Here is a 57,671-nt window from a genome sequence, read left to right as displayed (position 1 = left end):
GCTCTATGCCGATGCGGATGGAGAAATCTTCCTCGGCATTCCCTTTTCAGAGTCAGAAGTACAGAATTCTCTGACGATTCGGCGGCGGATTCAACTGCCCGACAACTTTGCGGAGAAGGCCGAACTGCCAATGGTTCGGCAACATCTCACCCCTGCGGGTGAAGTCACCGATGTGTTCATTCCCCTGAACCATGAAGGTCAATATCTAGGGGTGCTCGCCGTTGGCATTAATCCCAACCCAACCCTGATGATCTCATCCCACCTGACCCGTGATGTCACCACTGCGGTGTTTGTGTCCATCTGGGTGATGATGATTTTGGGAGCTGTCTTTAATGCCCTGACGATCACCAAACCGATTAAGGAACTGCTGGTTGGGGTAAAAAATATTGCAGCTGGCAACTTTAAACAACGAATTGATCTCCCCCTCGGTGGGGAACTGGGAGAGCTGATCTGTAGCTTCAATGATATGGCAGAGCGCCTGAAGCGTTATGAAGAGCAGAATATTGAAGAATTAACCTCCGAGAAGGCAAAGCTAGAAACCTTAATGGCAACGATCGCGGATGGAGCGATGTTGATTGACATCCACCAGCAGATTATCCTGGTCAATCCTATCGCTCGTCGCATCTTTGGTTGGGAGACCCAGGAGATTTTGGGGCAGAATCTGCTTCAACACCTCTCACCCACGGTGCAGAAGGAACTGCAGCAACCCCTCTGTGACATGATTACTGGCAAGTTGGAGGGAGCTGAATTTCGTCTCACCCTGGAGGAACCGCTCAATCGTACCGTGCGCCTGTTGTTGATGACGGTGCTGGATCAGCATCGAGAAAGCACTAAAGGAATTGCGATCACCGTCCAAGACATTACCCGCGAAGCCGAACTCAATGAAGCCAAGAGTCAGTTTATCAGCAACGTCTCCCATGAACTGCGGACACCGCTGTTTAACATCAAGTCTTTTATTGAGACCCTCCACGAGTACGGAGACGACCTCAGTGAGTCAGAACGCCTGGAATTTCTAGAGACGGCGAACCGGGAAACCGATCGGCTCACCCGCCTCGTCAATGATGTACTGGATTTATCTCGCCTCGAATCCTGCAAACGCTACAATTTTGAGGCGGTTGATGTCAGTGCAACCGTGGAGCAGACCTTGCGCTCGAATCAACTCAATGCCAAAGACAAAGGCATTGAGCTATGTCAGGAGCTGGAACCCCATCTACCGCCGATATTGGGAAATTACGACTTGCTATTACAGGTATTTGCCAATTTAGTGGGGAATGCCCTGAAATTTACCCAGTCTGGCGGGCGGGTCGTGATTCGTGCCTCTCTGCTGCCCCTGTCCTCCCCCGTCGATCCTGGCAGACTACGGATTGAAATTGCGGATACTGGCATTGGGATTGATCCGGAGGATCAGGAGGCAATCTTTGATCGCTTTTTCCGAGTCGAGAACCGCGTTCACACCCTGGAAGGAACGGGGCTGGGACTTTCGATTGTGCGCAATATTATGGAGAAGCACCACAGTCAGGTTCACCTCGTGAGCGAAGTGAGTGTGGGGACGACCTTCTGGTTTGACCTCCCTGTGTTTCGAGAAACTGCAACGCCCTTGGAACCGTTGATCCCAGAGGTATTAACATTGCCCCCCAGCTCTATATTGATGAGTACCCTTTAAAATTTTTCGGCTTCTGAGAACTTGAAGTGACAAGGGCTGATCCATTTCTGTGCCAGGGAAAATGGTGATCCATCGGTGTCAGGAGTGGTTACCGTCTTCCCATCAGGGTAACTAAAATACTCACAGCCAAAAGACTCACCATCGCGATCCAAAGCCCATGCCGCTGCTGCCAAAGCCTTAGTTGCCGGCTGAAATCGCTGCGGGGGGGTGTTGCCTGGATTGCTTGCAGTGGAAAGTATTGACGATAGAGGGTGCAGTCCCTGGCATGGGGCCGTTGGGGAAAGCTGCAACTGTTGTCTCGATGATAGGTGCAGGAGACACAGAGGGAAGATTGACCCTTGGCATGATGGAGAGGAATGCCGGGATGGCCAAAGGCTTTGAGGGGAGCCTGACAGGTTGGACAGGCGATCGCCTGGGCATAGACTGAGGGCTTGATAAATTGCTGACAACGGGGACAGCTGGGCATGGAACCGCGATCGCAGTTGAGATGTTCCTTTATCCTAAACTGGAAATTCCCCGAGACTTTCAGAAACATAAACCTGAGCAATTACTCCATTTTTTATAAACAAAAATTAAAAAACATCTCAGTCTTTTTATCAAATTGTGTCATCTGGGGGCCAAAACCCTCATCTGGCAAGCATTTTCTGCTAAAACGATGAATGCAACGTTTTGCGACCTGATTGATTTTCAGGTTCTTGCAGCCAAGGGCTGTAAATGAAGGCTGAAGGCGCAATAAAGGAGCTTTATCCCATGTTCACTCACGTCAAGTCCACCATTCGCCACATTGCCCCCGATGGTCTGGGGGAACGGTCTTTGATCAAGGTGGTCTATGTCGTGTTAGAGCCGCAGTATCAAAGCGCCCTCTCAGCGGCGGTGCGGTCGATTAACCAGCATAATCCTAATATTGCTGTTGAGGTCAGTGGCTACCTGATCGAAGAACTCCGCGATCCCCAAAACTATGCTGATTTTCAGCGGGATGTGGCAGTTGCCAATATTTTCATCGCCTCTCTGATTTTCCTAGAAGATTTGGCCGACAAGATCGTATCTGCAGTCGAACCCTACCGCGATCGCCTGGATGTAGCGGTGGTCTTTCCCTCCATGCCCCAGGTGATGCGCCTGAATAAAATTGGGGAGTTTCTCCATGGCTCAGTTAGGGCAATCGAAAAGCGCGATCGCCCAATTCATGAAAAAGCGCAAGGAGCAGTCGGGGTCGTCCTTCCAAGACGGAATGCTGAAGTTGTTGCAAACCTTGCCCAAGGTGCTTAAGTACCTGCCCATGGACAAGGCTCAGGATGCTCGTAACTTTATGCTCAGCTTCCAGTATTGGCTGGGTGGCTCTCAGGAAAACTTGGAGAACTTCCTGTTGATGCTGGCAGACAAGTATGTGCTGAAAAAAGAAGCCAGCGATCGCCTCCAATATCAAGAACCCGTTACCTATCCGGATATGGGGATCTGGCACCCCTTGGCTCCCATGATGTTTGAAGATGTGCGGGAGTATCTAAACTGGTTTAATTCCCGCCGCGATATTGCCGCCGATCTCAAAGATCCCTTAGCGCCCTGCATTGGTTTAGTCTTGCAGCGTACCCACCTGATTACCGGGGATGATGCCCACTACGTGGCGATGGTGCAGGAACTGGAGTCCATGGGAGCCAGAGTCATCCCGGTGTTTGCGGGAGGTTTGGACTTCTCCAAGCCCGTCGATGCCTATTTCTATGAGCCCAGCTCCCGAGAATCGAAATCCCTGGTGGATACGGTGATTTCCCTCACCGGGTTTGCCCTCGTGGGTGGCCCTGCTCGTCAAGATCATCCCAAGGCGATCGAGGCGCTTCAGCGGTTGAACCGCCCCTACATGGTGGCGCTGCCCCTGGTCTTCCAAACCACAGAGGAATGGCAAGATAGCGATTTGGGTTTGCATCCGATTCAAGTGGCCTTGCAAATTGCGCTGCCAGAATTAGACGGAGCCATTGAGCCGATTATTCTCTCAGGACGGGATGGCACCACGGGTAAGTCCATCGCCCTCCAAGATCGGATTGAAGCCGTCGCCCAACGGGCACTGAAATGGGCAAACCTGCGACGTAAGCCCAAGATGGAGAAAAAACGTTGCCATCACCGTCTTTAGCTTTCCCCCGGATAAAGGCAATGTTGGCACCGCCGCCTACCTGGATGTGTTTGGCTCCATCTATAAAGTTATGGAAGCTCTGCAGCACAATGGCTATGATGTCCACGGCTTACCAGCAACCCCAGAGGCCCTGATGCTGGAAGTCCTCCACAATGCCCAAGCGCAGTACAGTAGTCCTGAACTGAATGTGGCCTACCGGATGTCAGTGCCAGAGTACGAAGCCCTGACCCCCTATTCTGACCGCCTAGAACCCTCCTGGGGGCCACCCCCAGGCCATCTCAATAGTGACGGCCAAAACCTGTTGGTTTACGGCAAGCACTTCGGGAATGTATTTATCGGCGTCCAACCCACCTTTGGCTACGAAGGTGACCCGATGCGGTTGCTCTTCTCGCGCTCGGCTAGCCCCCACCACGGTTTTGCGGCCTACTACACCTATCTGGAGCAAATCTGGCAAGCCGATGCAGTGCTGCATTTTGGCACCCACGGCTCCCTGGAGTTCATGCCTGGGAAGCAGATGGGCATGTCTGGGGAGTGCTACCCCGATAACTTGATTGGCACCATTCCCAACCTCTACTACTACGCAGCCAATAACCCCAGCGAGGCCACCATTGCTAAGCGGCGCTCCTATGCCGAGACTATTTCCTACCTGACTCCCCCCGCCGAAAATGCCGGCCTCTACAAGGGGTTGAAGGAATTGAGTGAGCTGATAGCCTCCTACCAGACCCTCAAAGACAGTGGCCGAGGAATTTCCATTGTCAACACCATCATGGACAAATGCCGGATGGTGAATCTGGATCAGGATATCCACCTGCCGGATCGGGACGGCAAGGAGATGACCTCGGAGGAGCGGGATACCGTCGTCGGTCAGGTCTACGGACGCCTGATGGAGATTGAGTCGCGGTTGCTCCCCTGTGGATTACATGTGATTGGCAAGCCGCCCAGTGCCGAAGAGGCGATCGCCACCTTGGTCAATATTGCCAGTATTGATCGTCCTGAAAACGAGACCCTGGGACTGCCTCGGATCATTGCTAATAGCCTGGGTCGGGATCTGGATGACATTTACCGCAATAACGATCGGGGGGTGTTGGCCGATGTTCAACTCTTGCAAGACATCACCCTGGCAACTCGCGCCGCTGTCTCTGCCCTGGTTCAGGAACAAACCAATGCCGAGGGCCGGATTGAACGGGTGGCGGTGCTCAATTTCTTTAATATGGGGCGTAAAGAGCCGTGGCTGGAATCTCTGCACCAGCATGGCTATCCCAAGGTGGATGCCGCTGCCATCAAGCCCTTATTTGAATATCTGGAGTTCTGTCTGAAGCAAATCGTTGCCGACAATGAATTGGGGGCGTTGCTCAAATCCTTAGAAGGAGAGTACATTCTCCCTGGCCCTGGGGGCGACCCGATTCGCAATCCCGATGTCCTGCCTACGGGGAAGAATATTCACGCCCTCGATCCCCAATCGATTCCCACCGTTGCGGCGGTGCAATCCGCCCAAATTGTCGTCGATCGACTGCTGGCGCGGCAACGGGCTGAGAACAACGGCCAGTGGCCGGAAACCATTGCCTGTGTCCTCTGGGGAACTGACAATATCAAGACCTATGGGGAGTCCCTGGCTCAGGTGATGTTGCTGGTGGGGGTGCGTCCGGTGGCTGACTCCCTGGGTCGGGTCAATAAGTTGGAACTCATTGGCCTCGAAGAGCTGGGCAGGCCCAGAATTGATGTGGTGATCAATTGCTCGGGGGTGTTTCGCGATCTGTTCCTCAACCAAATGGGTCTTCTGGATCGAGCGGTGAAAATGGCCGCCGAAGCCGATGAACCCCTAGAGATGAATTTTGTCCGTCAGCATGCCCTCAAACAGGCTGAAGATCTGGGGATTAATCTCCGCCAAGCTGCAACCCGAGTCTTCTCCAATGCCTCGGGATCTTATTCCTCCAATATCAACCTAGCGGTGGAGAACAGCACCTGGGAGAGTGAGGCGGAACTGCAAGATATGTTCCTCTCTCGCAAGTCCTTTGCCTTTACCTCCGATAGTCCTGGGACGATGGAGCAATCCCGCCAGATCTTTGAGACGGCTCTGAAAACCGTGGATGCCACGTTCCAGAATCTTGACTCTTCCGAGATTTCCCTCACCGATGTCTCCCACTACTTTGACTCCGACCCCACCAAAGTGGTAGCGACCCTGCGGGAGGATGGTAAAACCCCATCGGCCTTCATTGCTGATACCACCACCGCCAATGCCCAGGTGCGCAGCCTTTCGGAAACCGTGCGTTTAGATGCCCGTACCAAACTGCTGAACCCCAAGTGGTATGAGGGGATGCTCTCCCATGGCTATGAAGGGGTGCGAGAGCTATCCAAGCGGCTGGTGAATACCATGGGCTGGTCCGCCACAGCTGGGGCGGTTGATAACTGGATCTATGAAGATACCAACGCCACTTTTATTCAGGATGCAGCGATGCGAACACGCTTGATGAACCTGAACCCCCACTCATTCCGCAAAGTGGTTGCCACCTTGCTGGAAGTTAATGGCCGTGGCTATTGGGAAACCAGTGAAGCCAACCTCAACCTGCTGCGGGAACTTTACCAGGAAGTCGAAGATCGGATTGAAGGGGTGGAGTAGGTACTTGCTGCTATCGATCCTGGAGTGATTTCTGATCAAGGAGGGCGACTCACGCCCTCCTTTTTGTTGTTTCTGGAGCCGTGATCGCGGCCCCTATGGCCATGGCAGCAATCCCAACGGGTGCAGTATGGTAGGAGCAGAGCACCTGTATCCGGATTAAACACAAATGGCGATATTTGGATTTGGGAAAAAAATGACCCTGCCCAGCCCGACGGAAGCCTTGCCGGGACGTTCTGAGGTAATGCCCGTTCCAGCCACGCACGTTGTCAACCACCATCCCCTGAAGCCGCCCTACCCAGTCGGTCTGGAGTTGGCCATGTTTGGGATGGGGTGTTTTTGGGGAGCGGAACGCAAATTCTGGCAACTGGAAGGGGTGTTTACCACCGCAGTGGGCTATGCCGCAGGCATCACCCCCAACCCCACCTACCAGGAAGTCTGTAGTGGCATGACGGGACACAATGAGGTGGTACGGGTTGTCTACGACCCGAGCATTATCAGCTATGAAGGTCTTTTAAAAGTCTTCTGGGAAAGCCATAACCCCACCCAGGGTATGCGCCAGGGCAATGATGCTGGGACACAGTATCGGTCTGGGATTTATGTTTACTCATCGGCACAGCAACAGGCGGCGATCGCCTCTCGGGATGCTTACCAGGAAGCCCTGAAGTCGTCGGGTTACGGGGCGATTACCACGGAAATTCTCGATGCTCCTGAGTTTTACTACGCCGAGGACTACCATCAGCAATATTTAGCCAAAAACCCCCATGGCTACTGTGGGTTGGGTGGCACCAATGTCAGCTGTCCCATTGGGGTGAAGACAACTTAGTCCTGCTGATGGGCGAAGCGGTAAGCCCCCACCAGTCCGAAGAGGATGGCAAAGCTCAAGAGGACGGGAATTGCATACCAGGGAAATTCTGCCAGGGACGCGTAGGCAGCGGCTCGCAGACCCAGGCTGGTGTAGGTGAGGGGTAACAAATAAACCAGGGCTTTGAGGCCAGGGGGTAAGGTACCAGGGTCAAAAAAACGTTGCTCCCAGGAAGGACATGGGAATGATCACAAAGTTGTTGTATAGCCCCACACTTTCTAGGGATTGCACGGTCAATCCTACAATTACCCCCAAGCCGGAAAAAACGGCACAGTTCAACACCACCAAGAGCAAAAACAGGGGGTTGAAGAAGCTCCAAATCTTGCCCGTAAAGAGAATCGCCACCAGAATCACCGAGGTTGCGGTCATCAAGCCTCGCAGCACCCCTGCCATCATCTTGCCGATGTAAAGGGACAGGGGATGGACGGGCAGTAACAACATCTCCTCGAAGGTTTTGGTAAACAGGCGATCGCCACAGATGGAAAACGTCGTCCCACCAAAGCTGATCACCATGGAAGACAGGGCCACCATTCCTGGCAGAATAAACTCCAGGTAAGAATCGCCTTGGAGGGGCTTGGTGACGGCATCCAGAGAACTGCCCAATCCCAGCCCAAAGGCCAGAATATAAATCAAGGGGGATACCAGCCCAGACGCAGCGACTTGGACGATGCGAACTCGCAAATCCAGCCAGTCGCCCCAGCAGATGCTTAAACTGTCCATCAGGATCATTTCAGGTAAGGATTTTAGGCGCTGTTCCCGCGTCATCACACACTCCTGACAAATATTTGGGTCACTCTGCTCCAGAGAGACACGATCGCCCTCAACTGGATGGGGCATCGCATCTCCATTCACCCTAACCCGTATCGCTACTTCCTGCCCCAAGAGCACACCATGCAAGCTGGGGAAGTGTGGCGATCGCAAGGGGCATCTGGTTATGATGACGTTTGGGTCTGGCCGCAGTCTTGGCGATCGCAGCCCCGAAGGCTCAATGCCTAAGTCCTTGCTAACCCTGACGCTGTCGTTGATTTTCAGGGGACACTGCTGGATAAACCTTGCCGACAACAGTGCAGTCTTTATACTGGGAAGGGAGTAATGGCCGTTGGCCGATCTTTGACCCTTGCCCCTGTTTGGCTTTATTGCTGTTTTGGTATCTTCTGAATCACCATGGCCCGCCGATCTCGACCCGCTACCTCTCCCCCCCCGTGCCTACCGAGCTGCTCCCGCCGCCGCCACCTTCAACTACACCTCTCTAGCAATTCTGGGAGGCATCTTTATCCTGGGTGTCGGCGTGGGTATTGGCTTTAGTTCTGTTGCCACCTCTGGGCCAGAAAACGTAGCCACCCGCGACTTTATTGATCGCAGTGCTCCCAACCCAGAAGTATGTGTGGAGTTTGGAGCCAGTGCCATGGTGATGGATACTCGGGTGTTTGTCACCTTAAACCCTTTTAACGTCTATGTTTCCCAGCCCAAGATGCAGCCAGGTTGTGTGTTGCGGAGCACGAACTGGGGAATTTTGGAACAACGCAAATTGCTGACATCCGACCAGGTACGAGACTGCCGCAACCGCATGAATACCTTTGGGTTTACCGGCACCTTAGAGAGTTCTCCCCAAATTAGCTGCATTTACCAGAATGAAGCGGCTCAAAACCTCTTCTTGACCCAACCGGGTGTCGGTTCCGGTCGGCCTGAGACCAATAAGTTCTAAGCCATGGGTGCTGATCAGGTCTGGAGTTGATTTATCCTGAGGACTCCAGCAGGTGTTTAACCGTCTGGAGAATAAACTCCAAGGCAATCATCAGCAGGGGAAACATGACTCCCACCAACCCTAACCCTCCTCCTGCCTGACCCAACCAGACCATCAGGGTTTTCTGAGTTCCCTGGAGGCGGCTACTGGTATCTGAGATAAAGTAGGAACTAGCTCCAATCAGAACCGCACCACCAATCCCTAAGGGTACACTCGTGAACAACCAAGGGGATAGGCGATCGCCGGGAGAGATCAGATTGAAATAGGGAGCCACCCAGAAACAGAGCCCTTCCAGAAAAACTCCACAATCCCAAGGCAGAAAGAAAGTCCTTTTACTGCCAACCCCATCTCATTCAAGGTTGGTAAACGGAAAGATTTTTGAACTCTTTGAGTTCGCTGATTCACTCGACGCCGTTTCATAAGTTGGGAACAGCAATAAGGGATGGAGACTGGAGATCACCCACAGTGTTTCCAGGTGGGCAGATCCTTAAAATTGGCAGTTAATCTGCGCTGGAAGCGACATTTTGAGCTTAGGGTGATCTTGACCCAATCTTAAGACCTTACAATCGCGAGCAACTGTTATGACTCCCCACGACTTGTTGATGCTTGTCCTCCTGCTCAGCCCCGGTCTGTTGCTATCGGCGCTGATTATGGCGACTTTTGCTGCGGGGGGCTGATGCTGCCGCTAGAACGGTGCCAGCATCTTCAGGACGGTGATTCCCAGGGAGAATACTTGGGTAACAATGCCCCCAAATCCTCCGGCAGCTAAGCGATCTTTCTTCTCAGGGGTTTCGAGGCGGCTGACAAAATCCTGGGCGGCGCGGTAGCCCTCCTGATCTCCCTGGGCTAAAAATAGGTCAGCTGCTTTCTTCGAGTCCATCAAGGCTGCTTTGTTATCTCCCATCTGGAAAAATGCCACCCCCGTCCCAGGTAGGCGGGTGCGAGTTTGGGATCAAGCCGCAGAGCCTGACCATAGTTTTCAATGGCACGGCCATAATTGCGGGAGTCGCTGGCAGCAAGCGCCCAACTAAAAAAATCTTCGGCATTCCCTGCCTGGGATGGGAGACCAACCACACCCTGGAGATTGGCGTTGCTGAGAATTGTGCCTTGGACTTGAGCATTGCTCATGAAGGAACTGCGCAGGTCTGCCCCGGTGAGATTGGCTCCACTGAGGTTTGCCCCTCCCAGGTTGGCTCCGACCAGATTGGCCCCAACCAGATTGGCATTCCGCAGGTCAGCACCACTTAAGTTCGCGCGGCTGAGGTTGGCGTTGCTGAGGTCTGCCCCCATCAGATTTGCCTTGGCAAGACTGGCAAACACCAAGCCCACATTGCTGAGGTCACAACTGGGACAATTTTTGGTGGCTAGTAATTGTCGGGTATCTTCCAAGTTTTCTGCGATCGCTGGGGTGTTAGCCCAGACTGGAGCCAGCAGTACGCAGGTTGCAAGGACGCGAAGACGGTTCATGGCAAGTGGTTCCTAGGCAGCTAAGTCATAGGTTAGCTGCATTTCTGAAAAATGCCTACCAACTGTGACAAAAACGTCAACTAGTAGCTCCCGGCCGCAGGTTGCAGTGCCGTTGATCTCAGGTAGTTCCTAGGCCAAGGGTAACCAAAACCGAAAGGTACTGCCCTGATGCAGTTGGCTTTCTGCCACAATCCTTCCCCCTTGAAGTTCCACCAACCGTTGAGAAATCGCCAACCCAATGCCGGTGCCGGTGGTGTAGCCACTGGTGCCATCGCGATCGCGCGATCGCGATGCCCGCCAGAACCGCTCGAATACATGGGGTAAGTCTTCTGGACTAATTCCCTCCCCCGTATCAATCACCGCAATCCAAAGTTGCTGATCCGTACTCCAAGCCCGCAGGGTAATCGATCCCCGTCGGGTATGTTGCAGCGCATTCCCAACTAGGTTGACTAAAACTTGCTGCAATCGCTCTGGATCCGCCAGTGCCGGAGGGAGATTGGCCGCACACTCCAAATAGAAAATCGGTTCCGGTTCCAGGAGTTGCTCCGAAAATTGCTGGATCAGTGCCGCCAACAAGGGAGGAATGGCAACGGCCTGGGTATAAATGGGTAAATAACCCGCCTCAGCCTTCGAGAGTTCCTGCAGATCATTCACGAGGCGGCGCAGCCGAGCCGTTTCCCTGGCTAACCGTTGATAGATATCTGTGGAAGGTTCAATGGTGCCATCGGCCAATCCTTCCAAATAGCCTTCCACCACGGTCAGCGGTGTCCGTAACTCATGGGTGAGGTCTCCCACCAGTTGCCGCCGCCGCTGCTCTACATCGCCAAGGGCAGCAGCCATGCGGTTAAAACTCACGGCCAACCGATCCAACTCTGGAATCTCATTGGCCGCCATCCGTTCCTGGAGATTCCCCGCCGCAAATTTCTGGGTAATGGTTTCCATTTGCAGCAACGGCTGGACAATGCGTCGAGACACCAGGTAACTCAATCCTCCCGCTGCCGATCCGCCGACGACCACAGACCAGAAGGCCCCTTGACTCCAGGCTGATTCAAAACCAGACACCAGTTGATAGCGCACCAACCCGAGGTTAAACCCCCGACCCTCCAGCTGGGCTAAGTGGAGGACAAACAGCCGGGGAGAGTAGAGTCTGCCGACGGTCACCAGAGTGCTCAGCCCTACCAGCATGACAATCACATGGGAGAGAAAAAACCGAGCCTGAAGTCCTAATTTGATCACCGATCGCTGGGGAGAGAGCCACTGTGTTCAGCATGGCATATCCTAGAGTTCCAGCAAGCCGGGGGCGGGGTGATTTCAATCCGACCCTGCTGCAAGTCCACTACGGGGGCGATCGCCTGGACAAAGGGAATTAACACAGTTTTCTCGGGGCTGGGAGACTGTGATACCCGTACTTCCAGCAGATCATTCCCCAGGGAGATGACATTGATCACCCTCCCCACCAAGGTTTGGGTGAACTGGTTGAACACCTCCAGCCCAATCAGGTCTAGGACATGAAATTCACCGGGTTCCAGCACTGGGCGATCGCTGGCCGGGACTAAGAGCTGACAATCCCGGAGCTGCTCCGCCTGGGTGCGATCGCAGATACCTGCAAACTGGACAATATAAATGCCCTTGTGGGGAACATAGCGCCCCTGCACCAACTGCATCAGTTGGGGTTCGGTTTCCCCAGGACGCAACAACCATCGAGGGCCAGGGGTTTGAAACCGATCGGGAAAATCGGAATCTGGGTAAACTCTGACTTCGCCCTTAATTCCTTGAGCTGCCACAATTCTGCCAATTTCTAGCCAGCCCAACGGATCAGACATACAGCAATCGCTCTCAATGGCAGTGGCGGGAACTCCTTTATTATCAAACATCTGCGAAAACGGTTGCCGAAAATCAACGGGCATCCTGGGGGCTGAGGTCAGGGTGAGTGTATCTGAATATAAAGTTGTGGCGAAAAACGTAACACATGCTTGAGAAAAGCTGAAACCTTGGGGAAAATGCTGATTCCATCCGTAAGATGCTGAGTTGAGGCTTTGTGCCTTCTCAACGGATGTCTGAAGCAACGGTCTCAGCAGCCCTGGCGGACTTCAGTGAACGCTAACTAGCTGATGCCTGTGCAAGAACAACGCAAATTGTAGCGGCGTTTTTGAGCCTTCATGTATCCGCTCCAGAGATCCCCTGGGTTGTGGTGATCCAACAGTTCCTCCGTGTGACTGACCTGTGCTGCGAACATTGCCGATCAAAGCAACAGGGCTGGAGTCTCTGTGACTCACCTCGGTGGGTATTTCTGGTGGGTCAACTTGTATTTGAGAGTGATCGAAATCCTATGAGTCATAGTTACTCCTTGAATCACGTTTTAAAGCTACGGGAAAAGTTGCCGTTGTCGCTGAAGCGACTAGCCGATCTGGCTTATAACTACTGGTGGAGTTGGACCAGCGATCGCATCTATCTGTTTCAGAGCATTGACCCCACGGAGTGGCAGCGTTGCGGACATAATCCCGTGGCCAGTTTTAGAATCGGCCTCTTCCGATCGCCTCACCCAATTGGCCGAAGACCCTTTCTATCTCAAGCGACTGGAACTCCTCACAGCCCAGTTTGATGCCTACATGGCAACCTCAGATACCTGGGCACGGCGGGTCGCTCCCCACATTACCCCCGAGCATCCAGTGGCTTACTTCTGTGCCGAATTCGGCCTCCATGAGTCCTTACCGATCTATTCCGGTGGTTTGGGTATTTTAGCGGGGGATCATTTGAAGTCAGCCTCTGACCTGGGGTTGCCCATGGTGGGGGTGGGACTGCTGTATCGCCAAGGCTACTTCCGGCAACGGCTCAATCGGGGGGGCTGGCAGGAAGATTACTATGTGGACAATCAGTTTGAACAAATGCCCCTGGAACTGATGTGTAACTCCCTGGGACAGCCGCTGATCATTGAGATTGAGATTCGGCAGCGAATCGTTAAAGCTCAGGTCTGGCGGGTGCAGGTTGGGCGGACTCGGTTGTATCTTCTCGATACCGATCGCGAAGATAATGACCCCATCGATCGCTGGCTGACGGGACACCTGTACGGAGGCAATCAAGACACTCGCATTGCCCAGGAGGTGGTTCTAGGGATTGGAGGCGTTCGTGCCCTGGCTGCCCTGGAGATTGAGCCAGCGGTCTACCACATGAACGAGGGACATGCGGCCTTCTGTACCCTGGAGTTAGCCCGCATTGAGATGGAACGAACCGGGAAGTCTTTCTACGACATCGAAGCCACCGTCCGCGATCGCTGCATCTTTACTACCCACACCCCCGTGCCAGCCGGTCACGATGCGTTTTCTCCCGATTTAATGGACTCCTACTTTGCCTATTACTGGCCCCAACTGAAGCTCTCCCGGGAACAATTCCTTGCCCTGGGGGCACGACGGTTAGGAGACCCCTGGGAGCCCTTTGGGATGACAGTCCTGGCGCTCCGGTTGTGCCGTGCTGCCAATGGCGTTAGCGAGTTGCACGGCCAGGTATCCCGTAAAATGTGGAATATCCTCTACCCAGAGCGCACCGTTGACCAAGTGCCGATTGGTCATATTACCAATGGCGTCCATGCCCGTACCTGGATTGCGCCCCTGATCAGCGATTTGTTTAATCAGTACCTGGGTGAGGATTGGATTACCCGGCTAGCAGATCCCCAAACCTGGACAAAGGTTGATGAGATTCCCAATGCTGACCTGTGGTATCGTCACCAAATTCTCAAAGAACGGTTGATCGCCTTTACCCGTGCCCGAGTCAAGCAGGTACGCCAATATCGCGGCGAAGACCACGATCTCATTCATGCAGTGGATCATCTCCTTGATCCAGCAGTGTTAACCATCGGCTTTGCCCGTCGCTTTAGTCCCTACAAACGGGGAGATCTGCTGCTGCGGGATGCGGATCGAGCATTGAAAATCTTCGGCAACAGTACTCGCCCCGTCCAGATTATCTTTGCCGGGAAAGCCCACCCAGCGGATGAAGAAGGCAAACGGATTATTCAGCGTCTGACAGAGTGGTGTCGCCATCCCGCCCTCCAAAACCGGGTCGCCTTCTTAGAGGACTACGACATTTACACGGCTCAGAAGCTGGTGCATGGTGTGGATGTGTGGCTTAACAACCCCCGCCGCCCCCTGGAAGCCTCCGGTACCAGCGGCCAAAAGGTTTGCTTTAACGGCGGAATTAACTGTAGCGTCTTGGATGGTTGGTGGTGCGAAGGCTATGAAGCCGATGCCCATGGCAAAGGTCTGAATGGCTGGGCCATTGGGGAAGATGCCCATACCAGTGATCAGGATGTTCAGGATCGAATTGATTCCGAATCCCTGTATCGGCTCCTGGAAACTGAAATTGTTCCCCTCTATTACACCCAGGATGAACAGGGAGTTCCCCACGGCTGGGTGCAAATGATGAAAGCATCTATCCAGACCAATAGTCCTCGCTTTAACACCGATCGCATGATTGCGGACTATGTTACCCAACTGTACGCACCGGGGAGTGCTACCCCCTCGGAGCCGATTCGCGCCAGCGTCCCGGTTTAGAGCAGGCCGACCGCGTGGAGTGGTCCATGCCCGGTGATTAATTCCAGTAACAGGGCCAGAAAGCCAAGCATGGCAAGGCGACCATTCCACACTTCAGCGGTTGTGGTCATTCCCCAGGTCCAGCGCTCTTGAGGATAGAGTTTGAAGGTCTTCTGGGGAGGATGTACCACATCTGAAAATCGCTTTTGAGGACTGTTGAGCGCCTCGATCACGAGGCTGGTCAGATCCTCAATAAAGATCGGGTGGGTATCGAGGGCCGGTACTCGTTGAAAATGGTGAATACCGGCAGCTTCCGCAATCTCTCGGTATTCCATATCAATTTCCTGGAGGGTCTCAATGTGTTCAGAGACAAAGCTGATCGGCACAACGACAATATCCTCCACCCCTGCTGCCCCTAGATCTTGAATGGCATCCTCGGTATAAGGTTGTAGCCATTCCACGGGGCCAACGCGACTCTGGTATGCCAGGGTATGGTCATTGGGGCGTTGCAGGGTTTGCATGATTAAACGCACACAATCTTCAATCTCCTGCTGGTAGGGATCTCCAAACTCCTCAACATAGCTCACTGGTACCCCATGGGCACTAAAGAAAATGTGAGCCTGCTGAGGATGGGGGCATTGATCGAGTTGGCGGGCAATCAAATCCGCCATGGCCCTTAAATATCCCGATCGCTGATACCAGGAGGGCACCACTGTATATTCAATTTGATGCAGGCTGGTATCTGCTTGCCAAATTTTCTCTAGGAGGCGAAAGCTGGAGCCACTGGTGCTAATTGAGAACTGAGGATAGAGGGGCAGAATCACCAGTTTTTCCACCTGATCCCGCTGAATGTGGGCGATCGCTTCTTCCGTAAAGGGATGCCAGTAGCGCATCCCAATGTAAACCCGTGCATCCTGGCCGCGCTGCTGTAAGGTTTGCTCTAAAGCTTGTGCCTGCTTCTCGGTAATCCGTCGCAGAGGTGAACCGCCCCCAATTTGGCGATAGTTTTCTTGGGACTTCCGGGCTCGCAGGGTTGAGATCAACCAAGCCAAAGGACGCTGGAGCCAGGGAAATGGTAGGCGAATGATTTCAGGGTCCGAGAACAGGTTAAATAGAAAGGGACGGACATCCCCTAGCTGTTCTGGCCCGCCCAAATTTAGTAGCAGAACCCCGACTCGTCCCATAGCAGTCCTAACTTCTTCAGGTTGTTTTCACTTTTGTTACTGATTTTAATAATAAATGGTTGGGAATGGGGGAGTCTGCTTGAGAAATCTAGGGTTTACAGCTTAAATGGCAACGATTTTGAGAAACTGGAGCTATCGGTATCCCTGGCTATACAATGCCATCTCCCGCTTGGCGGCCTTAAGTGTGGGGGGAGAAGCCCGGTTTCGCCAGCTGCCCTTGCAAGGATTAACGATCACCCCTGAGATGCAGATCCTCGATCTCTGTTGTGGCAGTGGACAGACCACCCAATTATTGGCACAGTATTCCCCGCAGGTCACAGGTCTGGATGCTGCTGCCGTTGCCCTCACCCGAGCCGCCCGTCGGGTGCCCCAGGCTACCTATGTCCAGGCTTGGGCAGAGTCGATGCCCTTCCCCGATCAACGGTTTGATCTTGTACACATCAGTGCGGCGCTCCACGAAATGGAGGTAACCCAGCTACAAGCAATTCTCCGGGAGGTCTATCGGGTGTTGAAACCAGGGGGCTGGTTTGTTCTCAGTGACTTCCACGCTCCCACAAATCCCCTCTTTTGGCCGGGAGTGGCGCTGTTTTTCTGGTTGTTTGAAACGGGAACTGCATGGCAGCTGATTCAACTAGATTTAACCATGCGGATCGGGGACATTGGCTTCCAGGTGCAAGGGCGATCGCTCCATGCTGGGGGCAGTCTCCAAGTGATTCAAGCCCAAAAGCCAGAGAGACGCTAGAACCGTTCGACATTAGGCTCCCACAATCGAGGGATGGAGATAACCGTTTTCCCACACCGCAGGATTCCACGCTTTCCCATCCAGAGCCATCTGTTCAATTGAACTAGCCAGACGCAGGGCTTTCAAAGCTTGCTCACCCCCGACAGAGGGTTGCTGCCCCCCCGCGCACACAGCCGACGAAATGCTCTAACTCGGCATGGAGGGGTTCAATATTACTGGTGGAGACCTTTTCAATCAGACCATCCTGACGGTATAAGACCTGGCCATAGTCCGTCATACAGTTGGCAGTGGTTTGGCGGTGAATCAAAATTTCGTTGTTGAGGAAATTGGCTTCCGTTAAAGAATGCTTACAATGAGCTGCAATGCGTCGGATCTTACGATGGGTCACCTTACTAGCGGTCAGCGTCGCGACGATGCCGTTGGCAAAGCCCAGGGTCGCGGTGACATAGTCGAGATAGCCAGAGTCAGAGGCCCGACTGCCACTGGCCGTGAGTTTGACCACGGGGGCTGCCGCCAACTCTAAGAGCAGATCAATGTCGTGGATCATCAGATCCAAAACTACGGACACATCATTGGCGCGATTTGCATAGGGGCTCATGCGATGAGCCTCTAAGGCGAGGAGTTCTTCGGCGTTTAATACCTTACTCAATTCCTGGAAGGCGGGGTTGAAGCGCTCAATGTGCCCCACCTGTAAAATCCGCTGGTATTCCGCCGCCGTATTCACCAGAGACTCCGCTTCAGCGATGCTGGCAGCAATGGGTTTCTCAATCAGCACATGAATCCCTGCCTGGAGGCAGGTAATCCCGACAGCATGGTGTTGGCGAGTGGGGACGGCGATACACACGGCATCGACATGCTCTAGAAGCACACGATAGTCTTCAAAAAATCGGACTCGGTACTTGCAAGCGGTGTCGAGACCACGCTCCACATTCACATCGGATACCCCCACCAGTTCTACATCCTTTAACAGACTGAGGATGCGGGTGTGATGCTGGCCCATATTCCCGACTCCAATCACCCCAACACGAATGGGTTGGAGTTGACTGCGCTGTACACTTAACTGACCGACCAGTGAGTTATCTGACACGTTTGATATCTCCTCAACTGCCACACCGAAGTCGAACTGGACGGTAGCAATCAATTCAGTCGATCTCACCCAAAACCTGGGGTTGCGCGATCGCTACCTAGACAAGCTGCGTAAACCATCCAGATGTTACCATAGCCAGTCTCTTTGTGAAGAATTTCTAAGCTCGTGCCCTGGCATCCAGCTTTTGTCCTAGCTGGGGTCATGTGGTGACGGCAAGGATAGGAGGGACGGGGGAACCTACTGTGTTGTTGGGTCAGGACTGGGAGCAGCACTGGCTGGAGAATCAAAATCAAATTCTGGCAGCGGGGCAGCGTCTGCAAAGGCATTGAGTTCTTCGTAGAAGAGATCAACCGCTGGTTCCGTTGGTGGATGCCCCTCACTGGGACGGATGGGGTGGTCAATGGGTGGAGTGGTCGGGGTGCTGACAGGAGGATAGGGTTCCGAGAACAGATCCGCTAGTAACTCCTCAATGCTGAGGTTAGCATCCGGGTTAGATTCCTCCGTCGATGGGGCAGTGGGTTCAAGGGCAAACGTATCATCCTCGGCGGTGGGTGGCGGCGTCGATAGCTCTACCATCGGTGGGCCTTGCGGCTCTTCAGCCGTTGCATAAAGATTCCCAAACAAATCTGCGAGGGACTCTTCAATACTCACCGCAGTTGCCTCTAAAACCCTTGGTGCCAGTTCAGCTACTTCTTCAGCTACTTCCGAGTCAGTCAGACTATCCCCCATAACGGCACTATGACGACTGTCATGGAATGGAGAGGCGGCAGCTGGGATTTGTTCAGCGCTTTCAGTGGCGGCCAATCCATCCTCAGGGGCATCAACGAGGGGAAAATCTGTTGTAGAGTCTTGTGGTGCTAAGACGGGGGGATCTGACAACGCTGGGATCGATTCTGGAGTCGCTGCAACCTCTGCAACTCCTGCCGCCAAGCCGGGTAACGCTTCCTCAGTAACGGGGGTTGGCTCAGGGCTGGGGGTGGATAACTCCATGGCCTCGGGATAATCGATCAGCAAATCGACGGCAAAGGGATCGTCTAAATCTGCGAGTTCTTCGATATATCCAGGCTCTGCATACTCAAGGTCTGAGACTGGAGCGATCGCGTCTGAGGAGGGACGGTCATCGACTGCAGGAGACGGGGTAAAGTCCTGCTCCGGGGGTGTTACGGCATCCGCTTCCCAGGGATCTTCAGGGATCTCGGGGATTAACGGTTCTGAGGCAGCGGCGGCTGGTTCTCCAGCGCTGACGAGGGTTCGGCTAGGGTGAGAGAAACTTTGGGATCTCAAGGACGAGATTTGTAGATCCTCAAGTAACCCCTCGACTTGTCCGGAACCTGCTACTCCAAAGGCTAAGTCTCCTAAGGCTTCCACGGCCTGGGACATCAGAGGCGACGTTGTGTCCCCATAGAGGGGGGGGTACGTTGTCAGAGGGGTGAGGATAGCAGTCTCGACCCCCATCTCTGAGAGCTCCTGGTCGGCATCCAGATCCGGCAGGTGATCGGCACTGATCAATAGCTCGGTGTCCATCGATAGTGCTGTTGTCTCTTCCAAGACGGGGAGAACTGGCTCTAGATTTAAATCTAGGTCATCCTCCAACCCATCGGGGGGATGGGTTTCAACCGCGATCGCCGCTGATAAATCCGAGAACTCCTCTGTCATGGTCGGCAGAGAGACCTCTGTGCTCTCGGTTATCATCTCCGATGTGATCTCGGTGACACTGGTGATGTCCACCATGATGGTGGGCAGTAAAACCTCTGAGTCATCCGCAAAGGAGGTATCAACCGTCGGCAGCTGGATCTCTTCATCGACCGTCTCCGGTGCCATTGCCCGCTGGGGATTCATCTCTTCCAAGGTGGCTGAATCTTGGATTTCAATCATCGACTGACCGAACTGTTCCAGATTCTCAGTGAGGGACGGCAAGGTAGCCATCGGTTCCATCTCCCCCAGGGGCTCGGAGGGTGGTGAATCCTCCAGCAAACTCTCAATGAAGGCAGCGTCAAGGGAGTCTGACGTTAGTGCCATTTCCGGTTCCAGTACTTCCCAATCTGTGAGAGAGGTGAATAATTCCGAGGGGGCTGCCGGAGAAAATGGGCTTATCTCTGGGGGAATCTCCTCAGATTTTGGCGTTACCGGGTCAGGAAGTAGCGGTTCTGAAATCTCTGGCTCTAGGGTGGTTACCTCTCCCTCTCTGAGTTTTGCTTCCCAGTTTATGACCTCGGACACGTCTTCACGGTTAGGGAGTGCCGCCGCCTCAATCACAGGGTTTAAAGGGATGGCTGGGTTGGGTAACTCAGGATTTGTGGTTGTGATCTGGGATTCAATGTGGCGCATTTCCAACCACGTCTCAAACAAGGTCTGGAGACTCTTGAGATTACTTTGAATAATCTCGCGCCCTTCTTTTACCTGATTAATGTGGAACTCTCGCAGTTCCGCATAGGGACCGGCATTAAGAAACTCACTGCCAACCTCATGCTCCACCTGACCATCAATCAGATTCATCCGCGTCCGCATTCGCAGACCTGCTTGAGGGTGCTCAATCTCTTGACCCGTGGCATCTGTGGTGGCAACCCAAGTGGTAATCTCTAAGCCAATGGCTTCACTCAAGGCCATGGCAAATGCTTTGCTAATGTTGCCAGCCTTGAGTTCTTTCTTAAATTCATCACTGATTGCCATAACAGCTTCCTGGTAGAGGTGACGTTAAGTGGCGCTAAAGTCTAAACGTCATTTGAGCCAAGTGACATTTTCCCCTCCCTCATTGAGGGATAGGGCTTCTCAAGATCACTCTTGATCAATTTCCTGCTTCATCTGTCCTCCCTGGAATGTCGGGTTCGACTGATCTCACGCCGAAGTCTATTCTCCGTTATGGATACGTCCACAGGCAATTTAGAGTCTCCTGATGCCCCACGGAGACTGCGTACAAGGAACAAAAGTTCTGCACAACCCAACCAACTTGGTTTTACGCACCGATGGCTTCCTGCAAAAACTGCAATTCTTCTCGATGCAACGCCCTACCAATTGTCAAGGTTCAAGACCATTCTAGAACTTTGGAGGTTCCGGCAAATGCCTACTTTTTACTCGCAATCTATGGGAGGTTAGACCGTTTGTATTGTAGTCTGAAAGCACTGATATGACAATGTTTCAAGGCTTACCATTCATCGGGCAAGAGAGGGAAGCGACCCCCCCCGTCCCAATCTATGGGCAGATGGGGAATTCCGGGAGTTCATCAAAATAGATGCTGCCGTCAAGTCAACTGCTAGCATTGCGGGTTTATACGGATGTATCGATCATAAATGTATCAAAATCTATCCAGGAGTAGGGTCTAGATGTCGGGTTCTCGTTTTTTGCAGATGCCAGCCAGCGCCTCGAACAAGCACTGAAGTACGTCGCCATTTCTGAGGATGCGGTAGAGCATCTCAAGTTTCCCAAGGCCAGTCTAAGTGTTGCCATCCCGGTGCGGATGGATGATGGTACCCTGAAAATTTTCCAAGGCTATCGGGTGCGTTACGACGATACCCGTGGGCCGACAAAGGGAGGGGTGCGCTATCACCCCAACGTTACCCTTGACGAGGTTCAATCCATGGCGTTTTGGATGACGTTTAAGTGTGCCGCCCTAGGATTGCCCTATGGAGGAGCCAAAGGCGGTATTGCCCTGAATCCCAAGGAACTCTCGAAGTTTGAACTTGAGCGCCTCAGTCGTGGCTATGTGGATGCGATCGCTGATTTTATTGGTCCCGACGTAGATATTCTGGCTCCGGATGTCTATACCAACGCCATGATCATGGGCTGGATGATGAATCAGTACAGCATTATTCGGCGACAGCTCAGCCCCGGAGTGGTCACGGGCAAACCCCTGTCCATGGGGGGCAGTTTAGGTCGAGAAACGGCAACGGCCATGGGGGCGTTCTTTGTCATTGCCACCGTGATGCCCAAGCTGGAGCGGCTCCCTCAAGACACCACCGTGGCAGTTCAGGGGTTTGGCAACGCCGGAGGTGTTCTGGCGGAACTGCTGTTTCAGGCAGGGTATAAGGTAGTGGCGGTGAGTGATTCCCAGGGAGCCATTTATTCGCACTCAGGTCTCGATATCCCCAGGATTCGTCGCAGCAAGAAGCTGGTTGAGGGGGTGCAGGCCGTTTACTGCCAGGGCAGTGTTTGCAGCATCCCCGACCATGAGGTGCTCTCGAATGCGGAGTTGCTGACCCTAGGGGTGGATCTGCTGATCCCGGCAGCGCTGGAAAATCAAATTACCAGCGAAAATGCCGCCGCCATTCAGGCGCAGTACATTTTTGAAGTCGCTAACGGCCCGATTACCTCGGCGGCAGATGAGATTTTGGTGGCACGGGGGATTACCGTCGTGCCAGACATTCTGGTGAATGCGGGGGGGGTGACAGTCAGCTATTTTGAATGGGTACAAAATCGCAGCGGCTTGTACTGGACTGAAGCCGAAGTGCACCAGCGGTTGCAGCAAAAAATGGTAAACGAAACCCAACAAATCTGGGCGATCGCCCACGAGCAGGGAATTTCCCTGCGCACAGCAGCGTATGTCCATGCCCTGAGCCGTTTAGGCAATGCCATTAACGATAAAGGTACTCGCGATTATTACCTAAATTCCTAAACATGTAAGTAAACCGCTGCCCGCAGTCAGTGAATCGCAAGCCGCACGGATAGAACGTCATTCTATATTCCCTCCCCCTTGCCAAGGGGAGGGGAAGGGTGGGGTGCTTTCAGGGTGGAGTGAGATCGTCTTGCCAAGACGATCCCTGGGGATTCAGCCTCGGATCACCGCCGCCGGAAATTGTCGCTTCAACGCCGGAATCAAGGGGCAGGGGGGCTTCTCCTCTAGATTCTGGGGGGTATTCCAGCTATTCGGGGCTTTCTGGGCGGCTGACATCCACAGCAAGCGCTTGGCGCGGGTCATGGCGACATAGAGTAGCCGATATTCTTCTCCGAGCTTCAACTGTCCAGCTCGTTCCCAGGCTGGTTGAATACCCGGTAGGTCCATGCCTGAGCCGTGGGTTCGGGAACCAGCTCCTTCGGGAGACTGCTGATGCAAATAGGCACGGATTTGGGCACGGGCCACCTCCGCCAGGGTAAAGTCCCCCAGAAATCTCGCCTGGGGCGGCACCCACAACCGCCCTGGAATCGTCTGCTCGTGCAGGAAGGGCAGGAATACATAGTCCCAATCTAACCCCTTGGCTTTGTGCATCGTCATAATGGTCAGTTGCCTAGGCCGCATATATTGACTCTCGGTGGCTTCGGTTTCGACGGGTTCAAAGCGTTCAGAGCTAACGATTTCTACCAGGGCTTCCAGGGCGGGCTGGAGGGAACTATTCCCCGCCAACTGTTGCACAATTCGTTCCGCCAGCTTATCGGTGGTCGCCAGTTCGGCCGGGTCGTACTGCAAGGTGAGTCCGAGGAATAACAGTAGTTGATAGGTTGGTAGTTCCTGCCGCGCCCGCAACAAGCCGCGACAGAAGCGTTGAGCCTGCCGGATGGGTGCTGACAGAGCTGGATCCAATGGCGCTGGAAAGAGAAACTGCTCGGGCAAACTGGCTAAGGCATTGAGATCTTGGGTAGGAATCAACCGCCGATCCACCAGAATTTGCAGGGCAGCGCGCAGATAGTCCGGGGAGTGGGGGCGGTCAATCCATTGCAGCAGCGCCAACATCTCCACGGGAACGTGGGAGTGGCGATCGCGCTGCCCGACATCGTAGACCGTAATCCCGTATTGACTCAGATCGACGGTAATCCCATGGGCGGTGGGCTGGAGCAACAGATCACTGATAAACTGCCCCTGTTTATTTTCCCGCACCAACACCGCCGCCTGCCCGTGGGGATCGGCGGTGAACAGTGCCACCACCCGCTGGGCAATCAGCTCCACGGTTTGGTAGACATCGGCGGGGGTGTAAATTTCTAACCCCTGACCCGTGGGGGTGGGGTTGGCATCGGATTGGGGATCGTCGTCGGCAACGGGGCGAATTGTTTGATGGCGAAACGGTAATTCTCCGGGGTTCTGCGCCCCCGCAATCTGGCTAAAGGCTCGATTGACCCACTCCAGGGCAAAGTTGGCGGCTTCAATCACAACCTGGGTGCTGCGTCCGGCCTGATCAATGGTGATTAACCGCTGCTGGGTGGCACAGGTGTGACAAAAGCGGCGAAAAAAGATCGGATCTGCGGGGGTAAAGGTGGAATTGATCGCCTGGTTGGGATCCCCCACTCGCACCAGATTCACCCTGCCATCGGTGGCATCGGTGGCGAGAATTTCTAGTAGCTCACTTTGCAGGGGGGTTGGAGTCCTGGGCTTCATCTTCAAAGACAGCAAATACCTGGGATTGCCACACCTGACGGGCATGGACATCCTCGAGGACCCGCATGGCTCCCAGGATCATATCGTCGTAGTCGATCAAGTCCCGTGACCGCAGTACGGTTTGATAGTGTTCATACAGGCCCGCCGCGATCGCCAGCACCCCCGGATCGGTGTCGCCATCGGTGATCAATGTTTGAGCCATCTCCCGAAGTTGGCTGGGCAACACCCCTGAACTTTTGGCTTCGTGGATCACCGTATTGGCAAGGGCTGGCAACACCTCGGCGCGGAGCACGGATTGGCGGCGCAGCCGTTCCGTTTCTTCGCCGTCAAAGGAACCACTTTCCAGCAGGGTGCGATAGAGTCGCGGGTTGTCGGCAATCCACTTTTCCACGCAGGTGCGAATCAGGCGATGACTTTGGTTGGGAGACACCAGGGTGGCAGTCTCCAGGCTGAGGCCAGAGAGTTCTGGATGCCGGGTGGCAATATTTAACGCCAGTCCATGGAGGGTATAGACCACGAAGCCAGTTTGGGGTAAGCGCAGTTCCCGCAGGCGTTGGCGAATTTTGATCTTGAGGTTGGCGGCGGCGGAGCGGGTAAAGGTGACTACAATGAGTTGGCGACGGGCATGCAGTTGGTGACGGGCGATCGCCACCGCCGCTGCCCCGGCCATTCCCGTAGATTTGCCCGCTCCTGGCACTGCTGACACAGCCAGTTGTCCGCCCTGCCAATCAGCCATCTGTTGTTGTCCGGGACGGAGTTGCTGCCGCAGCTGATGGAGAGTGAGAGCGGGCAGATCCCGTCCCGTTTGGGAAGGGTGCTGCTCTCGGAGGTCTTGTGCCGCCGCGATGGCATCCGCTTCGAAATTCATTGGCATGACCATGCACCTATCCTTGATCCAACAACTCCGGCGGCATCCCTTGGCAGGGATGATGGGCGGCAGTGCCCTCATTTTATTTGTGTGTAGCAGTCTGCGCCACGCCCTATTTAATTCCAATGCCTGGGATTTGGGCATTTTTGACCAAGTTATTTATCTCATTAGTCAGGGGCAACCACCCTTTTCCTCGCTACTGGGATTTCATATCCTCGGGGATCATGCCACTGGGATCTTTTATCCCCTGGCGCTCTTGTATCGCCTCACCCCCGATGTCCATTGGCTCTTTGCCGTCCAGGCGATCGCCCTGAGCCTGGGGGCACTCCCCACCTGGCGGTTGTCGTTGCAAGCAGGATTGAAACCCTCGCAGGCGTTGCTGATGGCAGGGGTGTATCTGCTGTATCCCCTGATTTTTAATGTCAATTTAGCGGATTTCCATCCGGATGTGATGGCCGTTCCGGCTCTCCTCTGGGCGGTGTTGATGGCTCGCACCGGACGCCCCGTTTGGTTTGGGATCAATTTAATCCTAACTTTGAGCTGTAAAGCAGTGCTGGCCTTGACCGTGGCAGCCCTTGGGGTGTGGCTCTTGGTGGTGGAAAAGAAACGGGGCTATGGGGCGATCGCCCTCGGAGCTGGTGTCGCCTGGTTCCTGATTGCCATTCAATGGGTGCTTCCCACCTTTGGCAGTGGCGTCGGAGCCGTTGCCCGCCAAGCAGGACGCTATGCCTACCTAGGGGGAACGCCCCTGGAAATTCTTACCCATCTGGTGATCCGGCCGGATCTGATCCTGGGCAAGATCGCCTCTGTAGATACCGTGGAGTACCTACTGTTGCTGTCCCTCCCGGTGCTTTGGGGGCTTTCCTTCCGGCATTTCAGTGCCCTGATTCCCGCCATTCCCGCCCTAGCACTGAATCTGCTCTCCATGGAGGCTGGCATGCGCAACTTAGTGCATCAATACACCCTGCCAATTCTGCCCTTCTTGCTCTTGGTCGTGATCGCCACGGTGGCTGACCAGCGCCACTGGCTGAAATCCCAACGGGCGATCGCCCTGTGGTCGATCGTCGCCTTTTTAGCCCTGGCGAAGTATGGCTTCTTTTGGAGCAAGTACACCGATAGCCTCGATACCTGGGAGGCAACCCAAGGAGCGATCGCCCAGATCCACACCGAGGGGGGCGTGTTGACCACTAACAATATCACCCCCCACGTTACCCACCGACCGATGGTGCAATTTACGGACAAAAAACGCCCGATCCAATGGGCTGACTTTGATTACGTGCTGCTGAATGTCCGCCATCCCGGCTGGCGCAGTAGCCCAGAATTTGCCACCCATCTCGTGGAGACCTTGCAACAGATGCCTGCCTTCCAGCAAACCTTCAACCGCGATCAAGTGTATCTGTTTGAGCGCCGCCAGTTTACCGCCCCCCTGCTCCCCCGTGTCACAGACCCTTAGCACGCCGAAACGTTTGCACCACCCTGACCACATCTTGTTTTTGCCCATCCACCAAGGCATTCATCCGCCGCATCTCAGCTTCGGAAATTTTGCCCCCTAAGGCCTGGAGTACTGGTAGTAGTTGCGGATGCTGCTTCAGAGTCTCTTGCCGCACTACCGTCGCCGCTTCGTAGGGGGGGAAGTAATGTTGATCATCTTGTAACACCACCAGGTCGAGGCTGGCGATCTGACCATCGGTGGTGTTACCCGCCACCAAGTCTACCTGTTTGGCAACCAGCGCCCGATAGATTAAACCCAGATCCATGGTTTTTCGGGGGGGTGAGGAATTTCAAGCCATAGGTTTTGGCCAGTCCCGGAAACCCATCAGCTCGATCCATAAACTCATAGCCAAACCCGGCTTGCCACCCAGGGGTGTAACGAGCTGCCTGGGAAATGGTTTGCAGGTGCAGACGGCGGGCATCTTCCCCTCGAATCACCATGGCAAAGCTGTTATTAAATCCCAGGGGCTTCGTCCACACCAGTTGCCAGCGCTCCCCATAGTCCTGCTGAACCCGCTGATAGACCTGGGTCGCATTGGTGAGGGGGGGCTGCTTGAGAATTGCCGTCCAGGCTGTTCCCGTATACTCGGGATAAATATCCAGTTTGCCCGCTAATAGGCCCTGATGACAGACAAAGGTGCCCCCGAGGTTGAGGCGACGCTCTACCTTGAGGTCGGTTTTCGCCTCAATCTGCTGGGCAATCAGCTCCCCTAAAATCAACTGCTCGGTGAAATTCTTGGAGCCAACCACCACCTGATTAGCCSGGGGGGGCACTGCAAGCACTCAGCAGCAGTGCCGAAAGCAGCAACCCTAATCGACCCATGAGCAAACCTGGCGATTGTTCATCTCCATCCCTTTGATCCGTTGGAACCTATCCCCGTTGTACCTGAAAGCGCCGTTCCACCCAGCCCAGCATGGCATCGACCCATAATGCTAGCAAGGCGGCTGGCACCGCCCCCGCCAAAATCAACTGATTATCCACCACGGCGACCCCTCGAAAAATAAACACCCCCAGACCGCCTGCTCCAATCGCCGCAGCAATGGTCGCCACCCCAATACCGATGACCACTGCTAACCGGACTCCGGCTAAAATCACGCTCATGGCCAAGGGGATCTCTACCTGCACCAGTAATTGCCAGTCCGTCATCCCCATCCCTCGACCAGCTTCTCGAATTGCCGGATCAACCCCCAGGATGCCAATGTAGGTATTGCGGACAATGGGGAGGAGCGCATACAACACTAAAGCCGAGATCGCCGTGCGATCGCCAATGCCGCCCACCACGGGCAGGGGAATTAACAGGCCAAACAATGCCAAACTGGGAATCGTCTGCACCCCATTCACCCCCCCCCCGAAGACCCAAGGTTGCCAATGGGGCTGACGGGTGAGGAAAATCCCCAGGGGAATGCCCGCCAAAATTGCGATACCCGTTGATACCCCCGACCAGAAACAGATGTTCTCCCGTGTGTTGGAGCAGTTCCGCACCATGGCGGCCCCAAAAATCACCCATGGATCATCCTCTCTAATCTGACCCGCCTCTGCTCTAAAATTTGTAACCCTTGCAAGAAAGCCTGAACTTCTGGATCGGTCGACTGTCCTAATTCTGCCCGGGGTTGCTGCAACCAGCAACCGTCCGCCCTGCATCACCCCAATCTGGGAAGCCAACAATAGGGCTTCTTGAATGTCGTGGGTGACCATCACCACGGTTTTCTCTAGCCGCTGTTGGAGCTGGCGGAATTCCTGCTGGACTTCCAGGCGGGTGATCGGATCTAAGGCTCCAAAGGGTTCATCCATTAATAAGATCGGTGGATCCGCTGCTAGGGCGCGGGCAACCCCCACCCGTTGCCGCTGCCCCCCCGATAATTCGTGGGGATAGCGATGGGCGAACTGACTCGGGTTCAGCCCCACCAGTTCTAGGAGTTCCCAAACCCGCTGCCGCATCAGTGCCGCCCCCCAACCCTCCAACTGGGGCACCAACCCCACATTCCGAGCCACCGAGAAATGGGGGAACAACCCTCCTTCTTGAATCACATAACCAATCTGTCGCCGCAGGCGAATTCCATCCCACTGCACCGTGGGCATGCCCCCGACCCATACGGTTCCCTGACTGGGAATCAGCAAGCGATTAATCAGTTTCAGGGTGGTGGTTTTACCACAGCCACTGCGTCCCAGTAACACCAGGGTTTCCCCCCGTGTTACTTCCATGGTGAGATCAGAAACCAGGGAGCAGCCTTGGATCTTGCAGGAAACCGCTTGGAACTGAATGGCGAGATCAGATGTCTGAGGCATGGCCAAGGCGACGAGGGGAATGACCCATGATGACACCAATGGACTGGGAGTGAAAGCAACCAAACATGTCATAATCTTTAACAGAGATTTTAAGATTTGCCGCCCTATTATTCCTTTCCGTCATGAGTGCTGCTGATCTGACGACGTTAGACCGCTATGAATGCAGAGCCTGCGGCTATGTCTATGAACCTGCCAAGGGGGACTCCAAGCATCAAGTGCCGATGGGAACTCCTTTTACGGAATTGCCGAGTAGCTGGCGTTGTCCCGTGTGTGGGGCTAAGGCCGCAGCTTTTAGCAATGTTGGCCCCCTAGGTAATCCCTCTGGCTTTAAGGAAAATCTCGGCTATGGCTTGGGTGTTAATGTCCTGACACCGGGGCAGAAAAATCTCCTGATTTTTGGTGGATTGGCACTGGCATTTTTGTTTTTTCTCAGCCTCTACGGCTTGCAGTAAGCCGGCATCTCCCCCGCTGCTCCAAGGGATATTCCCCTCAGACAAGATGAGTAAAAGGTAACGCAGATTTAAGACCCATGGATAGAACTCAAAGATGCTAGCCCTGATGAATACTTGGAAACGAATCGGTGTTGTACTGGCCGTTGTGCTGTTCTGTTGTGGTTGTGCCAAGTACTTACCCTCTTTAGAAGCCACCCCGTGGCAGTCAGTAGCACTACCCACAGAAGAGACGCTGCTGGATGTGGCCTTTACAGAAAATGTGCAACATGGTTGGTTGGTTGGAAGCAATGCCACCCTATTAGAGACCGTCGATGGCGGGCAAACCTGGCAATCTAAAACCTTGGATCTGGATGATTCCCACTATCGGCTGACCTCTGTGAGTTTTTCCGGTCAGGAGGGCTGGGTGGTGGGGCAACCGTTGATCATGCTCCATACAACCGATGGCGGCGGTTCTTGGTCAAGGGTTCCCCTGAGTCCTAAACTACCGGGCGCACCGAATACCATTGTGGCGTTAGGGCCACAGGTGGCGGAGATGACAACGGATGTCGGTGCCATCTACCGGACAAGCGATGGGGGCCGCAATTGGAAGGCCATGGTTCAGTCTGCCGTCGGGGTTCTGCGCAATATTTCCCGCTCAGCGGATGGCAGTTATGTCGCCGTCTCAGCACGAGGCAACTTCTATTCCCTTTGGAATCCGGGACAAGAGGCCTGGGCACCGTTTAACCGCAACAGTTCCCGACGGGTGCAGAATATGGGGTTTACCCCCGATGGTCGCCTGTGGATGTTAGCCCGAGGCGGACAGGTACAGTTTAATCAAGCCGTGGGTTCCACCGAGTGGGGAACGGCACAAAATCCTGAATTTTCCTCCAGTTGGGGCTTTCTGGATTTGGCCTACCGCACCCCAGAGGAAGTTTGGATTTCAGGGGGCAGTGGTAACTTGCTCTTTAGTAATGATGGGGGGCAGACCTGGAAAAAGGATCGATCAACGGAAAATGTACCATCCAATCTCTATAAAATTGTGTTCGTGACCCCAGACCAGGGATTTATTATCGGTCAGCGTGGAACACTTCTGCGTTACCAACCATCCTCGGTGGCCACGTAAGATGGGTGGTAGAGGATAGGGTGGTGATCCCAGGTGGCTTGTGGCTGCTCCGGGGGTTGCGTATGATAAGGATTGATTGCAAGATCAATGTCCAATAGGCTTCTTGCACCAGTTTTCTAGGGCAGGGACGGCGGCAAAACCTTTCCTGAATCTTCAAGAAGTCCTACGTTTGATTGCTGTTAGTGGAGGGAATCTCAATGTCAGGTTCAACTGGAGAGCGTCCGTTTTCGGACATTATTACAAGTGTTCGTTATTGGGTAATTCACAGTATTACGATTCCAGCACTGTTCATTGCCGGTTGGTTGTTTGTTAGCACCGGTCTGGCTTATGACGTGTTTGGAACCCCACGCCCCAATGAGTATTACAGTCAGGAACGGCAAGAATTGCCGATCGTCAGCGATCGCTTCCAGTCGAAGCAACAAATTGAGGACTTTATCAGTAAGTAGTTTCCTGTCAATCTTCTGAAAAATATTTCAACCTTATGACCAGTAATTCTCCCAATCAACCTGTTTCTTATCCGATTTTTACGGTTCGGTGGCTGTCTGTTCATGCTCTAGCGGTACCCACGGTTTTTTTCCTGGGGGCGATCGCGTCTATGCAGTTTATCCAACGGTAGGTGATTTTTATGGACCGTATTCCGAATCCTAATCGGCAACCTGTTGAACTCAACCGTACCTCACTTTATTTAGGGCTGTTGCTGATTTTCGTGTTAGGGATTTTGTTCTCGAGTTATTTCTTTAACTAGACCTAGTCCAGGCGGTGGGCTAACCCATTCATTTGATCTACTCATTTCATCATTTAGGAAGAAAACGTCATGTCTGAAAGTGGAAGAATTCCCTTGTGGATTGTGGGAACAGTTGCAGGAATGGGTATCCTGACGGTTGTCGGCCTCTTCTTTTATGGTGCCTACGCTGGTTTGGGTTCCTCCCTCTAAGCAGGTAGGTATCGAGCTAGTCATGGTTATTTTTAACCGCCTCTCTATCCAGTGATGGAGAGGCGGTTTCAGTTTCTAAGATAGCTTGGGTAGCCTCCAGAATCGGCGTTTGAGCCTCTGAGTTAGAGCAGCACCTCAAACTCGTCTCCATCTCCCAGGAGTGGCAAGTCAAACAGGGGTTCAGGGTGGGTGACCCAGCAATCCAGCGTTGTCCAATGGCTTTCCCGTTGAGTCGTTGGCTCCACCGTAATGGCAACCAACTGAATTTCCAGAGCTTCCGGGGGAATGGATACGGGCATCTGGGTTTCTAGCAGTCCTTGATCCGTGGGCACCCAAGTATCCAGCCAATGGGGGCCATTCAGCAAAGAACGGGTCTGGAGATCATTCACCCAGAATTTGAGTGTCAAGTGCGCAGCGGTTGCTGGCAGGCGGAGTCGCACCGTTGCTACCGTCCCAGCGACGAGCAACTCAGGGTCAATGACTATCGTGGGCACGGGGAGTGCCTCAGACTCCAGCCATAGGGGTTGTAAAGAGTCTGCCACAGGCATTGGAAGTTCCCTGATCACCGCTGAGTCGTCATCCCTTAGCGTTGTGGTCACCGATGGAACGAGGGTTGGCGATGGCTCTGTCTCTACTTCACCCATCACCAGAGGAGCAACCGAGGGGGGAGGGGAACGGCAGGGGGGAGGGGAGTACCGACGGTTCTGGCGAGGGGAGGAGCACTGTCGTCCCTCACATCCTCGCTCAGGGGCGTCGACACTTGGAGAGCGGTCTTTACCTGTCCCTCCATAGGAGTCGTTGGCGTTGGCTCTGCAAAAGCAATATTCACCCGCAGTTCACCAGATCGCTCAGTGTCAGCAGCTAGGGCGGTTAGTCGAGACCAAAATCGCTTCTGGAGCTTCAACGCTGAAAAGGCTGCATCCACGGTCAATGGTGCGGAAGTGTCAGCCACACACTGGCTATCTGATGTCTGCCAGTCTGCTGGATCTTGGGTTGTCAAAGGTTGCATCGCCAAAGCCGGGCGATCGCTCCTCCAAGTCCAGTCGGAATCAAGGGCAGGCTCGGGGTCAGGTGCCTCGGTCACGACAACCCCCACAGCACCCCCCCTCGGGATCAAGTCTGATGCAGAACCAGGATTACGGGGAATGACGGGCAGTTGGGGCGATCGAGGGCGATCTGTTTGGGGATGGGGACGATAAATTTGAGGTGGCAAAGAGGATTTTCCCAAGGGCTGTAAATGCAGTGGTTGGACATTCTTGGGATCTTTGACCAGTTCAAATAGGGTGAGGTTGAGTGGACTCGCTGCATGGGCTTGGGTCAGCAGCACGTTGGGTTCTGGGGGGAGAATTGGCTGATCACTGCTAGCAGTGAATCGGGATTGACGCTGCCGAATCTCTTGGAATACCTCCTCTAAGTTGGTGGCAATACTGAAAGGATGGGTCGCCAGGACTTCAACTGCATCAGAGATTGCTCCTGGTGTGTGCAGCACAATTTCACCCAAGACGAGGCGCGTGTTACAGTTTGGCGGCATCTCTACATTGCAGGTGAAGGCTAGGGGAGGGAGTTGCTGCGGTAGGAATTGGTGGGTCTCTGAAAGCACCTGAGAAGTTTGGGGATCCCTGAGAAAAACACTCAACTCCAGAGACAACAGTTGCACACTGCTGCTCTCCTCGGTTAAAAACCACGACTTGCCCTGTGAGAGTCAGGGATTGCCCTCGATGGGCCACAAAGGTTTCTTGATCCAGCAACAGATGCAGGGGTGGAATCTCTGCCCCCCATGTGTTCTGTAACCGAGTCTGTGACCTGGTCAGCAACCTCTTGCAAGCACTCCATAAAATTGCGAACCACAGCCTGGAAGTCAGTGGTCACCTGCGGTGGCATCATGGCAGCCGCATCCGTTGATGACTGGGATGATGCCACCACAGGTTCGGGTAGGGGGGCTACGGGGAGTGAAATCTCCATGGGTTGAGGAATGGGCTCTGGTGTCACCTGAGACGGTGGCAATGGCAGCGGACTCAAACCCATCGATTCGCCGCAGCTTGAGGCTGCAAGGGATGCTAGCGAGGTTTCAGGCAATGGGGTGTCAAGCTCCTGCCATCCAGATCCACTGGGCCAGTCTCCCAAATGCTCGGCATCACGGGTGAGCACCTGAAGCTGTACCTTGGCATACCAACCATTCCCCATAAAATCAGCGAGGAGGTCACCGGAACACCGTAACTCCCACAAACCTGGCTTGAAACGACTGAAGGGGACAACAACAATTAATCCTTCCGCATTGGTATGACTCTGGCGTTTCTGTACCTGACGCTGGGGAGTCACATCCTCCGTGGTTTGATGAACAATCCGAATCTCCACCAGTGTATTTTTGCGATAGGTGCGGGCAATAATCCGATATCGACCTTCCAGGATTTCAACTACCGGTGCTTCTAGAGGCAACCAGGTGCGATCGCCCTCTTTTTGCAGCAAAAATTCCCAATCATCCATCGGTAAAACTCAGGTAGTGCCAGAGATCAAGAGGCTCTGGGAACTCAGTTTGTTCCTGAAAACCAGGGATCTGAACCTGAAGAGGCAGACCATTGGTTTTCAAAACACCAAATATAGAGGTATTACCGATTTCCCAGAATCTTTGACGCTAGTTTACCTGAGACTGTTGAATTTGTATGCATAAAATCTCAGGAATTCACCGTAACCCACTGGATGGATTCAGTGGTTAGGGTTTGGTTAGGGTTGGGGAGTCCCTTGGTAAATTGCCTCACAGACCTTTAGAATCCGCAAGTCGTTTTGGCTCACCATCGGAATCCGATGATATCCCTCCAGCTCTAGTGCATTGTTCCGAGGTAAATTCCCCGCTGTGGCCACTAACTCAGAACGATTCATCGCCACTTGATAGGAAAAGGTTTCCTGGCTATAGCTGTCGCGCACCGTCAAGGCCAGCTGGGTACCCTGGATGCTGCCCTGGAAGCAGTCGAAGGAAGAGGAAGGGGCATAGGCAGCTCCGACAATCTGCTTGTGATTGACGGCAAATACCATATAGTTTTTGCCAATTTGCTCAGGTTTGGATGACTCACCATAGAGATAGACGCCATCCGCCAACCCAGGACTTGAAGGGACAGTCGCCGCAGATTGAGGCACGGGGGGGTGGGAAGGCATCATCACCTCGCTGGCTTGTGCTCGATGCTGATAGAACCCGATGATTGTGCAGGTGGTGAGCAGAGCCAAGCCCAAGCGGGATAGCTGTTGGGTTTGTAGCTTCTGTGATGCCTGTGAGCGACGTTCCCGATGCAACAACATAACCGGTTCCCTTTGCGTGATATGTCTAAAGAATAGGTTGGGAAACGGCGATCGCACTTCATCCCATTTACTCACCTGGTTGGGTGAACTCGGGTAATTTTGATCAACCCTCGGAAGGGTTGGCAAGGGGAAGGGTGAACCAGAAGGTAGTGCCAGATCCAGGATGACTCGTCACACCCATGGTGCCCCCATGGGCAATAATAATTTGCCGACAGAGATAGAGGCCTAGACCCAGACCCTCCCGCCGTCGATGAGTGGTTCCTTGCTGATAAAGTTCAAAAATTTGCTGGCACTGTTCCGTTGTCATCCCCACCCCATCATCTTGGAGGGCACAGTGAACGGAGGTTGGAGTGGATTGCACGGTTAGCACCAGACTGACCTGAGGTGGATTGTGTTTGAGGCCATTGGCTAACAGATTCTCAAACACCCGCCAGAGTTGATCGGCATCGGCATTGACCAAAGGCAGTGCGGCGGCGATCTGGAAATGCAGTGTTGCCTGACATTGTTGCAGGAGGGGTTGCCACTCTGTCACAATCTGCTCGATCAGAGGTTGGAGTTGCAGCGGTTGACGGTGCAGTTGCAGTCCTTGCGTTTCAATAGTGTGTGCCTCTAGGAGGGAATTGATTAACCGCAATTGGCGTTTGCTACTGGCTGCCATGCGCAACAACACCGAGTGAGAGACAGGAATCATGGTCGGGGGGGCTACATCTGGATCAGAGGCTTTAAGCAAATTTTGCAGCACCATCGTCATCCCCATGACAGGATTACGAAGATCATGGGAAACGGAGTGCAGCAATAAACGCAGGGCTTGTTCCACCTTTTGTCGCTCAAGAATTTCTGCTTGGAGCTGGAGGTTCTGGGCTTGGAGTTGTTTCTGCAGGTTCTGCAAGGCCAGATGGGTGTGGATACGAGCCAGCACCTCATCGGGCTGGAACGGCTTGGTGATGTAATCCACTGCCCCAATTTGTAATCCCTTGACCTTATCCACTGGGTCGGTGAGTGCCGTCATAAAGATAATCGGAATATCCTGGGTCGCCACCTCTGCTTTCAGCCGCCGACAGGTCTCAAAGCCATCAATACCGGGCATCATGACATCCAACAAAACTAGATCGGGCTTGAGGTAATGGACTTGGGCGATCGCACTCTCCCCATCCTCGGCCACCAGTAAGCGAAATCCAGAGTCACTCAGGGACTCAAACAGTACCCCCAAATTGGTTGGAGTGTCATCCACCAACAAAATTGTACCCACCCTTGGTTTTTCAGCACTCATAGCCCGTCGCCTGGGTCTCCTCCAGCATGTGCTGTAATCGTTCTTGAATTTTCTTGACTTGGAATCCTTTTGCCAATTGGTGAATTTCACTGGCCAGAGGAGCATAGGCATCTGCAAGATGGGTGGTCTGCTCCAGAATCCCCTTGATATCTCCAATCAAAGCCAACTGATATAACTGGGCAACCGTATCCCTCGGAGGAACAATGCAGGGTTCTCCTTCCTGATCAGCCCCATGGATCCCCCTTTCATAGAACTCCGATCTTTCTGGTATCATCTCCGCATATTGCCACTCTAAGCCGAGATGCTGCTGTAGTCGTTCTATTAGTTCCTCTGCCTTTAAAGGTTTCGCCAGGAAATCGTTGCAGCCCGCTGCTAGACTCCGGCGCTGATCGTTGTCAAAGGCACTGGCTGAGGTGGCAATGATCACCACCTGTTTGCCCTCCGGTAACTGGCGCAGCTGTTGGGTAGCCGCAAAGCCGTCCATCACGGGCATGACTAAATCCATCAACACGACATCTGGATGCATGTCTGCCACCTTGTGCAGACAGTCCTGACCATTCACCGCTTCCCCCACTTCAAACCCCAGCGGGGTGAGCAGGTTGACCAATACCGCTCGATTTTCCCAATTCTCATCAACCACCAAGACTTTTCGCTGCCGACCCTGGTAGCCGACAATCGATCTGGACTCCGGTTGCAGCACCTCCACCGCTGGCGTTAACTCCGGCAGATCCAAGTCAAACCAAAACGTACTGCCTTGGGCTAGGGTGCTTTTAACTTGGAGTGTCCCCCCCATCATCTCAGTGAATTTTTGGCTGATCGGCAGTCCCAAACCCGTGCCCTCAATTTGTTGGCTGTGATCACCCACCTGGATGAACGGCAGGAAAATTGCCTCTAGAGATTCGGCGGGGATGCCACTGCCCGTATCCTGGACTTGAAAACGAATGTAGTTCCCACCAACCCCCCTCGGCTCCTCCCGTCCTACCTGGAAAACAACGCCGCCTTGGTGGGTAAATTTGATCGCATTGCTCAACAGATTGATCAACACCTGTCGCAACCGTTGTTCATCCCCCTGCACCCAGGTGGGTAGTTCAGTTAACGCTTGATACTGAAAGCTAATCCCCTGCTGTTCTGCCCGGAGGTAAAACAGATCGGTGAGGCTTTTCAGCAATTCTGGTAACTGGAAGGCATGGAGGTGTAATTCCATTTTCTGGGCTTCAATCTTCGAGAGATCCAGGATGTCGTTAATCAAAATCAGGAGGTGTTCGCCGCACTGTTGAATAATTCGTAGTCCTTCCTGCTGTGGAGTGGATAAATCGGGGTGACGCCGCAAAATTTGGGCATATCCCAAAATGCCATTTAAGGGAGTGCGTAACTCGTGGCTGATATTGGCTAAGAATTCACTCTTGGTGCGGTTGGCAACTTCGGCAGCTTCCTTGGCTTGTTGAAGCGCCGCAGCGGCTGCCTTCCGTTCACTAATGTCTTCCACCACCGCAATCACATAGCTGACTCTCCCCTGGGAAGAATAGACTGGGGAAACCGTTAGCTCCACCCAAACACGGGTCTGATCTTTGCGGATATAGCGTTTTTCCAGGGTGTAACTGGGAATCTCCCGCGACAAAAGTCTTTGGTAGTAATGGAGACTCAGTTCCAGATCCTCTGGAGCCGTAATATCTTGAAATTTGCCCTGTAGCAACTCGGCTGGGGTATAACCGATAATCTGGCAGTACCAGGAGTTCACCCGTAACCAATGTCCCTCTAGGCTGACATGGGCAATGCCCACCGCTGCCTGATCAAAGGTGGCGCGAAACCGGGCTTCGCTCTCCCGGAGAGCCAACTCCATTTGTTGCCGCGAAATAATCTCGGCTCGCAGTTGCTCATTGGCCGTCCATAAAGTGATGGTGCGCTCCTCCACCCGTGTCTCCAGTTGCTCGTTTCGGTGCTCCAGGGTGGTGAAGGCAGTCTGTAACTGCTGGGCCATTTGATTAAAGGATTGAGCCAACACGGCTAATTCATCAATTCCCGGTGTTTCAACCCGTTGATCCAGCTGCCCTTCAGTGAGGTTGGCATCCGTAAACCGCTGGGCCAATGTTTGAGCAGCACGACTTAAGCGCAGGATCGGTTGGGTAATCCATTGGGCGGTCAAAATCCCAAAGGCGATGGCAATTACCAAGGCGACGAGGCAGAGGCCAATGGTAGTCCGGGTATTTTCATAAATCTGTCCGACAAAGTTAGCCTCAGGAACCACCACCACAATCAACCAGTCAAGACCTCGCCGATCTCGAAACGGTAACACTTGCAAGAATTGACGCTGTCCCTCCGCCATAAAGTCCAGCTGAGAGGCACGGTCTATGGTGTGGAAATTGCCAAAGGTCGTTTGCAGAAACTGGCTGGTGGCAGCCGTCAGAGCATTATGACTGCTGAGGGCATTCAAGCGGTGGGGACTATCCTCACCGGGAACCGCCTGCAGAGGGGACTCGGTGGTCGAGGTAGCCACCAGCATTCCGGAACGCTCGATGATAAAAACCTGCCCTTTTTTGACTCATGGTCTGGTGCTGCAAGAAACGGCTAATGTCTGACAGCATTAAATCTGTTGCTAAGACCCCTTGGAGTTTGCCAGCTGGATCATAAAGTGGATAACTGGCGGTCATGGCGACAACGGGGAGGCCTACATATTGATAGACACTGCTCCAAATTGGCTGCCGAGCGCTAACTGCCTCGGTGTACCAGGGATCCGCGAAGGGATTGTAGGGGGGGGTGCTACCCCTGCCAAGATCGCGCCGGGTTTCGGCAGCCGCCCCATCTATGTTGCTCTGGATATGAGAGGGGCGAGCATCATAGACCTCCACTTCAATGGGAGAAGCAATTCCCCGGCGGCGGCTCACCCCTAGATAGCGTTGGGCAGCGGCATCAGCGTATTGGATTTGGCTGACCGCTGGGTATAGCTGCATCTGATACCAAAAGTGCCGCTCTAAGGAGGGGAGGTTCTGAGGATAGATTTGCCCGAGGTGGATCGCATTGGCATTGGTGCGGTTGATCAACTGGGGAAGCTCGAGGTAAGCCTCTAGCTTTTGCTGAATGTTGTCACTGACACTACCCAGGAGTTGGGAAGCGACCTTCCCCACGGCTTTTTCCCCGTTGCGCGAGGATAGCCAGCCCGTCAGTCCCACGGCAACTGTGACTTGAAGGACGAATGGCAATACCAACACCACCCGTAAGGGCAAGTGTCGCAATGGATGGCGCAGCGGCTGGCGTGGTCGTGGCATCCGTGGCATCATCCGGGGTCAACCTCCAAGGGCGGCACTGTGCTGCTAGATGGCGTACAATTCCCCATACTTTTGCTGCAAATACCGCAGGAATGGCTCAATACTCAGGGATGTTCCGGTGACGTGCTCTACCAACTCTAGGGGGCGATAGGTGCAGCCGTGCTGGTGAATCTGCAGCCGCAGCCACTCCCGAATCGGTTGAAAGTCCCCCTGTTGCATCTGAGCTGGAACCTCTGGGTGAGCTGTGAGTAATGCCTCGAAGAATTGGGCACTCATTAAATTTCCGAGGGTATAGCCTTGGAACATGCCGCCAATGGTTCCGCAATACCAGTGGACATCCTGAAGAATTCCCTCTTGGTCTGTCTCAGGAACCAAACCCAGATCCGTGCGATAGCGCTCGTTCCAAGCAGCGGGTAAGTCTGATACTGCCAAACTTCCTTCCAGTAAAGCCACCTCTAAATCAAAGCGAATCATGACATGGAGGTTATAGGTGACCTCATCGGCATCGGTGCGGATCAGCGATCGCCGCACTTGATTGATGGCTCGGTAGAAGGTTTCCAGGGAAACAGCGCCCAGTTGCTGGGGAAATATTGTCTGCAACTGAGGGTAGAAAAACTCCCAGAAGGGACGACTTCTGCCCACAAGATTTTCCCAAAGACGAGATTGACTCTCGTGCACCCCCGAGGAGGCTCCCTCTGCCAAGGGGGTGCCTTCAAAGTCGGCGGTGATTCCCTGCTCGTAGAGGGCATGGCCCATTTCATGGATGGTACTGAACAGCGCTTCGCTCAGGTTGTGGGATTGGACGCGGGTGGTAATCCGCACATCCCCGAGGGAGAACTTGGTCATGAAGGGGTGCAGGGTTTGATCCTGCCGTCCTCGGTGGAGATCGTAGCCCAAGTGGGACAGAACCTTGTGGCTAAAGGCGAGCTGTTGATCGACGGGATAAGATTGGTGGAGACAACCAGTATCGGCGAGGGGCTGGGCTGCGATCGCTTCCACCCAAGGAACTAAACGCTGCCGCAATTGACTAAACAGCGATCGCACCGTGGTCACTGTCATGCCTGGATCCGCCGCATCAATCAGGGGATCGGCAAGATGGGCGTGGTCGGGAAAGCAGGCTGCAAGGTCTCGACTCAGTTCCAGGGTTTTCTCCAAGTAGGGTTGAACCCCAGCAAAGTCATGATTGGCTCGTGCGGCGGCCCAAGCGACATAGGAATTGGCGCGGTGATGGGAAAAAACAGCCATCAGCCTTGCCGGAATTTGCACCGCCCGTTGGTAATTGCGGCGGGTTACACGAATCAGGCTGGCATCGGGATGTTCGGGGGGCAACTGGGTCTCATAGGGGTGTAAATTTTCTAAGAGTTCCCCAAGATAGCCATCGGTGAGTTTAGTGTGGGCAATTTGATTGAGCGTCGCTAGCTGCCGCCCGCGAGCCGGCGCTCCTCCGGGGGGCATGTAGGTAGCCTGATCCCACGACAAAAGGGCCGCTGCCGACTCAATATCGTTAATTTCTGTCAAGCGTGTTTTTAGTTCTAAAAGTTGCGGCGCAACCTTGTCTGATGTTGGCATGATCAGGGAAGATAGGGAGTGGCGATCGCGGGTCAGGGATTCTGCGATCTGGGGATTGTGAGGTAAACTACCTATACTGATGATATTGCAAGCCAAAAATCTGGGTAAGGAGTTATGAGTACAGTTCTGATTGTGGACGACAGCTCTACGATACGAGAAATGGTCTTAGATCTCCTGATTAAACATGGTTTGACCGTGGTTCAGGCCAGTGATGGTGTGGAGGCCAAAGAAAAAATTCAGGCCAGTTGTCCGGACATCGTGGTCACCGATATCATCATGCCTAACATGAATGGTTATGAACTGTGTCGTTGGCTCAAAAATGAGCCGAAAACAAAGGATATTCCGGTCATTATGTTCACGACTAAAAGTGAAGAATTTGATCGTTATTGGGGGCTGAAGCAGGGGGGCGATGCTTACATTACAAAGCCCTATCAACCGGAAGAACTCTTGGAAACCATTCATAAGCTCTTAAAAAAGTAAAGATTTCCTAGGCAAGGGCGGCCAGGTACATAACTTCCCTGGACTGCCAAGCGGGTTGCCTTCGATAGTCAAGATAGTTTTTCTGTGTATTTCCCCTAGAGAATCAGCTATTTTTTTGCTATCAATGAGGGTGAAAGAAATTCTTGTAAGTGGGGCAAGATAGTCACCAGTGATTAACCAACCCCAACGGCACCCTAACAATGTCGTCCGAACTCAACAACCTGCAACTGACGCCTATCAACCATTCACCCGTGTGGAAGCGAGTGGAAGGATTATCCGTGAGTACAGCGGTTTTCTCCCCTGCTCCCAACTCGCCGCAAGACACATACTTAGATGCGAGCACCTCCGGGACATTCCTAGCGAGGGATTTTCGCCCTACCGAGTGGAACCCGAGTTTACCCATCAACTCTGGATCTGGTATCGCACCCGAGAAGAACCCGGCCGACTGCAGCTAGTGTTTCGGGGTCAGTTTGACTTTTCCATCCCTGGGAAAGATGCGGATGGAATTGCCGGGATGGTGACCGACTTTCTGGCGCGGATGCTGTGGGAAGCAAAGAGTCTCAAGCAGGCGCAGCGCAATGATAATAGTGATGTTTTTTGGTCTCGGGCGGTATCCACGAAGTTAGGGAACCTGACCATTGTTTGAGCTGCGGTCAATGACCAGAGGAAGCCGTTGCAAAACTGGCAGCTACGATTAAACTGATAGGAAAGATTGATCATTCAGTTGTGTAGCGATCGCCGTGCAAATTAGCACCTATCAGCCTGGAGACTTCTACGACGAGTTATTCGTGAGAGAGGGTCAGCCTCGCCCAGAGGCTCAACTCCTAATCGAACGCATGACTGCCCTCTCCGCCGAAGAACTGCAACAGCGACAGCAAGCTGCCCAAGCCGCCCTCTTCAAGTTGGGAGTGACGTTTAATGTCTATGGCGACAGCCAGGGAACCGAGCGCATCTGGCCCTTTGATATTGTTCCACGCATTGTCTCCGCCTCGGAGTGGAGCTACCTGGAGCGCGGCCTGAAGCAGCGGATTCATGCCCTCAACCTCTTCATTGCCGATGTCTATGGTGCTCAGAAAATTCTCCTCGATCGGGTGGTTCCCAGGGAGCTGATCGAATCTGCAAAGGGCTTTCTGAAACCCTGTTTAGATCTGAAGCCCCCCGGTGATATTTGGTGCCATATTACGGGAACCGATCTGGTGCGCGATCGCGATGGGCAGGTTTACGTCCTAGAGGATAATCTCCGGTGTCCGTCAGGGATCTCCTACGTGCTAGAGAACCGCCGGGTGATGAAAAGTACTTTTCCTAAGCTGTTCGGCTGGCTGGATATTCTCCCCGTGGATGACTATCCCAGCCATCTGCTCGATACCCTGCTGCACCTTGTACCCAGCCATGTCAGTGATCCAACCGTCGTATTGCTGACCCCTGGTATTTATAACTCTGCCTATTTCGAGCATTCGTTTCTGGCACAACAGATGGGGGTGGAACTGGTAGAGGGTCGGGATCTGGTGATTACCGATGGTTACCTACAGATGCGAACCACCAAAGGGTTAAAGCGAGTCGATGTGATTTACCGCCGGATTGATGATGACTTCATCGATCCCCTGGTATTTCGACCGGACTCAATGCTGGGCGTACCGGGATTAACCGAAGTGTACCGATCAGGACGGGTGGCGATCGCCAATGCTTTAGGCACGGGAGTTGCCGATGATAAGGTGCTCTATGCCTACGCTCCCCAAATTATCCATTACTACCTGGGAGAGGAGCCGATTATTCCCAATGTCCCCACCTACCTCTGTTGGGAACCGCAACAACTCGCTCACGTCCTGGCGAATCTTGACCAGCTCGTCGTCAAAGCTGCCAACGAGTCTGGAGGCTACGGGATGTTGGTGGGCCCCCATGCCACCGACGCCCAGCGGCAAGAGTTTGCTCAACGCATCCAGGCCAACCCCCGGAACTACATTGCCCAGCCCACCCTCTGCCTGTCGCGGGTGCCGACGATCCTCGACAATGACTTCGAGGGGTGCCATGTGGACTTGCGACCCTATATTCTCTACGGCCAGGAGATATATGTCCATCCCGGCGGATTGACCCGTGTCGCCTTAAAGCGGGGGTCTCTGGTGGTTAATTCCTCCCACGGGGGGGGGTAGTAAGGACACCTGGGTGCTAGCACACTAGCAGTTGAGTAGACCCAGCCATCGCCGGGAGGGAGAGCATGGATATTTTAATTGTTGAGGAAGACCGGGAAATTTCCAAACTGATTCACCATCTCCTAGAACAGGAAGGGTTCAATTGCCGCGTCTGCTACGACGGGCTGATGGCCTTAGAAATCTACAAACAACAGCCACCGGATTTGATGATTCTGGATTTGATGTTGCCCGGTTTACACGGCCTAGAGGTGTGTACCCGGGTCCGCAAACATCCCAGTGCTAAGGATCCCTATATATTGATGTTGACCGCCAAGGGCGAGGAAATAGATCGGGTAGTGGGGCTGTCCACCGGGGCCGATGACTATATGGTTAAACCCTTTAGCCCTAGGGAGTTGGTTGCCAGGGTGAGATCGCTGCTGCGGCGGAGTCTGCGACAGGTGGGGAAAAGCCAAACCTATCAGACCCAGCACTTTACCATTGACCTTGATCAGCGCACTGCCTGTCGGCATTTATCCCCCGGCCCTGGGGAACCCTTGGATCTGACCACCTTGGAATTTAATCTACTGACGACCTTTGTCAGCTATCCAGGGCGGGTGTGGAATCGCAGCCAGTTAATCGATAAGCTGTGGGGGAGCGACTTTTTTGGGGATGAGCGGGTGGTAGATACCCATGTAGCTCGCCTGCGCAAGAAAGTAGAAGCCGATTCCGCTAACCCAATCTTTATCAAAACGGTGACGGGAGTGGGCTATAAATTTGAAGATGCCGCTGTTTAGGTGCAAAAGATGGATCGTTGCCCTGATGCTACGTGGCTAACATTCCCTCTCAACCTGGCATCGTGGTTAAATTCAATCTGAGACGGCGCCTGTTTCTTTCACACCTGTTGGTGGGGTTGTTGGTATCGGGTAGTCTGGTTCTCTCCGGTGAAGAGTTCGTCAAGTTCAATCTGATTCACCAAGTGGATCAAAAATATGATGCCTCGGGACAATTTCTCCAGCACTATAGCCTGGCAGAACTGATTGCAGACTTTGATGCCGCCTGGCGATTTGGGGTGTTTTGGTCTCTTGCCATTGGCGGCATTGCGGCGGGGGGCGTTGGGTACTGGATGACGCGCCAGATTGTCCAGCCCTTGCGCCAGATGGAGAAAATCACCCATCGATTTGCCAAAGGTCACTTAGGGGAACGCATGCCCGAAAGTCAGGTTCTAGAATTTAGCCAACTTAGCAGTAGTTTCAATCACATGGCCGCCAGCCTTGAAGGGGTAGAGCAGCGACGGCGAGAACTGGTGAGCGATCTCACCCACGAACTCCGAACCCCCCTAACGGTGCTGCGGGGGTATTTGGAAGAGCTGGCGGATGGCAGAATTGAACCTGCACCGGAAATTTACGTCCAACTCGCCCGAGAAACCAGTCGGTTACAGCGACTAGTGCATGACTTGCAAGAACTGTCTAAGGCCGAAGCCGGTTACTTAGCCGTCGATTTGCAACCGGTGCAATTAACCCCCTTACTCACCTCTCTGGTGCAGCGATTCAGTGATCAGGTACTGGAAGAGGGGCCCCAGTTAAAACTTGATTTACCCCCTAAATTACCCTTGGTACTGGCCGATCTTGATCGGGTAGAGCAAATCTTAGTGAATTTGCTGGGAAATGCCCTGCGCTATACCCCTCAAGGGTCGATTACGGTAAGGGCTTGGACAACGGATGCCTATCTTTGGATTGCGGTAATCGATACTGGGGTAGGGATTGCGGCGACGGATCTGCCCCACGTGTTTGAGCGCTTTTGGCGGGCCGATCAAGCGCGATCGCGCCAATCCGGCGGCACAGGCATCGGGCTGGCGATTACTCTGCGCTTAGTGGAATTGCAGGGGGGGTAAAATCGAAGCCGAGAGCCAACTCCATGTGGGCAGCACCTTTCGCTTCTGTTTACCCCTTGCCTAAGCTAGGAGTCTATCAACTTTAGTGGATGGCCAAACAGTTTTAAAGGGGGTTGTATTTTGATGGGTTTCACCCCCTAAAAAGCATCTTGACAGACCACCCTAGGCAGCTGAGTTGCGGAGGCGAATCAGTTGACGGCGCATTTGGGGAGACGCTACCGTCTCGGGAATTTCCTGAGCATTCACCTCAATTTGCAGCGGCTCTAAATAATCATCCTCCCCACAAGCGAAGGCATCTAATAACATTTCTAGGAGTCGATCGCGATCGTGCAGCAGTTCTTTATCTTCAATTAATCGAAACTTTAAATGAACTTCACAATCAAAGATGCTGACTTCAGAATTGGAGAATGGAATGGTTTGCGAATCACGACTCATAGCAAAAAACGCCTCGATTGTACTGAACGAATAAAGCTGATGGGTTCAAAACTCAATAGCAATCATCAAGTTGTTGGGAGAGTAAAGGATACTGAAGAAACCGACGGATAATTTGCCAGCTGTTGGCCGAGAGAGTCACAAACTGTGGGATCGAGCTTGATTCTCTGAGGATCTTGCTTGATGGTGGATCGCGTCACGCTGAATCATGGGAACTTGCAGTCAAGGAAATTCTTTATCTATAAACCTAAAGTACCATCGAAGTTCTTGGGTTTGAATCCGCTAAACAACTGAACTTTAGACTGACAAAACATCACAGACTTAGTTGCTACTTCAAACTGTCTTTATCCCTACTTCATGGTTGAGGTGTTTGGGGAAAAAGTAGGTTGTTTTTATGTTGTATTTTCCAGTTATCAAGAGATAAATTAATTCAATCTTGATATTCAAGTGACTTTTATAAACTTTCGATGTCTAAGGCTCAGTCCCCACCCTGGAAAAATCTCAAACCCGGAAGTGCTCATTATTACTGCAATATCCGCCATGATCCTATAACCGGCGCTCCTGCATCCATCCAGCTAATTGCATCAAGATGGAGGTGAAACTTCAATCTCGAGGGCTGTTAGGATCTACTAATAGTGTTTAAAAGAAATTCCTTGTCGACCTGGCGCTATAGACGGCGTCAGTTTCAAGGATGCCAGGGAGGCAATGGGGATATCCTTGCCGGGTAGCCCTGGCTCAGGTGAGGGCATCTCCCTGCCTGCCTGCTTCTAGGAGTCGAGTCAGCCATCCCAACTTCCTGGAAAATACCGAAGCAACCGCTGCTACTCCCCACCCCAGAAACCGCTCAGTTCCCTGGAGGGTATCGGTAGATCGGTATAACGTGTGAACTATCTGCAACCTGCGATCGCCATGAGCTATTTCATCTCTCCCCGTTTTCTCGCTAAACTGTCCGTTCACATCACCAAGAACTATCTAAATTTGCCCCTAGTGAAGGTGCCCCTGATCCTGGGCATCCATGGGCGTAAGGGGGAAGGCAAATCCTTTCAGTGCGATCTGGTCTTTGAGCGCATGGGGGTGAATGTCGTCCACATGTCTGCTGGGGAACTAGAAAGCCCCGATGCGGGAGATCCCGCGCGCCTGATTCGCCTGCGTTACCGCGAAGCCGCAGAATTGGTGAAGGTGCGGGGTCGCATGGCGGTACTCATGATCAATGACATTGATGCCGGAGCCGGTCGAGTAGATCAGTACACCCAGTACACCGTCAATACCCAGTTGGTCAACGGCACCTTGATGAACATTGCCGACAATCCCACGAATGTGCAACTTCCTGGGAGCTATGAGCTAGAACCAATCCAGCGCGTCCCGATTGTGGTGACGGGTAATGATTTTTCGACGCTCTACGCCCCCCTGATTCGGGATGGACGGATGGAAAAGTTTTTCTGGGAACCGAACCGAGCCGATCGCATTGGGGTTGTCAGCAGTATTTTTCAGGCGGATGGGGTTGCACCTACTCAGATTGAAACCTTAGTGGATACCTTCCCCGATCAGGCCATTGACTTCTATGGTGCCCTGCGATCGCGCCTGTACGATGAGCAGATTTACCATCTGATTCAAACGGTAGGACTTGATCGCATCTCCCTGCGGGTTGTCAACAGTCAGGAAGACCCCCCCCGAATTTCAACCACCGGACTTTAGCCTGCCCCATCTGATCGAAATCGGGCAGCAATTGGTGCAAGAGCAGCAGCGAGTCCAAGAGATGGGGTTGGCGGCAGCCTATAACAAGTCCCTTTACTTCAACCGCAAGCTGGGGGATACGGCAGAGCCCCCCAGCTTGCCCACGACTCCCTTCTTTCGCGCCTACCATCCAGACACAAGGGAGCGTCAGCCTGAAATCGCCAGCCAGAGTTACCCTGGTCAGCCTTCTAGCACTCGCTTGGCTCCTGAAATGGTGACCCAGGTGAATCAAATCCTGGCTCAGGGACAACGATTGGGCATTGAATATGTGGATGAACGTCGCTTCCGCACGAATTCCTGGAATTGTTATGGCACAGTTGAGGGCAAGGGAGCTGAGGCGATGGCACTGCTGGAATCTTGTTTAGATCAATATCCGGAGCACTATATTCGTCTGGTGGCCATTCATCCCCAAGATCGGCGGCGACTGCAAGAAGTTGTGATCCAACGGCCATCAACCCCGAAATAGGGCATATTCACCCTGCCTGTCCTCACAACAACCTACCAATCCAGACCTTTGAGGGAGCTAGAGTCGCTTCCCGATAAATTCACCTTCCGAAAAGCAGCAGTATCGGGGAGGTGAATCTGGATCTGCGCCAAGGTATCGATGGCAATTTTTACCTGGTGGGGCTGAAATTGGCCTGCGAGGACGTGACCCCCGATTTGGAGATCGCCACTGATGAAATGAAAGTGATAGCCATTGACATTTATCCCTTGCAGATAGGCGGGGGTACGAAACCCCACTAATGTTCCCTGGATATTGGCGCGTTCAAAGATCGACTGCTGGGGCAGCACCTCAGCCAGGGGACGATAGGGAGGATGTTGTCGGGGAACACTGCGAAATTTTAAGGTTTGGAAGGTGCCCTGAACCCGGATCGCATAGGGCAAATTGCCACTGGGCAACTGCTGATCTAAAAATTGCTGGAGTTGCGGGAAATCCAAGAGGGTTGGCAATTTCAGCGATCGCTGCGGTTGAAACTGGGTAACCACGGCAAAGGGAGTTAACCTCTCATCGGTCAGGAGCGAGACCTCCCCCTGGTGATCCACTCGGTAGAATTGTCCCTCCAGCGCCACCATTTCCCCATCCAACCCATTGACGGTGCCCAAGCCAAAATTCCCCTGTCGCCGCAGCGTCCCTAGGTTCAGATCGCCATCGTAGACCCCTGCCAGCAAGGCACTGAGGGTTGATGTCTGAAACAGCGAATGGGGTGGAGCCGCAGCCTGGGAGAACCCCACAGCCAGGAGCATTAACCCAGCCGTGATCAGGGAAATTAGCCAAATATAGGGCTTAAAAGACACTGAGATGCTCCCAGATAGTACAGTCAATCAGAGTCAGGCTAGCATCCTTGGGGTCGAGAGCAGCCCTTGCTGCCCCCAGACTACAAAGAGACATCAAGACTGGTGGTGGGCCCCAGGGTGCAGTCGAGGCCGGGATCACAGTCATACCCCAGATCTCCTGCCCAGGGAACACCAGCGTAGTTGCTGACATCAACGAACCCAGGGTGGGGATGAATGGACAAATTCATTTCGCTGGATTCATAGTGAATTCTCTGAGCTTCCGTTAACTGATTGCCGGCTGATTCTAGCTGCTGCTGTTCGCTGGGATTAACGGTGGGGGAACCCAACTCAGCCGCTGGATCGGGTTTTGGGATCGGTTGCTGGGCATAGAGAAGGCTTAGCCCATTGGCAAAGGCAGGCTGGGAAAGACCAACCATCAGGAAAAATACCGCTATTAATAACTTCATAGACTCACGAGGGCGTAACGTTCTAGTTCAATTCTTCACTATCTGGCTCTGGATCTTCCTGCCCCGTACCCCGAAATTTATCGGTTACTGTCGCTGCAATTCCAGATTGAGGACAATACTGGGGGAAGCCTTTTAACCAGGGGGGTGTCAGAGGCAGCAATGCCACTGAAGATTGGCTCTCTGTTCCAAGAGATCCCCTGCTGGACAGTTTGGGAACTCCCCTGATTTGCGGACACTGGATGCCAGCCTTTGTAGCCATGCATTAGATAACTTGCGCGCAGGCTGGCGATGATTGCCAGCCTTTTTTTTGGCTGCGGCCACACCCTTGGTCTTTGTTTCCCAGAGACTTCCTCTCTAAAATAGCGGATAAGGTGAAAATCTCCCGATCCGAATGGGTTAAGGACAGTGCAAGCTTCCCAATGCAACTGCTGAATAGAGGAGTCTGGTACGTTGCGGTTTCCCTTGGCAGCTCTGCTTCACTGCCTACTGGGTATTGGGCAACCCGGTTTCAGCACTTTCCATAGATCTTGGTAGATTGGACAAGCCCTGAAGCAGTATATTTTGCATCAGTCCTAGAATACGAGCCAGTAGTGAAGAGGAGCAAGCATTGACAACCTATGCAATTCTCGGAACGGGTGCCCTGGGTGGCTTCTATGGCGCCCGGCTGCAACAGGCAGGCAACACTGTTCACTTCTTGCTCCACAGCGATTATGCCCATGTCAAACGGCAGGGGTTGGTGATTGAATCTCCGGCGGGAAACTTTACGTTGCCCCAAGTCAACGCCTACGCCGATGTGGGGGAAATGCCCCCCTGTGATGTGGTCGTCGTTGCCCTGAAAAGCACCCAGAACCATTTGCTACCCCAACTGTTGCCACCAGTGTTGCAAGAGACAGGCGTGGTGCTGCTGCTCCAGAATGGTCTGGACGTAGAGAAGGCCGTAGCAACCATTGTGGGGGATCAGCGGGTGATGAGCGGTCTCTGTTTTATTTGCTCCAATAAAGTTGGCCCCGGTCATATTCGCCATCTGGATTACGGTGCCATCATCCTGGGGGACTATGCCCCCGGTTACCCATCCCTAGGAATTACGGCTCGGATGCAGCGAGTGGCGCAGGACTTCACCCAGGCAGGGATTGACGTGGAACTGGCAACGGATCTCTTACTGGCTCGCTGGCGCAAGCTCGTTTGGAACATTCCCTTCAATGGCCTCTCGGTGGTTTTAGATGCCAAGGTTGATGCCCTGATCACTGATTCCCATACGCACCAGTTGGCCACCGATCTGATGCAGGAAGTGGTGGCGATCGCAGCTCGTCAAGGCCGGGAGATTCCCGAGGCGTATATTCAAGGGATGCTCAAGGCGACCACCCAGATGAAACCCTATCTCACCAGTATGAAGATTGATTATGACCAGGGTCGCCCGATGGAAATAGAAGCCCTGTTTGGCAACCCTCTGAGAGTTGCCCAAGTAACCGGGGTGTCTGTTCCGAAGCTGGAAATGCTGTATCAGCAACTGCTGTTTCTGGATCGGCAGCAGGGTTGATCGGGGAGCAGCTGGGGAGGTTACTTCTGGCGATCGCGACTGTAGCGGTTCTCTTGCCAAGCACTGCCAATGCCCTGAACAATGCCCCGACCGATCAAGCCAATGCCCCGACCTACCACCTCTGTGAGCACATAGACAACCCCCGATCCCAAAAAAGACAGGGCCGATCGCAACCGCGGGGCGATGGCATCCCGAGCCTCCAGAATCAGGGTCACCACCATGGGTAACCCAGCCAGTTGGGTCAGTTCTTGGGTGCGGGGGGCATAGATAGAGCGGCAGTGAATGCCCTGATCCAGCACCAGTAACTCAAAGCGGCTCTCAAAAATTGCCTTGGGTTCACCAATGTAGCTGCCCAGGCGATACTTCCAAGAGAGATTATTTCTAAATCGGGCGATTTCACGGGTCGAAATTAAGCGGCGATCGTAGAAGCCCTGTTTCATGGACTCCACATCCGCAAAGTGATTCAACAGGGGGTGGACGACGGCATTGGCAACCTGTAGCAAGAGATTTTGCAGTAAGAGTGTTGCCCGTTCCCTGGCCTTTTCCGATCCCACAGGGGAGATCTCGTTGTCAATGGTTAGTCCTGTTTGAAACAATAGGTAAGCTAGGAGCGGTTCAACCAGGGGAATCTTATTGAGAATGGCCGCTTGAACCAGCGGAGCATCTCCCAAGAGTACCGGAATCACCGCCACTGGCTCTGCTCCTAGGAGTAGGGTTGAGTACTTGCCAAAGAAATCCATTGTGGTTCCCTGCCACAAATCTTGCAAGACCAGCGGAATTTTCTCCCGCAGTTGCAGGGGAAGCACCTGGGAAAACCGCAACTCATCGAGCAGGGTTTCCAACTGGCGCAGGGTGATGTAGAGTAGCTCTTGCTTCTTGTCCTCCCGGAGAATGTCAATTTCGAGGGGACGCTCCGTGAGATTCCTTAACCCCCCTTGCAGTTGCTCTACCACCGCCTCGAATAGCTGCGATCTGAGGACGCTCTCACTGAGGCTGGAGGCTGGGGATACCGCTGGTGGGCTATCCAATTGCCGTTGGGTCGAAACAGGGGCGAATCTAGCGGCATGCCGGGGGGAGATTGCCAACTCCGCCGAGGGGTTGGATGTCGCCAGCAGATGATTCACCAGCCATCGCGCTGCCCGCAGTTCGCGCTGCCGCCCGGTCATGATCCACCCATCAACGGCAGAAAGGCTGGGGTTTTGCAAGTACACCGATAAGGCCGCCAAGGTGGTGTCGATGCGCTGAATTCCCGCCTGTCGCAGATTTTGCCGTAGCCTAGCTCCAGGCCCTAACCGTCTGGAACCAGCCGATTTCTGGGTAGCAGCGAGGGTTCCTGGAGCCTCTGTCCAGAGATCCGCAGGCCAGACAGCCTTGCCCGTCACTAGGTGTTCCATGGCTGCTAGCAGTTCCGAGTTGGGGATTCCCTTTGGGCAATACCCATTGGCTCCAGCTGCCAAGGCTGACAACAACAGGGATGACTCCTGCACCGTGGTCAACAAGAGCACGGGGAGTTGGGGATACTGGGTTTTTAACTGGGTGAGCAGTGTTAATCCCGGAGAGGCGGAGGGGAAACGATGATCGATGGCCGCTCTTTGACCCTCGGGAGTTGCCAAATCTAGAATCACTAAGTCAAGCGCCAACCCAGTTGCAGATACCGCATCAGACGGCTGCATCACCGTGGTGATAGAGGCAGTTGCTAGCTCACATGCCACCACCATCTGCCACTGAGATAAGCCTTCGACCCACATCCCAAAACCCAAGCGAAAAACTTGGGTCGTCATCAACCAGCGCTAACTTGAAGCGGTGATTTGCTGCCGGAACCGCTGTCTCCTGCTCCATGCACCCAAGCAAGTCCCCATCTAGGATTGATCCAACCCGAACCAGCCAGCGATCGCCGCGGGGATTCGTGCCACTAGCCTACCGAAAGCAACGGGGATTGTATAGCAGCCGTCTCACTTCAGTAATGTTACAGGTCACTGGAACTGAGGGTTGGGGGCAATCGATAGCCGTAGAAATCAATGCGATATTCCGTAACTCGTACCCCGGTTGTTTGTTCAATTTGCGCTAGGAGTGCCGGCGGGAGTTCAATATGCACATCTAAAATCTGCTGGGTATCTAAACAATTCACATGGCTGTGAATATCACTGATATTGCCGTAGAGCCGACCATCGGAACGCTCCAGACATTCAATGATCCCATGCTCTGAGAGGGCTTCTAAATTTTGATAGACCGAGGTATGTCCAATCGCCTTTCCCTGTTGGTTCAAGCGGTCATAGATCTCCCGAGCTGACAGGTGCTCCTTGGCTTGCCACAGCAGTTCCAAAATAAACCGCCGTTGCCGACTCAGGCGCATCCCCAAGCCCTGACACCGATCCAGTGCATCTTCTAAGGAGCGAATCGGTTTGACAGAGGCAACTTCAATTTGCATAGCTCAATATATAAGAAAATTTAGCAGCAGATCGCCAAGTTGCAACGACCCCCACGCCACCGAACTGAGTGTCAGCTATCCTGCCATCGAAGATGGTAATCCTGGGTACTGAATCAATCATCCTAGGGCATCTAGGGGCGGTATATTTTGTTGATTGCCTACCAAAAGCTACTTCTATCTTACGCTAAAGTAAACTCACTACAACTTTGCTTTTGCGATCGCTCCATCGAGCCAAGGGGAATGCAGATTAGAGATTATCGATAGGATACGCGAGAAAATCTTCGGTCAGTCCCACCCTTATCCTTGCTGCCTAGCGCCCCCCTATGAACAACCCTGTACACCCATTGCTGCAAACAACCGCCATTGAAGCCTTGGAACTATCGATGCAAGCCCACGGTTTTCTCAAGCGATCTCAAATTCACACCATTGCCGACCTGCTGAATTACACCCAGGAAGATCTGAGAATTCTTGATCCCAGCTCCGCCCATGAGGTGATCACCGCATTACACGAGCGATTGGGTATCGCCCTCCCCCAAGCCGCCGGAGACTTAGACGATCAGATGGCGTAGTTTTAAGATGCGCTTCCCTTCCCCTGCGACCTGGATGACTCGTTGGTATCAACGGGTTCAGCCTCAGGTGTCTCTTACCCAGGTGCAATCTGCAATCAAACTAGGACTCTCGGCCATCTTAGCCTTTTGGTTGGCCCAACTCTGCCGCTTTGAAGAACCCGTTTGGGCCGTGATTACTGTCGGAATTGTCAATAGTTCCTACGTGGGAAATTCCTTAGAAATTGGCCGAAATCGGATTATTGGCACCATTTTTGGGGCGCTTTTAGGCGGGATTCTCTCCACCCTGCTGGGGTCAGCGACGAAGAACCCCTCGACCCTGGCTATCGGGATGACTGCGGCTGCCCTCCTTTCTGTCTGGCTGCAACTCCCCGCCTACTCGCAAAAACTCTCGACCTATACCCTGGCAATGGTTGTGGTGGCCCAGTCCCATACTTGGGCCGTGGCATTGAACCGTTGTCTGTTAATCAGCCTCGGGGTTGTGGTGGCTTTAGGGGTGAATCTTTTGGTGTGGCCTTACCCCAATCGCGATCTCTTGAGAAAAGGACTGGCTGAGCACCTATGTCTCAGTCGTCATTTTTTGGCGACGCTGATGGAGCAATACCTCCAACAACAGCCGTCGGCCACAGATTTGGCAGCGTTGAGAACGACGATCCACCAGGCGCAGCGGAGCAATCAGGAGCTGATCGAGGATATTCTCAAAACCCCCGGGTGAAGAAGCCAGGGATGAACAGTTATTGCGTCTAACCCAATTATTAGAGCGGGTGCAAACTCACTTATTTGCCTTCAGCGAGATTATGACCACCCATGATCCAACCATGAGAGTTCCGAGTCAGTTAGTTCCCCAATTACACCAGTGTCAGGAGGTACAGCTACAGGCTTTTTCAGAGATTGTTCTCACGCTGGAACATCCTCAACAGAGCGGTCAACCGCGATCTCTGGATCCAGAAATCACTCGGTTAAATCAAGCCTATCAGGAGTTTCGAGCCTCAGGCATGAATCGAGAGTTTCAGGCGGAAGAGATGCTGATCCTACTCGCTTGCATTTATACGCTGCAATCCCTAGGTCGTGAGTTAGCTGACATGATCCAGGTGCTCCAGCACTGGCGGGTCTCTCCTTAAACAACATCTGTGGAGGGAATGGCAGCGACCCTCAGCTTAAGGGCACCACATTTACCCAGCTTTGATAAGCAGGTTCCCGATTTTCCGTGATCGCCGCGAGTTTTGACCTTAACAGTTCCGTCAGGGGTCGCTGTTGGGGCAATTCATAGCTTTCAACCCGTTGAATCGGCACCACCTTAGCAGCGGTGCCACACAAAAAGGCTTCGTCGGCAATCAGCAACTCTGAGCGATCCACCGCCCGTTCCACAAGGGGAATCCCCAGATCCCGCGCCAAGGTGATGACGCTATCGCGGGTAATGCCTTCTAAAATATCCTGATCAAAGCCGGGGGTAATCAGTTGCCCATTTCTGACAATGAAAATATTCATTCCCGAGGCTTCACACACCTTTCCCTGGGTATTCATGAGAATTGCTTCATCAAACCCTGACTTCACCGCTTCTGTTTTAGCCAGTGCCGAGGTGATATAAGCCCCACTAATTTTGCCGCGCAGGGGGAAACTCCGATCCTCCTGGCGGTACCAAGAGCTAATCCGACAACTGACCCCATCGGGGGATAAATAATCGCCAAACATCATCCCATACACAAAGAAATCTGTTTCAATGTTATGGAGTCGCGGGGCAATTCCCAAATCAGAGGTGTAGACAAAGGGGCGAATATAAAATGACGTTTGCGGCCGATTGCGTTGAACAAATTCAATAATCACCTTTTGAATTTTCTCGGCTGGCAGGTCATAGTACAGATACCGAGCACTTTGGCTCAGCCGTTGACAGTGGCGCTCGAGGCGAAATAACAGCACCTGATTAGAATTCTGGGGATCGAGAATCCCCCGGAGCCCCCCGAATGCTCCCGTTCCGTAGTGCAACGCATGGGTAGCAATGGAAAGCTTGGCTTCTGGGAACGGGACAAACTGATTTTGAAAATAAGCAATGGGCAGAAAGTCATCCATCATCGCACGTGGGGTTACTCAAGAATTGCCCGCACAAAATTTTGTGCTGTAGGGCTTGGCGTCCTGATGCTAGGGAGAGAGGGGGACACAAACCGACTCTCATCGACACCCAACTGTTGATCTGGAGCCAATTTAGCTCTATCACTATACAGCGTTTTTCACCTGTTTAGACCTTGTAATAGGAGCGGTACCAGGAGACAAATCGCTGAATCCCTACTTCAATGGGCGTGTTGGGACAGAAGCCCACATCTCGGATTAAGTCATCCACCTCGGCGTAGGTTGCAGGGACATCCCCTAGCTGCATCGGTAGCAGATTTTTCTCAGCCTTGATTCCCAGGGCGGCTTCTAGCACTGTAATAAAGTGCATAAGTTCGACGGGCTGATGATTGCCGATGTTATAGAGTCGATAGGGGGCATTGCTGGTACCAGGGTCCGGTTGGGTACCAGTCCAACTGGGGTTGGGGGTAGGAATCTGGTCAGCAACCCTTAGAATGCCTTCAACAATGTCATCAATATAGGTGAAATCTCGTTGCATCTGGCCGAAGTTAAAGACATCAATGGGCTGACCTGCCAGAATTGCCTTGGTGAACAGAAACAATGCCATATCTGGACGCCCCCAAGGGCCATAAACCGTAAAGAAGCGCAGCCCAGTGGTGGGCAGACGATAGAGATGGCTGTAAGTGTGAGCCATTAACTCATTCGCCTTCTTCGTGGCAGCATAGAGGCTGAGGGGATGATCAACATTGTCATGCACCGAAAAGGGTGTCTTGGTATTGGCACCGTAGACTGAACTGGAGGAGGCGAAGACGAGGTGCTGAATCCTATGGTGACGGCAGCCTTCTAGAATGTTGGTAAAGCCAATCAGGTTGCTATCAATGTAGGCATGGGGATTTTCCAGGGAATACCGTACCCCGGCTTGCGCTGCTAGATTGATGACAATGTCAAAAGATTGGGTGGCAAATAGTTGCATCATGCCACTGCGATCGCCTAAGTCTAGGAAATGGAAGCTGAACTGGGGGTGTGGCTTTAGTTGCTCTAGGCGAGCCTGCTTCAGGGAGACATCATAGTAGTCATTCAGGTTATCCAGACCTACTACATCATTGCCGCGAGCCAGGAGCTTTTGACTCAGATGAAATCCAATAAAACCGGCTGCACCTGTGACTAAAACTTTGACCACACAATCTCCTCAGATCCTTGATAGACACCCATGAAGCTATTGTAGTGTTCTGGGAAGGAATCAGATAAAATTGGGAACATTGCCGTTTGTTTGCCTATAGGCTGCTAATGTTGAGTCGTTCCTGGTTTCCCAAGGTTAGTCTACGATTGAATTATTTATCGACCACCCTTAAGCAGCGAGGCTGGAAGTATGGGTTTAAGAAAGTCCTGGAAAAATTTGCTGCTTTTAAAACTCAGCAGTCTGTACCGGCGATCGCCCCTTCCCAGGCTTACACCTGTCTCCATTACTACCTTCCTGAAATTCCCCTAAGTCAAGATTTTCTCTATTATTCCTGGTTGATTCGGAATTATCCTCGGTTGACAGATTTAGAGCGAATGCGATCAACGTTGCCAGCGCTGCGATCGCCCATCATTAGCATTCTGATGCCCGTCTATAATACCCCAGAGAATTATCTCAGAGCCGCGATCAATTCCGTCTTAGCTCAAGTTTATCCTTGCTGGGAACTCTGTATTGCGGATGATGCTTCAACCGTACCTCATATTCATCAGATCCTCAAGGATTACGGTGAACAAGATCCTCGCATTAAGGTTGATTTTAGAACCGAAAATGGCAATATTTCTCGCTGTTCTAACTCAGCATTGACACTGGCAACGGG

47 protein-coding genes and 8 pseudogenes (1 of these 55 running past the window's edge) are annotated in these 57,671 nt (G+C 53.3%); 26 read left to right on the top strand and 29 right to left on the bottom strand.

Annotation, left to right across the window (positions count from 1 at the left end):
• A protein-coding gene (gene nblS, locus DO97_RS07500; RefSeq protein WP_036532191.1) for a two-component system sensor histidine kinase NblS crosses the window boundary here: on the top strand, positions 1–1,663 show its 3' portion. 299 nt of this gene lie to the left of the window's left edge; 1,663 of the gene's 1,962 nt are visible here — the last part of the coding sequence; its start codon lies off the left edge, out of view; its stop codon occupies positions 1,661–1,663.
• 88 nt (positions 1,664–1,751) lie between these two features.
• Here nblS and DO97_RS07495 read toward each other — a convergent pair whose 3' ends face one another.
• Positions 1,752–2,198, bottom strand: a complete 447-nt coding sequence (locus DO97_RS07495; RefSeq protein ID WP_204368526.1) for a hypothetical protein — start codon at positions 2,196–2,198, stop codon at positions 1,752–1,754.
• 215 nt (positions 2,199–2,413) lie between these two features.
• On the opposite strand from DO97_RS07495, the pseudogene DO97_RS07490 reads away from it, so the two are divergent.
• Together DO97_RS07490 and msrA are read left to right on the top strand one after the other, a co-directional pair.
• Positions 2,414–6,399 (top strand): annotated as a pseudogene (locus DO97_RS07490) (magnesium chelatase subunit H).
• Between the two features lie 166 nt (positions 6,400–6,565).
• The gene (gene msrA, locus DO97_RS07485; RefSeq protein WP_036532187.1) at positions 6,566–7,222 is read left to right on the top strand and encodes a peptide-methionine (S)-S-oxide reductase MsrA; all 657 of its coding nucleotides are present in this window, start codon (positions 6,566–6,568) and stop codon (positions 7,220–7,222) included.
• Here msrA and DO97_RS07480 read toward each other — a convergent pair.
• Positions 7,219–8,026: pseudogene (locus DO97_RS07480) on the bottom strand (ABC transporter permease). The gene msrA and the pseudogene DO97_RS07480 overlap by 4 nt on opposite strands.
• Before the next feature lie 63 nt (positions 8,027–8,089).
• Between DO97_RS07480 and DO97_RS23790 the strand changes: the two are divergent.
• Together DO97_RS23790 and DO97_RS07475 are read left to right on the top strand one after the other, a co-directional pair.
• The gene (locus tag DO97_RS23790; RefSeq protein ID WP_156120483.1) at positions 8,090–8,257 is read left to right on the top strand and encodes a hypothetical protein; all 168 of its coding nucleotides are present in this window, start codon (positions 8,090–8,092) and stop codon (positions 8,255–8,257) included.
• A gap of 259 nt (positions 8,258–8,516) precedes the next feature.
• A complete protein-coding gene (locus tag DO97_RS07475) occupies positions 8,517–8,966 on the top strand; it encodes a DUF3172 domain-containing protein (protein WP_052128518.1) in 450 nt (149 codons plus the stop codon).
• A gap of 31 nt (positions 8,967–8,997) precedes the next feature.
• Here the strand turns inward: DO97_RS07475 and DO97_RS07470 are convergent, their stop codons facing one another.
• The 5 genes from DO97_RS07470 to rimM form a co-directional block, all read right to left on the bottom strand.
• A complete protein-coding gene (locus DO97_RS07470) occupies positions 8,998–9,279 on the bottom strand; it encodes a hypothetical protein (protein ID WP_052128497.1) in 282 nt (93 codons plus the stop codon).
• Between the two features lie 411 nt (positions 9,280–9,690).
• The gene (locus DO97_RS23030) at positions 9,691–9,909 is read right to left on the bottom strand and encodes a hypothetical protein (RefSeq protein WP_162182961.1); all 219 of its coding nucleotides are present in this window, start codon (positions 9,907–9,909) and stop codon (positions 9,691–9,693) included.
• Positions 9,885–10,472, bottom strand: a complete 588-nt coding sequence (locus DO97_RS07465; RefSeq protein WP_052128495.1) for a pentapeptide repeat-containing protein — start codon at positions 10,470–10,472, stop codon at positions 9,885–9,887. The genes DO97_RS23030 and DO97_RS07465 overlap by 25 nt, the downstream gene beginning before the upstream one ends.
• Positions 10,473–10,601: 129 nt before the next feature.
• Complete coding sequence (locus DO97_RS07460) at positions 10,602–11,657, bottom strand: sensor histidine kinase (protein WP_036532357.1); 1,056 nt, start codon at positions 11,655–11,657, stop codon at positions 10,602–10,604.
• A 47-nt stretch (positions 11,658–11,704) separates the two neighbouring features.
• Complete coding sequence (gene rimM / locus DO97_RS07455) at positions 11,705–12,295, bottom strand: ribosome maturation factor RimM (RefSeq protein WP_081980677.1); 591 nt, start codon at positions 12,293–12,295, stop codon at positions 11,705–11,707.
• Between the two features lie 506 nt (positions 12,296–12,801).
• Here rimM and glgP point away from each other — a divergent pair.
• A pseudogene (gene glgP / locus DO97_RS07450) lies at positions 12,802–15,016 on the top strand (alpha-glucan family phosphorylase).
• On the opposite strand, the gene hemH reads toward glgP, so the two are convergent.
• Positions 15,013–16,179, bottom strand: coding sequence for a ferrochelatase (gene hemH, locus DO97_RS07445; protein ID WP_036532185.1), 1,167 nt, complete (start codon positions 16,177–16,179; stop codon positions 15,013–15,015). The pseudogene glgP and the gene hemH overlap by 4 nt on opposite strands.
• A 106-nt stretch (positions 16,180–16,285) precedes the next feature.
• Between hemH and DO97_RS07440 the strand changes: the two genes are divergently transcribed.
• Entirely contained in the window at positions 16,286–16,921 is a 636-nt protein-coding gene (locus DO97_RS07440; protein WP_036532183.1) for a class I SAM-dependent methyltransferase, read from the top strand.
• 12 nt (positions 16,922–16,933) lie between these two features.
• Here DO97_RS07440 and DO97_RS07435 read toward each other — a convergent pair.
• Both DO97_RS07435 and DO97_RS20795 read right to left on the bottom strand, forming a co-directional pair.
• A pseudogene (locus DO97_RS07435) lies at positions 16,934–18,008 on the bottom strand (Gfo/Idh/MocA family oxidoreductase).
• A gap of 237 nt (positions 18,009–18,245) precedes the next feature.
• A complete protein-coding gene (locus tag DO97_RS20795) occupies positions 18,246–20,678 on the bottom strand; it encodes a hypothetical protein (protein WP_052128494.1) in 2,433 nt (810 codons plus the stop codon).
• Positions 20,679–21,378: 700 nt separating this feature from the next.
• Here DO97_RS20795 and DO97_RS07425 point away from each other — a divergent pair.
• Positions 21,379–22,617, top strand: coding sequence for a Glu/Leu/Phe/Val family dehydrogenase (locus tag DO97_RS07425; protein WP_052128493.1), 1,239 nt, complete (start codon positions 21,379–21,381; stop codon positions 22,615–22,617).
• Positions 22,618–22,770: 153 nt separating this feature from the next.
• Here DO97_RS07425 and DO97_RS30915 read toward each other — a convergent pair.
• Positions 22,771–25,177, bottom strand: a pseudogene (locus DO97_RS30915) (ATP-dependent helicase).
• Here DO97_RS30915 and DO97_RS07415 point away from each other — a divergent pair.
• Entirely contained in the window at positions 25,155–26,630 is a 1,476-nt protein-coding gene (locus DO97_RS07415) for a DUF2079 domain-containing protein (protein WP_239651558.1), read from the top strand. The pseudogene DO97_RS30915 and the gene DO97_RS07415 sit on opposite strands and share 23 nt — an antisense overlap.
• Here the strand turns inward: DO97_RS07415 and DO97_RS27525 are convergent.
• The 3 genes from DO97_RS27525 to DO97_RS26165 form a co-directional block, all read right to left on the bottom strand.
• A complete protein-coding gene (locus tag DO97_RS27525; protein WP_275574971.1) occupies positions 26,617–26,934 on the bottom strand; it encodes a glycine betaine ABC transporter substrate-binding protein in 318 nt (105 codons plus the stop codon). The two genes, DO97_RS07415 and DO97_RS27525, sit on opposite strands and share 14 nt — an antisense overlap.
• A complete protein-coding gene (locus DO97_RS27520) occupies positions 26,873–27,442 on the bottom strand; it encodes a glycine betaine ABC transporter substrate-binding protein (protein ID WP_275574970.1) in 570 nt (189 codons plus the stop codon). The genes DO97_RS27525 and DO97_RS27520 overlap by 62 nt, the downstream gene beginning before the upstream one ends.
• 97 nt (positions 27,443–27,539) lie before the next feature.
• Positions 27,540–28,991: an ATP-binding cassette domain-containing protein gene (locus DO97_RS26165; RefSeq protein ID WP_239651557.1), complete on the bottom strand. Its 1,452-nt coding sequence runs from the start codon at positions 28,989–28,991 to the stop codon at positions 27,540–27,542.
• Positions 28,992–29,077: 86 nt separating this feature from the next.
• On the opposite strand from DO97_RS26165, the gene DO97_RS07400 reads away from it, so the two are divergent.
• From DO97_RS07400 to DO97_RS22070, 6 genes are all read left to right on the top strand, one after another.
• Positions 29,078–29,407, top strand: coding sequence for a rubredoxin (locus DO97_RS07400; RefSeq protein ID WP_036532182.1), 330 nt, complete (start codon positions 29,078–29,080; stop codon positions 29,405–29,407).
• Positions 29,408–29,501: 94 nt separating this feature from the next.
• Positions 29,502–30,509: a photosynthesis system II assembly factor Ycf48 gene (locus DO97_RS07395; RefSeq protein WP_036532180.1), complete on the top strand. Its 1,008-nt coding sequence runs from the start codon at positions 29,502–29,504 to the stop codon at positions 30,507–30,509.
• Between the two features lie 197 nt (positions 30,510–30,706).
• Complete coding sequence (gene psbE / locus DO97_RS07390) at positions 30,707–30,955, top strand: cytochrome b559 subunit alpha (protein ID WP_036532178.1); 249 nt, start codon at positions 30,707–30,709, stop codon at positions 30,953–30,955.
• Between the two features lie 35 nt (positions 30,956–30,990).
• Positions 30,991–31,125, top strand: coding sequence for a cytochrome b559 subunit beta (psbF, locus tag DO97_RS07385; RefSeq protein WP_036532177.1), 135 nt, complete (start codon positions 30,991–30,993; stop codon positions 31,123–31,125).
• Between the two features lie 9 nt (positions 31,126–31,134).
• Complete coding sequence (locus DO97_RS22075; protein WP_072016404.1) at positions 31,135–31,254, top strand: photosystem II reaction center protein PsbL; 120 nt, start codon at positions 31,135–31,137, stop codon at positions 31,252–31,254.
• Between the two features lie 69 nt (positions 31,255–31,323).
• Complete coding sequence (locus DO97_RS22070) at positions 31,324–31,443, top strand: photosystem II reaction center protein J (RefSeq protein WP_072016390.1); 120 nt, start codon at positions 31,324–31,326, stop codon at positions 31,441–31,443.
• Positions 31,444–31,565: 122 nt separating this feature from the next.
• Here DO97_RS22070 and DO97_RS07380 read toward each other — a convergent pair whose 3' ends face one another.
• From DO97_RS07380 to DO97_RS07345, 8 genes are all read right to left on the bottom strand, one after another.
• Entirely contained in the window at positions 31,566–31,985 is a 420-nt protein-coding gene (locus DO97_RS07380; protein WP_156120482.1) for a hypothetical protein, read from the bottom strand.
• 101 nt (positions 31,986–32,086) lie between these two features.
• Positions 32,087–33,100, bottom strand: a complete 1,014-nt coding sequence (locus DO97_RS07375; RefSeq protein WP_036532174.1) for a hypothetical protein — start codon at positions 33,098–33,100, stop codon at positions 32,087–32,089.
• 17 nt (positions 33,101–33,117) lie between these two features.
• Positions 33,118–33,927: a hypothetical protein gene (locus DO97_RS07370; protein ID WP_036532172.1), complete on the bottom strand. Its 810-nt coding sequence runs from the start codon at positions 33,925–33,927 to the stop codon at positions 33,118–33,120.
• A 237-nt stretch (positions 33,928–34,164) separates the two neighbouring features.
• On the bottom strand, positions 34,165–34,860 hold the full coding sequence (locus tag DO97_RS07365; protein ID WP_204368524.1) for a hypothetical protein: 696 nt from the start codon (positions 34,858–34,860) through the stop codon (positions 34,165–34,167).
• Positions 34,838–36,004: a hybrid sensor histidine kinase/response regulator gene (locus DO97_RS07360; protein WP_036532170.1), complete on the bottom strand. Its 1,167-nt coding sequence runs from the start codon at positions 36,002–36,004 to the stop codon at positions 34,838–34,840. The genes DO97_RS07365 and DO97_RS07360 overlap by 23 nt, the downstream gene beginning before the upstream one ends.
• Positions 35,994–38,498, bottom strand: coding sequence for a hybrid sensor histidine kinase/response regulator (locus DO97_RS20785; protein ID WP_162182959.1), 2,505 nt, complete (start codon positions 38,496–38,498; stop codon positions 35,994–35,996). Before DO97_RS20785 ends, DO97_RS07360 begins: the two co-directional genes overlap by 11 nt.
• Positions 38,452–39,267, bottom strand: a complete 816-nt coding sequence (locus DO97_RS23025) for a PDC sensor domain-containing protein (RefSeq protein WP_052128489.1) — start codon at positions 39,265–39,267, stop codon at positions 38,452–38,454. Before DO97_RS23025 ends, DO97_RS20785 begins: the two co-directional genes overlap by 47 nt.
• 45 nt (positions 39,268–39,312) lie before the next feature.
• Positions 39,313–40,836 (bottom strand): carboxypeptidase M32, encoded by a 1,524-nt coding sequence (locus DO97_RS07345; RefSeq protein WP_036532344.1) that lies wholly within the window; start codon positions 40,834–40,836, stop codon positions 39,313–39,315.
• Positions 40,837–40,950: 114 nt separating this feature from the next.
• On the opposite strand from DO97_RS07345, the gene DO97_RS07340 reads away from it, so the two are divergent.
• The 5 genes and pseudogenes from DO97_RS07340 to DO97_RS07320 all read left to right on the top strand — a co-directional run bounded on the left by DO97_RS07340 (position 40,951) and on the right by DO97_RS07320 (position 45,397).
• A complete protein-coding gene (locus DO97_RS07340) occupies positions 40,951–41,316 on the top strand; it encodes a response regulator (RefSeq protein ID WP_036532169.1) in 366 nt (121 codons plus the stop codon).
• Positions 41,317–41,698: 382 nt separating this feature from the next.
• Complete coding sequence (locus tag DO97_RS07335) at positions 41,699–41,962, top strand: hypothetical protein (protein WP_036532168.1); 264 nt, start codon at positions 41,699–41,701, stop codon at positions 41,960–41,962.
• A 94-nt stretch (positions 41,963–42,056) separates the two neighbouring features.
• Positions 42,057–43,491, top strand: a pseudogene (locus DO97_RS07330) (circularly permuted type 2 ATP-grasp protein).
• A gap of 37 nt (positions 43,492–43,528) precedes the next feature.
• On the top strand, positions 43,529–44,236 hold the full coding sequence (locus DO97_RS07325; protein ID WP_036532167.1) for a response regulator transcription factor: 708 nt from the start codon (positions 43,529–43,531) through the stop codon (positions 44,234–44,236).
• A gap of 62 nt (positions 44,237–44,298) precedes the next feature.
• Positions 44,299–45,397 (top strand): annotated as a pseudogene (locus DO97_RS07320) (sensor histidine kinase).
• A 98-nt stretch (positions 45,398–45,495) separates the two neighbouring features.
• On the opposite strand, the gene DO97_RS07315 reads toward DO97_RS07320, so the two are convergent.
• Complete coding sequence (locus DO97_RS07315; RefSeq protein ID WP_036532166.1) at positions 45,496–45,768, bottom strand: Npun_R1517 family heterocyst differentiation transcriptional regulator; 273 nt, start codon at positions 45,766–45,768, stop codon at positions 45,496–45,498.
• A gap of 906 nt (positions 45,769–46,674) precedes the next feature.
• Between DO97_RS07315 and DO97_RS30910 the strand changes: the two are divergent.
• A pseudogene (locus DO97_RS30910) lies at positions 46,675–47,965 on the top strand (ribulose bisphosphate carboxylase small subunit).
• A 32-nt stretch (positions 47,966–47,997) separates the two neighbouring features.
• Here the strand turns inward: DO97_RS30910 and budA are convergent.
• Together budA and DO97_RS07300 are read right to left on the bottom strand one after the other, a co-directional pair.
• Positions 47,998–48,795, bottom strand: coding sequence for an acetolactate decarboxylase (budA, locus tag DO97_RS07305; protein WP_036532165.1), 798 nt, complete (start codon positions 48,793–48,795; stop codon positions 47,998–48,000).
• Between the two features lie 80 nt (positions 48,796–48,875).
• Positions 48,876–49,241: a hypothetical protein gene (locus tag DO97_RS07300; protein WP_036532163.1), complete on the bottom strand. Its 366-nt coding sequence runs from the start codon at positions 49,239–49,241 to the stop codon at positions 48,876–48,878.
• Between the two features lie 607 nt (positions 49,242–49,848).
• Between DO97_RS07300 and DO97_RS07290 the strand changes: the two genes are divergently transcribed.
• Entirely contained in the window at positions 49,849–50,778 is a 930-nt protein-coding gene (locus DO97_RS07290; RefSeq protein WP_036532160.1) for a putative 2-dehydropantoate 2-reductase, read from the top strand.
• Between the two features lie 20 nt (positions 50,779–50,798).
• On the opposite strand, the gene DO97_RS07285 is transcribed toward DO97_RS07290, so the two are convergent.
• Positions 50,799–52,559, bottom strand: coding sequence for a DUF3685 domain-containing protein (locus DO97_RS07285; RefSeq protein WP_052128488.1), 1,761 nt, complete (start codon positions 52,557–52,559; stop codon positions 50,799–50,801).
• Positions 52,560–52,744: 185 nt separating this feature from the next.
• On the bottom strand, positions 52,745–53,206 hold the full coding sequence (locus tag DO97_RS07280) for a Fur family transcriptional regulator (protein WP_036532159.1): 462 nt from the start codon (positions 53,204–53,206) through the stop codon (positions 52,745–52,747).
• Between the two features lie 323 nt (positions 53,207–53,529).
• Here DO97_RS07280 and DO97_RS07275 point away from each other — a divergent pair, with 323 nt between their 5' ends.
• The 3 genes from DO97_RS07275 to DO97_RS07265 are packed head-to-tail and all read left to right on the top strand — an operon-like array spanning position 53,530 to position 54,893.
• Positions 53,530–53,775, top strand: a complete 246-nt coding sequence (locus DO97_RS07275) for a DNA-directed RNA polymerase subunit alpha C-terminal domain-containing protein (protein ID WP_036532158.1) — start codon at positions 53,530–53,532, stop codon at positions 53,773–53,775.
• 34 nt (positions 53,776–53,809) lie between these two features.
• Positions 53,810–54,487 (top strand): FUSC family protein, encoded by a 678-nt coding sequence (locus DO97_RS07270; RefSeq protein ID WP_162182957.1) that lies wholly within the window; start codon positions 53,810–53,812, stop codon positions 54,485–54,487.
• A gap of 22 nt (positions 54,488–54,509) precedes the next feature.
• The gene (locus DO97_RS07265) at positions 54,510–54,893 is read left to right on the top strand and encodes a hypothetical protein (RefSeq protein ID WP_036532156.1); all 384 of its coding nucleotides are present in this window, start codon (positions 54,510–54,512) and stop codon (positions 54,891–54,893) included.
• 31 nt (positions 54,894–54,924) lie between these two features.
• Here the strand turns inward: DO97_RS07265 and DO97_RS07260 are convergent, their stop codons facing one another.
• Positions 54,925–55,839, bottom strand: coding sequence for a branched-chain amino acid transaminase (locus tag DO97_RS07260; RefSeq protein ID WP_036532342.1), 915 nt, complete (start codon positions 55,837–55,839; stop codon positions 54,925–54,927).
• A gap of 166 nt (positions 55,840–56,005) precedes the next feature.
• Positions 56,006–57,016 carry an NAD-dependent epimerase gene (locus DO97_RS07255; protein ID WP_036532153.1) on the bottom strand — a complete coding sequence of 337 codons (1,011 nt, stop codon included), beginning with the start codon at positions 57,014–57,016 and terminating at the stop codon, positions 56,006–56,008.
• A gap of 146 nt (positions 57,017–57,162) precedes the next feature.
• On the opposite strand from DO97_RS07255, the gene DO97_RS07250 reads away from it, so the two are divergent.
• Positions 57,163–57,671: glycosyltransferase (locus DO97_RS07250; RefSeq protein ID WP_204368523.1), on the top strand; the 509-nt coding region annotated here is incomplete at its 3' end.

It is taken from the genome of Neosynechococcus sphagnicola sy1 (assembly GCF_000775285.1).
In the GTDB taxonomy this organism is placed as follows: Bacteria; Cyanobacteriota; Cyanobacteriia; order Neosynechococcales; family Neosynechococcaceae; genus Neosynechococcus; species Neosynechococcus sphagnicola.
Note: the sequence above shows the minus strand (reverse complement) of the source record. Positions and strands in the feature narration are given on the sequence as shown.

Bases quoted from the DNA above. Each gene is read 5' to 3' on its own strand.
- DO97_RS07495 (WP_204368526.1), bottom strand. From the start codon at position 2,198: ATGTTTCTGAAAGTCTCGGGGAATTTCCAGTTTAGGATAAAGGAACAT.
- msrA (WP_036532187.1), top strand. From the start codon at position 6,566: ATGGCGATATTTGGATTTGGGAAAAAAATGACCCTGCCCAGCCCGACG.
- DO97_RS23790 (WP_156120483.1), top strand. From the start codon at position 8,090: ATGGGGCATCGCATCTCCATTCACCCTAACCCGTATCGCTACTTCCTG.
- DO97_RS23030 (WP_162182961.1), bottom strand. From the start codon at position 9,909: ATGGGAGATAACAAAGCAGCCTTGATGGACTCGAAGAAAGCAGCTGAC.
- DO97_RS07465 (WP_052128495.1), bottom strand. From the start codon at position 10,472: ATGAACCGTCTTCGCGTCCTTGCAACCTGCGTACTGCTGGCTCCAGTC.
- DO97_RS07460 (WP_036532357.1), bottom strand. From the start codon at position 11,657: ATGCTGGTAGGGCTGAGCACTCTGGTGACCGTCGGCAGACTCTACTCT.
- rimM (WP_081980677.1), bottom strand. From the start codon at position 12,295: ATGTCTGATCCGTTGGGCTGGCTAGAAATTGGCAGAATTGTGGCAGCT.
- hemH (WP_036532185.1), bottom strand. From the start codon at position 16,179: ATGGGACGAGTCGGGGTTCTGCTACTAAATTTGGGCGGGCCAGAACAG.
- DO97_RS07440 (WP_036532183.1), top strand. From the start codon at position 16,286: ATGGCAACGATTTTGAGAAACTGGAGCTATCGGTATCCCTGGCTATAC.
- DO97_RS20795 (WP_052128494.1), bottom strand. From the start codon at position 20,678: ATGGCAATCAGTGATGAATTTAAGAAAGAACTCAAGGCTGGCAACATT.
- DO97_RS07415 (WP_239651558.1), top strand. From the start codon at position 25,155: ATGGCATCCGCTTCGAAATTCATTGGCATGACCATGCACCTATCCTTG.
- DO97_RS27525 (WP_275574971.1), bottom strand. From the start codon at position 26,934: ATGGATCTGGGTTTAATCTATCGGGCGCTGGTTGCCAAACAGGTAGAC.
- DO97_RS07400 (WP_036532182.1), top strand. From the start codon at position 29,078: ATGAGTGCTGCTGATCTGACGACGTTAGACCGCTATGAATGCAGAGCC.
- DO97_RS07395 (WP_036532180.1), top strand. From the start codon at position 29,502: ATGCTAGCCCTGATGAATACTTGGAAACGAATCGGTGTTGTACTGGCC.
- psbE (WP_036532178.1), top strand. From the start codon at position 30,707: ATGTCAGGTTCAACTGGAGAGCGTCCGTTTTCGGACATTATTACAAGT.
- psbF (WP_036532177.1), top strand. From the start codon at position 30,991: ATGACCAGTAATTCTCCCAATCAACCTGTTTCTTATCCGATTTTTACG.
- DO97_RS22075 (WP_072016404.1), top strand. From the start codon at position 31,135: ATGGACCGTATTCCGAATCCTAATCGGCAACCTGTTGAACTCAACCGT.
- DO97_RS22070 (WP_072016390.1), top strand. From the start codon at position 31,324: ATGTCTGAAAGTGGAAGAATTCCCTTGTGGATTGTGGGAACAGTTGCA.
- DO97_RS07370 (WP_036532172.1), bottom strand. From the start codon at position 33,927: ATGGATGATTGGGAATTTTTGCTGCAAAAAGAGGGCGATCGCACCTGG.
- DO97_RS07360 (WP_036532170.1), bottom strand. From the start codon at position 36,004: ATGAGTGCTGAAAAACCAAGGGTGGGTACAATTTTGTTGGTGGATGAC.
- DO97_RS23025 (WP_052128489.1), bottom strand. From the start codon at position 39,267: ATGCCACGACCACGCCAGCCGCTGCGCCATCCATTGCGACACTTGCCC.
- DO97_RS07345 (WP_036532344.1), bottom strand. From the start codon at position 40,836: ATGCCAACATCAGACAAGGTTGCGCCGCAACTTTTAGAACTAAAAACA.
- DO97_RS07340 (WP_036532169.1), top strand. From the start codon at position 40,951: ATGAGTACAGTTCTGATTGTGGACGACAGCTCTACGATACGAGAAATG.
- DO97_RS07325 (WP_036532167.1), top strand. From the start codon at position 43,529: ATGGATATTTTAATTGTTGAGGAAGACCGGGAAATTTCCAAACTGATT.
- DO97_RS07315 (WP_036532166.1), bottom strand. From the start codon at position 45,768: ATGAGTCGTGATTCGCAAACCATTCCATTCTCCAATTCTGAAGTCAGC.
- DO97_RS07300 (WP_036532163.1), bottom strand. From the start codon at position 49,241: ATGAAGTTATTAATAGCGGTATTTTTCCTGATGGTTGGTCTTTCCCAG.
- DO97_RS07285 (WP_052128488.1), bottom strand. From the start codon at position 52,559: ATGACGACCCAAGTTTTTCGCTTGGGTTTTGGGATGTGGGTCGAAGGC.
- DO97_RS07280 (WP_036532159.1), bottom strand. From the start codon at position 53,206: ATGCAAATTGAAGTTGCCTCTGTCAAACCGATTCGCTCCTTAGAAGAT.
- DO97_RS07275 (WP_036532158.1), top strand. From the start codon at position 53,530: ATGAACAACCCTGTACACCCATTGCTGCAAACAACCGCCATTGAAGCC.
- DO97_RS07270 (WP_162182957.1), top strand. From the start codon at position 53,810: ATGACTCGTTGGTATCAACGGGTTCAGCCTCAGGTGTCTCTTACCCAG.
- DO97_RS07260 (WP_036532342.1), bottom strand. From the start codon at position 55,839: ATGGATGACTTTCTGCCCATTGCTTATTTTCAAAATCAGTTTGTCCCG.